Origin of the sequence: Ferrovibrio terrae (genome assembly GCF_943372915.1) — a bacterium.
GTDB classification, from domain to species: domain Bacteria; phylum Pseudomonadota; class Alphaproteobacteria; order Ferrovibrionales; family Ferrovibrionaceae; genus Ferrovibrio; species Ferrovibrio terrae_A.
This window is the reverse complement of record NZ_CALSAN010000029.1, coordinates 1-52920: the sequence shown is the minus strand read 5'-3', so window position 1 is coordinate 52920 and position 52920 is coordinate 1. Positions and strand designations below refer to the sequence as shown.

Genomic DNA, 52920 nt, shown 5'->3' with positions numbered 1-52920 from the left:
CAGCCCAGTGCGGTGATGCCACCGATGCCCATCAGTACGCCGCCCAGCAGATGCGAGACTACATCCTGTGCATTGGCGAAGCTCTCGACGCGGAAGCTGCCATCCAGCTTCGCCATCAGGAAGGCGCCGAGGATCACGCCGCCCACGGTGCTGACGCCGAAATCCAGTGTCGCGCCGGTGAAGGTCATCAGATACTGCAGCGCATAGCCGATCGGCGCCACGAAGGTCATAGAGACCAGCGGTGTCGGCTCGAACTCGTCGGCGCCGAGGATGCCGGTGGCGGCCCAGCCGCCGACGATTACCAGGCCGATCACAAGGCCGGCGGCAATCAGGATCGGATGCCGGCGGAAACGCGCATCCCTGAACACCCAGAGCAGCAGCGCGGCGGGGATCACCAGTCCCAGCACCCAGCGCAGGCTGCGCGCATTCAGGCCAAAGCCGGGGCCAATCAGATCGGGCAGCGTCTGGCTTGCAAAGCCGCGCGATTTCAGGTCGATCACCGACCAGCCTTCCAGCCACAGCCGCGCCGGACCGATCAGGCCGCGCAGCGTGGCGTAGCCGGCGATGCCGATCATCAGCACCACCAGCAGGGATTTCAGGTTGCCCGCACCCAGCCGCACCAGCGTGCGGCTGCCGCAGCCACCGGCCTGCACCATGCCAAAGCCGAACAGCAGCCCGCCGATGGCCGCGCCGAGCCAGCCCAGATTGGTGCCGGCATAGATCGAGGTGTTGAGGTCGATCAGCCCAGCCAGCTGCAGCAGCTGGCTGCCCAGCATGGCAACGGCAATTGCCAGCACCCAGCTGCGCAGGCGGTTGGCATCGTTCATCAGCACCATGTCGCTGATCGCGCCCATGGTGCAGAAGTTGCTGCGCTGAACAATGGCGCCGAATACGACGCCCAGGATCAGGCCGGCGATATTCACGAGGTAAGGCAGGGGCAGGGCAGTCATGGCGAACGAATTTTATGTGTTTATGATGAGATTGCAGGGGAGTATAGGATTTACATTTACGATGTGAAGTATTATATTAATTAACGATTATATTTGTTAAATCTGCGGAATTCCCATGACCCAGACCCTGGATGTCAAAGGCCTGAACTGCCCGTTGCCGGTGCTGAAGACCAAGAAGGCGATGAAAGCCGTGCCGAAAGGCGATGTGCTGACCGTCGAGGCCACTGATCCCAACACCATGCGCGACATGGTCGCACTCTGCGAGGCCTCGGGTTTTGCGCTGGTGTCGGCCCAGGAGCGGGACGGGGTGTTCGTGTTCGAGATCCGGCAGGCGGCTTAAAACCGCACCCGTACAAATTCTGTCATTACAACGGGCAGTTGGCGCTGTCCGACGAATGCGCTAGCTTCAGGCCAGCGATTCAAGGTGTTTTCAAAATGGCAAAGTTTTCCGCCCAGGACATCGTGCCGGGCCAGCGTTTCGAGCAACGGCAGGGCTTTATCTGGCGCGTCGCCCGGCTGATCCATTTCCCGGGCGAAGACGCCATGCATGTGCAGCTGATCAACGAACGTGATTCCAGCAGCACCAAGACGGTTTCGGTGAGCGCGCTGCTCGACCGCAACCTGTTCAAGCTGGTCGAAAAATGATGATGCGGCCGGCCTGGCTGTCACTGGCGCTGCTGGCCGCCCTGGCCGCCTGCGCCGATGCGCCGCCGCCGGTGACCGCCGCGCCCGAGCCGGTCATTTATGTGGCGCCGCCCGCCGTTGTTGAGGCGCCCCCGCCACCCGCACCCGTGGTGACGCCCCCGCCGGTGCTGCGCTTTGCCGGCCATGTTGCCAGTTACAAGTCGCTGGCCGAGGCCGAAGCGGCCTGGCCGCGCCTCGCCGAGCGGGTTCCGGCCCTGAAAACCGCCAACCGGCGGTATGTCGAGGTCGATCTCGGTGGTCAGCGCGGCAAGGTCGTGCGCCTGCTGGTGGGCGGTTTCCCCGATCGGGCAGAGGCCCTGGCCTACTGCCGCAGCCTGCGCGGCAGTGCGCTGTATTGCGCCCCGCACGACCTGCCGGCGGGCTGACGCGTTAACCAAATATCCGCACCAGTTATATTTTTGTGACCAATGTGACCTGCAGTTGTGGGTCTTATTGTTGGATTCACTATTTTCTGCCAAAATTAGGTCAGATTTGGTGACGTAGATTCCCTGCACCCCAGACAGTGAATCCCAGAAACAGGACGGCGCGAGAAACGCGGTGAACCAGGTACTCAAACCGGTTGTTCAGGAAACCCTGAAACTGGTCGGCGTGGTCGAGAGCCAGAGCCGTGAGCTGCTTGCCTTTTGCCAGAACGAGCAGAATCTGTCCGCCAATTTCTCCGACTACAAACGCTTTGTCGAAAAGATGGAGCATTTCTATGTCTTCGTGGATCTGGTTGATGGCCGCATCCCGGAATTCGATGAGAGCAAGCAGAAGCCACTGCGCAAGCATCTGTCGAAGATCCGTTGGAAGATCACCATCCTCGAACTCGACACCACGCGCATTTATCTGATCAACATCACCCGCTCGGGCCGACGCCTGCCGCTGGGCAGCCGTGAATTCCTGATGCGTCGGCTGGATCGCCTGAGCGAGATCGCGCAGTACTACGATCGCTTCGGCGAGGAATACGATCTGAATCCGCCGGTAAGCGAAGAGTTGATCGAGGCTGTGCGCAAGCTGCTGCAGCAGGGGATCGAATCTGCGCCGAAGCTGGAGGAGTTCCAGCCGACGACGGCGCCGAAGCGCTCGGCGACGCCGTCGGGCGCCTCGGCTGGCAGCAGTGGATCATCATCGATCACCCTGCCGGCACAGCCAGCTGTACCCGACCTGGCGATGGCGCAGCGCGCGGCTGCGCAAAATCCGCTGATGCCGAGCCTGCCGGCCAAGCTGAACGTCAAGGAGCAGTGGGGCCGCTTCTTCGTCGAGAAGGGGTCGATCGTTGCCGTGTCGCAGGCCTGCAAGATGGCGGCGATGTCGCTCGACCAGCTTGCCACCCGCATCGGCGTCACCCGCGTGGCGCTGACGCTGATGCTCAGCGGTCAGGATCCGATGCCGCGTCCGGCGATGGAAAAGCTGCAGCAGTTCATGATGGACCAGGCCCGCCTGTCGCAGCAGACCGAACTGCGCCGCCGGCTCTGATTTAGCCGGCCGTCTTCAGCAATTCTTCCAGCAGCGCATAACCGAACGGCCAGTCGCCTAGATTGGACGTGCTGTTGATATGGCCCAGTGCGCCGGCCTCGACACAGCGCGCATGCCAGCGCGAAGCGAAATGCCGGGCGCGGGCGATATCGACAAACGGATCGTTGCTGCTCGCCACCACGATGGCAGAGCAGGCAAAGCGCGCCAGCGGCATCGGGCGGAAGCCGCGCGTCTCAGGCGGCGTGTGGCTGTCGGAATCGACATCGGCCGGTGCCACCAGCAAGGCGCCGTGCAATTCCTGCTCATGCCGCTCCACCCAGTGCGCGACCAATGCGCAGGCCAGGCTGTGTGCCACCAGCAACGGCGGCGACGGGCAGGCATTGATGGCCGCATCCAGCCGCGTCAGCCAGTCGGCGAAATCGGGATGGTCCCAGTCGGCCTGCTCGACGCGGGTGAATTCCGGGTGCTTGTGCTGCCAGGCGCTCTGCCAGTGCGCGGGCCCGGAATTGCCCAGGCCCGGCACGATCAGAACCGGTGGCCGCAGCGGCGGCATCAGCCCGCCGCGTCGCCCAGGCGGGCGAGGGTTTCTTCGCGGCCCAGCACGGCCAGCACGTCGAAAATCGGCGGCGACACCGTGCGGCCGGTCAGCGCGGCGCGCAGCGGCTGTGCCAGCTGGCCCAGCTTGACCTGCTGGGCTTCACTCAAGGCGCGGATCGCCGCTTCGGTATCGGTGGCGGTCCAGCTGGACACCGTGCCCAGGGTTTCGATCATCGTCTTCAGCCGCGCTTTTGCTGTGTCATCCAGATGCTTCTGGGCGGCGGCATCAGGCGCGATCGGGCGCGCGGCAAACAGGAACTGCAACGCCTCGGTGATCTCGTTCAGATCCTTGGCACGCTCCTTCACCGCCGGCAGGATCGCCGTGATCTGCGCCTGCTCGGCCTGGTTCGCCTCGCGGCCGAGCTTTTTCGCAATGAAGGGCAGCACGGCCTGCAGCAGCTCATCGTCGCTGCTGTGGCGGATATAGTGGCCGTTCACGTTGTTCAGCTTGGCGAAATCGAAACGCGCCGGCGAGCGGCCGACATGCTCGAGGTCGAACCATTCCAGCGCCTGCTGGGTCGAGATGATCTCGTCATCGCCATGGCTCCAGCCGAGCCGCAGCAGATAGTTGCGCATCGCCGCGGGCAGGTAGCCCATATCGGCGTAAGCTTCCGTGCCCAGCGCGCCATGGCGCTTCGACAGCTTGGCGCCATCGGGCCCGTGGATCAGCGGGATATGTGCAAAGTCGGGCACGGCGAAACCGGCGGCGAGATACAGCTGGGTCTGCCGCGCCGCATTGGTCAGGTGGTCGTCGCCGCGGATGATATGGGTCACGCCCATGTCATGATCGTCCACCACGACCGAGAGATTGTAGGTCGGCGTGCCATCGGAACGCAGGATGATCAGGTCGTCCAGCTGCTCGTTCTGGAAGGTGACATCGCCCTGCACATGATCCTTGATCACGGTGCTGCCGGTCTGCGGCGCCTTGAAGCGCACGACAGGCTTCACGCCGGCCGGCGCATCCTTGGCATCGCGGTCGCGCCAGCGGCCGTCATAGCGCATCGGCTTGCCGGCGGCCTTGGCCGTGTTGCGCATCTCTTCCAGTTCTTCGGGCGAGCAATAGCAGTGATAGGCCTTGCCCTCAGCCAGCAGCTTGTGCGCCACCTCGGCATGGCGGTTCATGCGCGCGAACTGCATCACCGGTTCGCCGTCCCAGTCGAGCCCGAGCCACGTCAGGCCCTGAAAGATCTTCTGTACGGCATCCTCGGTGGAACGCTCGCGGTCGGTATCCTCGATACGCAGCAGGAAGGTGCCGCCATGGCGGCGGGCGAACAGCCAGTTGAACAGCGCCGTGCGGGCGCCGCCAATATGCAGGTAGCCGGTCGGCGAGGGGGCGAAACGGGTGACAATCTTGGTCATCTGGCAATCCGGGGGACAATGGAAGCAGGGTTTTAGCATACGGGCGCAGGCGGGCAAGGCACGTTCCCGTTTTGCACGGATTGGCGCCGGCAGGGCCGGTATGCAGTGATTTCCGCCATGGCGGCGCCCGGTTCATTGCTTGACTGGCACATGCTCCGGCAGCGGGTCGCGGCCGGTGTGGTCGCCGGCTGGCGCGACCTGCGCAGCTTCGACGCCATCGCCACCCTGCTGGCCGAACGCGAACGCTGGTTTCTCTGGCTGCCGGCCATGCTGGGCGGTGGCATAGCGGTGTATTTCCTGCTGCCGGCCGAACCGCCGCTGCTGCCGCTGCGGCTCGGCATGGTGGCGGTTGTTCTGGCGCTGCTGCTGTTCGGCCGCGCGGCCGCCTCTCGCATGCCTTTGCTGCTGCTGCTGGCCGTGCTGGGCGGCGTATGGCTGGGTGCCGAACGCAGCGCCGCCGTGTCGGCACCGGTGCTGTCCCGGCCGAGCGGTGCCGTCTGGGTCGAGGGGCGCATCCTGGAAGTCGAGCCACGCGACAAGGGACATCGCCTGCTGCTGGATGATCTGCGTCTCGGTGGCTTGCAGGAACCGGAAACGCCGAAACGCATCCGCATCAGCCTGCCGCGCGATGGTGCCGACCTGTGGCCGGGCGAACGGCTGCGCGTGCGCGTCATGCTGCTGCCGCCGCCGGAACCGGCGATGCCCGGCGCCTTTGACTTCGCGCGCCATGCCTGGTTCCGCCAGATCGGTGCTGTGGGCTATGCGATCTCGACGGCGGAAGCACTGCCGGCCGATGAAATACGCGACTGGACAGAATCCGCCACGCTCTGGCTCAGCGCGCTGCGGCAGGACTGGACGCGACGCATCACCGCACAAACGGAAGGTGGGGCCGGTGGTGCGATTGCCGCTGCGCTGATGACCGGCGTGCGCGGGCCGATCCCCGACAGCATTGATGCCGCCTTCCGCGATTCAGGGCTGGCTCATATCCTGTCGATCTCCGGCCTGCATCTGACGCTGGTGGCCGGCCTGCTGTTTTTCCTGGTGCGGGCGCTGCTGGCGCTGCATCCGCAACTGGCTTTGCATTATCCGATCAAGAAATGGGCGGCGCTGGCCGCGCTGCTGGGTGCCGTCGCCTACACGCTGCTGTCAGGCGCGGCGCTGCCCACGCTGCGCGCGTTGGCGATGATTGCACTGGCGCTGCTGGCCGTGATGCTGGATCGCCGCGCCATCACCCTGCGCGCCGTGGCCTGGGCTGCCCTGCTGCTGCTGGTGCTATGGCCGGAAAGCCTGCTCGATCCCGGCTTCCAGATGTCGTTCGCCGCCGTCACGGCACTCGTTGCCGCCTTCGAGCATCTGGCGCCGAAACTCACGCGCTGGCGCAGCCAGGCCAGCCCGCTGCAGATCGCATTGCTCTGGCTTGGCGGCACCATGGCGGCGAGTTTCGTTGCCGGTCTCGGCTCGTCGCTGTTCGCCGCCTATCATTTCAATCGCGTGGCCGATTATGCGCTGATCGCCAATTTGCTGGCGGCGCCGCTGGTCGATTTCATCATCATGCCGTTTGCCGTTCTGGCCTTTCTGCTCATGCCGCTCGGGCTGGAGGCGCTGGCACTCACGCCGATGGTCTGGGCCGTCGATCTGCTGATCGCGCTGGCGGTCTGGGTCGCCGGCTGGCCCGATGCGGTCGGCACGGTGCCGGCCATGCCGCTCTGGGGCATCGCGGGAATCACACTGGGCGGTTTGTGGCTCTGCCTGTGGCAGCGGCGCTGGCGCTGGCTCGGCGTCATTGGGCTGGTGCTGGGCACTGCCTCGCCCTGGCTGGTGACGCAGCCGGATTTTCTGGTCAGCGCCGATGGCCGGTTGCTGGCGGCGCGCGCCGCTGAGAATGGGCGCTTCTATTTCTCAAGCGCCAGACCGACCGGCTTCATGGCCGAAACCTGGTGGGAGCGGCTCGGTTCGCCGCCGCTCTATCCCTGGCCGGCGCTGCGCCGCAATGACACCGAAGGCCGCGCCGGCGCCGATGGCAGCCTGCGTTGTGATCCCGATGGTTGCGCATGGCGCAGTCAGGGCTTCCTGGTCGCGCTGCCGCGCCAGCCGAAAGCCATCACGCAGGATTGTCGTCATGCCGATGTGGTGATCGCAGCCCAGATGCCGGTGCGCTATCGCTGTCCGGCGGCGAAAGTGGTGATCGACCGCAACGACCTGCGGCGCAGCGGCACCCATGCGCTCTATCTCGATGCCGAACGCGGCATCCGTAGCATCAGCGTGGCGCAGACCCGTGGCCAGCGGCCCTGGGTGGTGGCGCGCGGCCATGACGAGAACCGCGCTGAATAAAAAACGGGGCGCATGACTGCGCCCCGTTTGGCATTTGAAGGTATGCGCTTTTAGTAGCGGCGCAGCAGGCCGACCAGGCGACCCTGCACCTTGACCCGATCCGGGCCGAAGATGCGTGTCTCATAAGCCGGGTTGGCGGCTTCCAGCGCCACCGAGTTGCCCTTGCGGCGCAGGCGCTTCAGCGTCACTTCCTGCTCGTCGACCAAGGCGACAACAATGGTGCCGTTTTCGGCATTCTCGCTGCGCTGGATGATGACGGTGTCGCCATCCATGATGCCGGCATCGACCATCGAATCGCCGGCGACTTCGAGCGCATAATGCTCGCCATTGCCGAGCAGGCCGATCGGCACATCGATCTGCGTGCTCATGTCGCGCAGGGCCTCGATCGGCGTGCCGGCGGCGATGCGGCCATAGAGCGGCAGGGTGACGATGTCGCGGGCATTATAGGGGCTGACGCTGACCGGCGTGCCGGGCATCGGCGCATTCGGGTTGCCCTCGACCACGCGCGGCATCAGGCGGTTGCGCGGGGCGGACGGCCGAGTGGCCGAGGCCCCGATGGCGCCCCCGCGGATCGGTACCGCCGAGTCGGGCAAGCGCAGCACTTCCAGCGCACGGGCGCGATGGGCGAGCCGGCGGATGAAGCCGCGTTCCTCCAGGCCGGTCACCAGACGGTGGATGCCGGACTTGGATTTCAGCTTCATCGCCTCCTTCATTTCCTCAAACGAAGGGGAAACGCCGGAATTCTCCAGCTTTTCGTGGATGAAGATCAGCAGGTCGTGCTGCTTGCGGGTCAACATGGCAAGCCTCCTCGGGTCAGGGGCGCTGCGCAGCCCGGGTGAGTCGGGCGAAACAGAGAAGCGCAGCAGGGAACGAATACGAAACCTGCAAATGTTCTAATGAGGTTCCCGATACGGGTCAAGTATTTTTCCACAGGCTGAGTCATATACCTTGTAGGTAGAACGAACCCAGCCTCCCATTAGTAGAGGCGTGGCACCGCCAAGGTCGCCTTACCGGCGCATAAACCCTCGCCCCATCCCCCTTTACGCTGCCGGCAGTGCCGGTAAATATATGAGATAGAACAACAAGCCACGCTGCCGGGATGGGTAAGCAGTGGCAGACGGCCGAGAACGGTCAGTCAGGGGAGGACATTATGGGCATCCGGCAGAAGCTGAATCTTGCCATCGGTGTGCTGGCCGCACTGACATTGCTTTCAAATGTGATCGGCGGCCTGTTCTTCGGCCGGGTGCAGGGCAGTTACGCCGGCATCACCAGCACCAACCTGCCAGCGGTGATCACCGCCCTCAATCTGTCTTCGCTGAGTTCCGAACTCACCGCCGGTGCCCCGGTGCTGGCCAGCGCGGCCAGCGATGCGGAGCGCGAGAAGGCGCTGGCCGACCTCAAGGCCAAGCAGGAACGGCTGATGCAATCGGTCGAGACCGTGAAGGCGGCCTCGGGCGAGAGCCAAGCAGAACAGATCGCCGAGATCGAAAAATCGGTCGGCATGCTCAATACGATGGTGGCGCAGATCAACCGCTCGGTGAATGCGCGCTTGGGGTACGCGCAGCAGCGCGAGGAATTACAGAGCCGGCTGAGTGCCGACTACATTGCGTTCCAGGCCCTCATGCAGCCGTCACTGGATCGCGCTATCTACGAACTGCGACAGCCGAATGCGAAACCTGAGACCGCTGATGCGGCCAATGCCCTAATCGCGGCGGGCAATGCACTCAACCAGCTGGTCGCCACGCTGTCAGTGGCGGCGCAGGCGCCGAACAATGCCGAACTCGACAAGCTGTTCGCCGAATTCACCAAGCTGAACAGTACAGCGCTGGAAGAACTCGACTGGGCCGGCAAGCATTTCGATATCAGCGAGCTGAAAAGCACGGCCGGCAAACTGCTGGGCTATGGCCAGGGTTCCGAAAGCATGTTCGGAGTCCGCCGTGGCGAGATCCGCACCGTGACCACGGCCGGCTTGGCGCTCACCCAGGCGCGCAACGCGTCGGCCGAATTGTCCACCAAGGTGGATGCGCTGGTCTCGGCCGCGACCGAAGCCGCCGACCAGGCTGCGGCCCAGGCCGGTGGCCAGGCCACCACGGCGCAGGTCGTGCTGGTGGCGATCACCGTATTCTGTCTTGTGATTGCCGGCCTGATCGGCCTGCTGTTCGTCGGGCCACAGATCTCGGCGCCGATCACCCGCATGACCGCCGCCACCCGCCGGCTTGCCGAACGCGACTGGTCGGTGGAGCTGGCGGAAACCAGCCGCAGCGACGAGATCGGCGAGATGGCGCGCGCTGTTGAGGTGCTGAAAACCAACGGTCAGGAAAACGAGGCGCTGCAGCGTCAGGTCGAAACCGATCGCGAAACCTTCGAGCGCGAGCGTAAGGCGCAGGAAGCCCTGCTGGAACAGGCGATCGGCCAGATCGTGTCGGCGGCCACGGCCGGCGACCTGACGCGTCGTATTGACGCCGATGCCTTGCAGGGCGTGATGCAGCGGCTGGGCGGTGGCGTCAATGAGCTGCTCGGTACCGTGGAGAAGGCGCTGAACGATCTGGGCAGCATGCTGGGCGCGCTGGCGCAGGGTGATCTGACCCATCGCATTGGCGGCGGCCATCGCGGCCTGTTCCAGCAGCTCGCCAACGATGCCAATACGCTGGCCGAGAAGCTGGCCGATATCGTCGGTCGCCTCAGCCTGACGGCGGGCAATGTGCGCGACGCGGCATCGGAGATTTCCGTCGGCAGCAACGATCTGGCGCAGCGCACCGAGCAGCAGGCCGCCAGCCTGCAGCGCACGGCCGCGTCGATGGAAGAGATCACCGCCACCGTGCGCCACAATGCCGACAATGCCCGGCAGGCCAGCACTCTGGCGGCGACGGCGCGCGAAACCGCCGATAAGGGCGGCACCGTGGTCGGCCGTGCCGTGGCGGCGATGGGCGAGATCGAAGGCAGTGCGCGCAAGATCGTCGACATCGTCGGCCTCATCGACGAGATCGCCTTCCAGACCAACCTGCTGGCGCTGAATGCCTCGGTGGAAGCGGCGCGCGCCGGCGAAGCCGGCAAGGGCTTTGCCGTTGTCGCGCAGGAGGTGCGTGGGCTGGCCCAGCGCTCGGCCGATGCCAGCAAGGAGATCAAGGCGCTGATCTCGGCGTCCAATAGCCAGGTGCGCGATGGTGCCAAGCTGGTGAATGAAGCCGGCGGCAGCCTGACCGAGATCGTCGATGCGGTGAAACGTGTGGCCGGCATCATCGAGGAAATCTCGATTGCCAGCCAGGAGCAGGCATCAGGGCTGGACGAGATCAACGACTCCGTCACCCAGATGGACGAGATGACCCAGCGCAACGGCGCCCTGGTCGAACAGACCACCGCGTCGGCACAGTCGCTGGCCGATCAGGCCAAGGAACTGGCGGCCTCGATCACCTTCTTCCGGCTGGATCAGGGCGCGGAGGCCAAGGCGGCGGAATAAACCGCCGCCACTTCGGCCGAGAAGCAGCAGAACACCACGCGGCTTGGCGCAGGCTGCGTTGCCAGCCAGGCCTGCACTTCGCGCACCGCAATCGCGGTGGCAGGTGCCAGCGGATAGCCATAGATGCCGGTCGAGATCGCCGGGAAGGCGATGCTGCCCAGACCGTGGTCGCGGGCCAGCGCCAGGCTGTTGCGATAACAGCGCGCCAACAGCTCCGCTTCGTTGCGGCTGCCACCGTGCCAGACCGGGCCGACCGTGTGGATCACATGGCGGGCGGGCAGGCGGTAGCCCCGCGTGATCCGTGCTTCGCCGGTCGGGCAACCGCCCAGATCGCGGCATTCCGCCAGCAATGCGGGGCCGGCTGCACGGTGAATCGCACCATCGACTCCGCCGCCGCCCAGCAGGCTTTCATTCGCCGCATTGACGATGGCATCGACAGCGAGGCGGGTGATGTCGCCGGTGACCACGGATATGCGCTGCATCGCCGCATTTTAACACGCTGCCGAGTCGGTTCGCGCCGGTGTTTTTACGTTTCCCTAACCATGGCGAAACGACAATGCCGGCAAGGCGTTGCAGCTGTGGTCTTGCCGCCTCCGCCATTATCGATTAACCGGTGCAGATGAGCGATCCCGTCCTCAAGCTGAAGCCGCGTCGCGCTGCGACGGCCCAATCCGCTGCCGGTGCCTATGGCGCCTCGCAGACGCGTGTCTTGCCGGGCCAGCCGATGCCCGGTCAGCCGATGCCTGGGCAGTCTGCGCCGGCTGCTGCAGTCAAACCCCGCAGTTTCCTGGCCGTGAACTGGCCGCTGATGACGGCGGCTGCCGCGCTGCTGGCCGGTGGCGTGGTCATGGGCATGGTGGTCGGCAATGCGCCGCGTCCGCAGCCGACGGCCACCGTCGCTCTTACAGCGTCCGCTGCCGTGCCGCCTGTCGTTCCATCGCCTGGTGCCACTGCACCGGCGACACCGGCCACGGCCGCCGCGCAGCAGGGCTGGCGTCCGATTTCCGAACTGGCACAGCAGGTGGCGGTCGCGCTGCCGCCGGCCCCTGAGTTGCCGAAGCTCGAGCCGGAGCCGGCCGTGGCCGTTGCGCCGCCGCCGGTCGTTGAGGTCGAACCTGTCAAAGCCGAACCTGCTCGGCCTGAATCACCCAAGGCCGAAACCGCCAGGATTGAATCGAAGGCTGTTGCGCCGCCGCCGGTCGCCAAGAAAACCACGGACAAGCCGGTGCAGCTGACCGCCGCGCCGGTGGCGCCGCCGGCCTTTGGGCGACCCGCCGGCGAGGGCGCGGTCCCGGCCTGGCGCGCGCGCGCCGTGGCGCCGCCGGCCGGGGCCCGGCCGCCTTATGTCGCTTTCCTGATCGACGATGCCGGCCTCGACCGCAAGGGCACCCAACGTGCCATCAATCTGCGCGGTCCGGTGACGCTGTCGTTCATGAGCTATGCCAGCGACCTGTCGGAGCAGAGTGCCGCCGCCCGTGCTGCCGGCCATGAGGTGATGCTGCATCTGCCGATGGAGCCGCTGGATGTGAAGCGCAACAATCCGGGGCCGAACGCGCTGTATGTGGATCTCGACGCTGCCGAACTGCAGCGCCGGCTGGCCTGGCATCTTGATCGCTTCAGCGATTATGTCGGCGTCAACAACCATATGGGCAGCCGCTTCACCGCCAATGCCGGCCGCATGGGCCAGGTGTTGGACGAGATCGGCCGCCGCCAGGTGTTCTGGCTCGACAGCCTTTCCGGCCCGAACTCGGCAGGCCCGGCCCTGGCGCGCCAGCGCGGCCTCGATGCCGCCGAACGCGACCTGTTCCTCGACGACGATCGCTCGCCCGGCATCGGCCATGAACTGGCGGCGATGGAACGCATCGCGCGGGCGCGCGGCGATGTGATCGCCATCGGCCATCCGCATGGCAGTACGCTGACCGCGATGGAAAACTGGATCGCCACGGCGAAGGAGCGGGGCTTTACCCTGGTTCCGGTCAGCACCGTGCTGCTGCGGCGGCAACAGCAGGAACGCTGACGCGGTTTTGCTGCACCGCACCTTTCACACAAGTTAACTGTTTATTCGCGTGACATCTCCCCCTGCCTTCGGGCAGGCTGCACATAGCCGTGGCGACAGACCGCGGCATGAGCTGGGAGAAACGCCATGGGAATGCGCAGCAAGGAACGCGGCCTTTTCGAACTCTATCGCGATGACCCGGAACGCGCCGATGCGCTGGTATTCAACCGTCGCGGCATCCTGAAGGGCGGCGCGCTGGCTGCCATGGGCGCAGCCGTGGGCGGTGCCATTCCCTTCAGTGGCAACATGCCGAGCGGTTTTATCCCTGCGGCACTGGCGCAGGGTGCGGCGGCCGGCGCGGCACCGAAGATCCTCAAGATGGACGGCAAGGCCGATCTGGTGATCCTGGGCGACAAGCCACTGGTGGCCGAGACGCCCGAGCATCTGCTGAACGATGACATCACGCCGAACGACAAGATCTTCGTGCGCAACAACGGCATGGTGCCGGATGCCTTCGCCGGCGATCCGAACAGCTGGGCCCTGACCATCGATGGTGAGGTCAACACGCCGCTGAAGCTGACCCTGGGTGAGCTGAAGCAGAAATTCAAACCGGTGACCTATGCCCTGCAGATGGAATGCGGCGGCAACGGCCGCGCCGCCTTCGAGCCCAAGGCCAGTGGCAACCAGTGGGGCAACGGTGCGATCTGCAACGCGCGCTGGACCGGCGTGCGGTTGAAAGACGTGCTGCAGGCCGCCGGCCTGAAACCCGGCGCCGTCTATACCGGCCATTACGGTGCCGACCCGCATTTGTCAGGCGATACCAGCAAGCCGGCGCTCAGTCGAGGCGTGCCGATTGCCAAGGCGATGGACGATCACACCATCATTGCCTTTGCCGTCAATGGCGGCCCGATCCCCAACATCCACGGCCATCCGCTGCGCATCATCGCGCCGGGCTGGCCCGGCTCGACCTCGCAGAAATGGCTCAACCGCATCTGGATTCGCGACAAGGAACATGACGGCCAGGGCATGACCGGCACCAGCTATCGCGTGCCGATCAAACCGATGGTGCCGGGCGACAAGGCCGATCCGAAGAATTTTCGTATCCTGGAATCGATGCCGGTGCGCTCGATCATCACCAACATCGCCAATGGCACGGAACTTAAGGCCGGCACGCGGCTGGTCGGTCTGCGCGGCCATGCCTGGGCCGGCGAACACAGCGTCAGCGATGTGCAGGTCTCGGCCGATTATGGCCAGACCTGGCGCAAGGCCAAGGTTGCCAAGCCGGCCAACAAATATGCCTGGCAGACCTGGACCGCGGAGCTGACGCTGCCCAGCGAGGGCTATTACGAATTGTGGGTGAAGGCGACCGACAGCACCGGCCGCAGCCAGGGCCATGCGCCGGGGCACTGGAATCCGCAGGGCTATAACGGCAATGCGATGCATCGCGTCGCCGTGCTGGTGCCGGCCTGAGCGTGGCGGAGACAGGGCACCGATGAAGTTTGCTTATGCCGCCGCTTTGGCTGCGGTGCTGCTGGCCCTTGCGGTCGGTGGCACCGTCATTGCCCAGACGCAGCCCGAACGCGAGCCGGAAGAACCGACCGTGTTTCCCGATGGCCCGCACCGCGACGAGGTTTTCTACTTCTGCACCGCCTGCCACGGCTCCGATCTGGTCCGCGCCCAGGGTCACAGTCGCGAACGCTGGGCCGAGGTGCTGCAGATCATGGTGGAAAAGCACAACATGGCTGAGCTTGACCCGGACGAACTCGCCTTCACGCTGGATTACCTGGCGAAGGCGTTTCCCCCCAAGGGGCGGGCTTACAGCAACCCGTTCCTGAACCGGAAAAGCGCTAACTGAGGCGCAGAAGGATCGCTTTTACAGGCGGGTGAGGCGGTAGGCGCGGGCGGGGGTGAACTTGCCGGCCTCGATGCGGATCGTGCCTTCGATATGGTCGGAAAACGCAAACAGCCCTGTGGCGCAGTCACGCAGATAGGCATCCGACTGGCTGTAGCGACCGCTCTGGGTCAGTTTGAAACCGGTCTCGCCGGTTTCCACCGTGAAGAGGAAACTGCCGCCCGGCTTCAGCCGGGTGGCCACCAGCCGGAACAACTCGGCCACATCGCCGATATAGATCAACGTATCGGCCGCGAGCACCGTGTCGTAGCTGTTTTCCGGCATCGCACCCAGCACCGCATGGGCCTCGCCATGATGCAGGTCGTCGTAGATGGCACGCCGCCGGGCCTGGTTCAGCATCCCTATCGCCAGGTCGATGCCGTCGAGCCGGCTCGCATAAGGCGCAAACGGCAGGCCGCTCAACCCCGTGCCACAGCCGATATCGAGAATGGCGCGGCTCTTGTCCTCGCACCAGTCGGCCCGCAGCGCCAGGCGGCGCAACATGTCGGGACCCTGATAGGCGAGGCGCGCGAGGTGGTTGTCGAAATTGGCCGCATAGGTGTTGAACAGCCAGATGACGTAGCTCTCCGGCGCGCGCGCCGATGTCGTACCGCTGAGCGAGTCGAGCAGGTGGTTGACCACGCCGGACTGCGGCGAGAGATCGCGGGCACGATACAGGCTGGCAATCGCGGCAGAGACGCGCTGCTGGTCGATCTGGCTCAGCGCCAGGCCCAGCCATGAGATCGGCCGGGCTGGCGCCTTCAGCACCGCGCGGGCGAAATAGCTCTCCGCCTCGGCATGGCGGCCGGCATCGCGGGCATCGATGCCGCGCTGTTCCAGATGCACTGCCTGCAGGTCGGGATCGTGTTGCATCCCGGCAGGCTAGGCTTCTCACTGCATACAAACCATTAATTTAATCGGATTTCTTTTTTGGGTGGTTTACACCCCGGTAACCATACCGGGCCGGAAAGCCTAGTTTTCGTCGCCCATGGCCTGCTGCAATCTGGCGGGATCGTAATTCTCGCCGATCGACATGGCGCAAATCCGCGAGATATGCATCAGCGGCAGGCCGCTTTCCGACTGCCATGCGGTGAATTGGGCCTGGATTTTCTTCCAGTCGCCCTTCGATGTACCCTTGTCGGTCAGTTCCAGTCCGGCATCGCGCAGGCAGAGCAGCACGTCCCGGGATACGATAAAACTGTCTTTGCCGAGGAAACGGATCAGGTATTGCCCGGTATTGCCGCCTAGGCGGGAGCCGCGCTTAGCCAGCAGATCCAGCAGGCCGATCTGGTCTTCGGCCGGCCAGGCGGCGAGCAGCTTGCCGAAGCTGCCATGTTCCTTGGCGATATCTATGACGAACTGGGCATTGTCGCGCACACTGCGGATCTTCTGCGGGTTGCGCACGATTCTTTTGTCGGAGGCCAGCTTCTCCCAGAACTCGTCGGGCTTGTGCACCAGCTTGCGTGGCTCGAAGCCCTGGAAGGCGGTTTCGAAACCGTCCCACTTGTTCTCGATCACGCTCCACACGAAACCGGCGGAGAAGACGCGCTTGGCCATCTCGGCCAGCACACGGTCGTCCTTCAATTTCGTCAGTGCCTTCTGGTCGGGGACTTTCGGCAGCAGCTTTTTCAGCGCCGCCGCGCCTTTGCGTTTCTCGGCGCGGGCACGGATGGTTTTGAATGCAGTCGGCATGGTTGTAGCTTGGGGCTTCAGGTTGCGATGCAGGCGGATGAAATATTCAGTTGCCGGAGATTATCGTTGCTGACCATACTTTCTACCTGACAGCGTGTCAGCAGCTATCGGGCGACGACCTTGGACTCCAAAGCCATCACGAGCGCCGGCCGAATGGGGGCCGTCTTGAGATCCCCGCGCAGGCTGCTGCTTATCCTCATGGCACTGGTGCTGATGGTCGCCTGGGGCGTTACGGCTGTCGCAGTGCTGGGCGACCGGGAACGCATCTACCGCTCCGCCAGTGCCGAAGTGACCGGGGCGATCCCGGTCCTGCGCCTGCATGCGCGCCGCAGCATGGATACAGCTCATGCCATTCTGGTGGCGATCGACGAAGCCCTGCAGGTGGGTGGAGATAGTGTCGACCTGAATCGCCTTAGCGATCTGGCGGTCAGGATGCAGAGCAGCGACGAAGATCCCATCGGCATTGCCATCATCGACAGCACCGAGCGCCTGATCCAGATCGAAGGCAATCGTGGCAATGTCTTTGTCGGAGACCGTGAATACATGGCGGCGATCCGCGGAAAGGCTCCGGGCGAGCTGCATATCGGCGAACCGCTGTCGAGCCGGACCAGCGGTCGCGCCGTGATCCCCATGGTGATGGTGGCGCGCAGCAATGCGGCCCATGTCGGATTCATTCTCGCCGCGATGCCGGTTGCCAGTTTTGAGGAAGCCTATCGCGACCTGCTGATTTCGGCGCCATCGGCCATCGGCCTGGCCCGCAATGACGGACTGGTGCTGCATCTCACGCCGGATCCGAAGGGACGGGTCGGCAAGAAGCTGCCTGGTTTCGACCTTGAGGCGCTGCGACAGCGTTATGCTCCGATGACCGCCTTCGACCAGGACCGGACGGCGGATCTGGGGCTGCGCATCATCGCCAGCTATGCGATGGTCGAGCCTTATCCGGTCGTGGTGGTGGCCGCGTTGCGCGAGCAGTCGCTGCGGGAGTCATGGCATGCCGCGACCTGGCCGAAACTGGCCGCGCTGGTGACCGGCACAGCCATTGTCGTGGCGCTGACGGCCTGGCTTTTCGTACTCATGTCGCGGCGCGATGCGGCGCTGAAACGCGTGACCGAGGCATTGATCGAAGTGGATACGGCAAACCGCGCCAAGCGTGACTTCATGGCGCGCATGAGCCATGAGCTGCGCACGCCGCTGAATGCCATACTCGGTTTCTCGGAACTGATCTCGGGCGCCATGGTCGGGCCGCTGGCCAAGACCTATCAGGATTACGGCCGCGACATCCATCGCAGCGGCGATCATCTGCTGGGGATGATCAACCAGGTGCTCGACATCACACGTATCGAGGCCGGGGTGCTGAAGCTGGAACTGGCGCCGGTCGAACTTGAGGCCATGGCCGAGGAGGTGACGGCCATCCTGCGCCCGCTGGCCAATGCGCGGGACATCAGCATCCGCTTCGAGATCGACCCGGAGGCCCGCCGCCTGATGGCCGATCCGATGATGCTGCGGCAGATGCTGCTGAACCTGATCTCCAACGCGCTGAAATTCAGTCCGCCGGGCCAGTCGGTGACCGTGGTGGCGCGGGCGGCCGAAGGCGGGGTGGCGCTCAGCGTTCAGGATCGCGGCCCGGGCATCCAGCCTGACAAGCTGCCACATCTCTTCGAGCCATTCGGCAGCGGACAGTCGATGCTGGCCGATCAGAATGCCGGCCTGGGGCTGGGGCTGCCGATCGTGAAGAAGCTGCTGGAAATGCATGGCGGCGAACTCAGCATCACCACCGGTCCCGATGCCGGCACGGCCATCACGCTGCAGTTTCCACCGGCCAGCCGTCTCGCGGCCTGAGGGTTACTGCCCGCGGCCGGTACGGCTGGCGTAGCGCTCGGCCTCTTCGGCGGCGCGGATCAGCGCCTTGGCCTTGTTAACGCATTCGACATGTTCCGACATCGGGTCGCTGTCGGCGACAATGCCGGCGCCGGCCTGCACATACATGGTGCCGTCCTTCACCAGTGCAGTGCGCAGCGTGATGCAGGTGTCCATGGTGCCGTTGGCGGAGAAGTACCCCACGCCGCCGGCATAGAAGCTGCGGCGCACCGGCTCCAGCTCGTCGATGATTTCCATGGCGCGTACCTTCGGCGCACCCGATACCGTACCGGCCGGGAAGCCGGCGAACAGCGCATCCAGCGCATCGAATTCGGGGCGGATCTTGCCCTCGACATTCGACACGATGTGCATGACATGGCTGTAGCGTTCGATCTGGTTGCGCTCGGTCACCTTCACGGTGCCGATCTGCGCCACGCGGCCGACATCGTTGCGGCCGAGATCCAGCAGCATCAGATGTTCGGCACATTCCTTCGGATCGTTCAGCAGATCGTCGGCGAGCGCCTGGTCCTCGGCCGGCGTTGCACCGCGCTTGCGCGTGCCGGCAATCGGCCGCACCGTCACGGTCTCGTCGCGCAGGCGCACCAGAATCTCAGGGCTTGAGCCGACCAGGCAGGGGCCGCCGAGATTGAGGTAGAACATGAACGGCGAGGGATTGGTGCGGCGCAGGGCGCGATACAGCGCAAAGGGCGGCAACCGGAAGGGCAGGCTGAACCGCTGTCCGACCACGACCTGGAAGGCATCGCCGGCGGCAATATATTCCTTCGCCTTGCGCACCATCGTCATGTAATCGTCGGGCGACATGTTCGACTGCGGCTCGGGCAGGGCATCCAGATCGGCGATCTGGTCGCGCACCGCACCCAGCGGCCGGTCGAGATCGGACACGATGTCGGAGAGGCGCTCGCTGGCCAGCGCGTAGGCAGCGCGGGCATCCATGCCGCCCTGTGGCCGCACCGGCGTCACCACCGTGATCATGTCGAGCACGGAATCGAAAATCGCCATTACGGTCGGGCGCATCAGGATGCCGTCCGGCAGCCCGAGCGTATCCGGGTTGTTATCCGGCACCTTCGGCTCGATCAGGCGCACCATGTCGTAGCCCATGAAGCCGACGATGCCGGCGGCCATCGGCGGCAGGTTCACCGGCAGGTCGATATGGCTTTCGGCCAGCAGCTTGCGCAAGCTTTCAACGGTCGGCTCGGCACAGGGCTCGAAGGCACTCTGGTCGAAGCGGGCCTTGCGGTTGATCTCGGCCTTCTGGCCCTGGCAGCGCCACAGCAGGTCAGGTTTCAGGCCGATGATCGAATAGCGGCCGCGCACGGCACCGCCCTCGATCGATTCCAGCAGGCAGGACCACGGCCGCGTATCCGCGAGCTTGAGGAAGGCCGAGACCGGCGTTTCCAGATCGGCCACCAGCTGCGTGGAGAGCACCTGGGCCTCGCCCGCCATGTAACGCTGGGCGAAGCTGGCATAGTCGGGCGTGATCTTCATGGCTGGCTGTTCAGGCCTTTAGAAGTTGGCGGCGCGGGCGCGTGCCGCGGCATTGACGGTGACGCCGATTTCCTTCTGCAGCTGCTGTTTATACTGCTGCACCAGATCCTGGGTCATGCCGCCGGCCAGCTGCTGCGTGGTCTGGTCGCGCTGGCGCGCGACGAGCGCGGCATCGGGTTCCTCGATGCGCGACAGGCGCGCAACGATGGCGCCGCCGGCCACGGCAGCCGCCGGGCCGGTGACGATCTCGCCCACCTGCTTGGCACCGAACAATGCGCCGAGCAGGGCCGGGGAGAAGTTGCGTTCCGCCGGCTGGCCACCGCGCACCACCGGCGCGCTCAGCTGCACGGTGGTGCCGATGCCGGCCGCCTCGCGGCTCATCTCGCCGCCAGAGCGCAGGCGCTCGGCGATCTGCTTGGCGCGTTCGGTGGCGGCCTCGGCTCGGGTGCGCTCGGTCAGCGCGGCAACCACCTGGGCCTTCACCTCATCCAGCGGCTTCAGCGCGGCCGGCTGGATCGCGGTCACCTTCAGCACGATCAGGCCGCCTTCGGGGCGATCGATAATGCCCGGCTCGGCTTCGGGGCTGAGTTCAAAGGCCTCGGTCAGCAGCGCCGGCACCTTGGGCAGGGCTTCGGCCGGCTTGCCGGCGGCATCGCCGCCCTGGGCATCGATGGCGGCAACCTGCTGCACCGGCTGGTTCTGCAGCTTGGCGATTTCGTCCAGCGTGGCGCCGCCGGCGATCTGGTCGTCGATCTGCTGGCGCAGCTTGACCATGCCGTCGATGGCCTTGCGCGTGGCGACCTGCTGGCGCAGTTCGGTCTTGGCATCCTCAAAGCTGCGGGTGTTGCCGGCCTGAATTTCGGTGACGCGCAGCAGGTGGAAGCCGAAGGGCGAGATCACCGGCTCGCTCACCTTGTCTTTTTCAGCAGCGAAGGCGGCATTGGCAATCGCGGCCGGCAGTTCGGCCTTGGTGACGATGCCGAGCGAGAGATCTTCGGGCTTCAGCTTCTGGGTACGCGCGGCCATGGCGGCAAAGGCCTCGCCCTTGGCAATCGCCTCATAAGCGGCCTTGGCCTCGGCCTCGGTGGCGAACACCACCTGTTCGATGGCGCGCTTTTCTGGCGTGATGTAGCTCTGCTGGTGGGAGTCGTATTCGGCGCGCAGCTCGGCGTCGTCGACCGCCATCACGGCGGCGCGCTGGGCGGCGGTGATGTCGATCCAGGCCAGGCTGCGGCGCTCGGGTGCGGTGAAGGCAGCCGGGTTGGCCTTGTAAAACTCATCGACCTGCGCATCGGTCGGCGCCGCCGGTGCCGGCAGTTTGGCCGGATCGATCACGATGTATTCGGCGAGGCGACGCTGCAGGCGATAGCGCAGCACCACGTCCACCATTGGGGCCGGCGCGGCCACCACGCTGCCGAACAGGCTGCCCAGCAGCTGGGTACGGGCGATATCGTCGCGCAGCAGGGCAACCAGCATGCCCTCGCTGTAGCCCTCGTTGCGCAAATACTGTTCGAAGGCGAGGCGGTCGAACTGGCCGGTCATGCCCTTGAAGGCCGGCGCATTGAAGATCATGTCGCGCACCTGCGCGTCGCTGACGCTGAGGCCGATCTTGCCGGCGGCCTGCACATAGAGCTTGTCTTCGATCATGCGGTTGAGCGCAGTCTCGTCGAGGCCAAGCTGGCGGGCCTGCTCGGTGCTGAAAGCAGGACCGAACTGGCGGCGCAGCGCGTTGACCTCGCGGCGCATCGCCTCTGAGAATTCGGTCTGGCCGATGCTGCTGGAGCCCACCTTGGCGACATCACCGCTGTTGCCGAAGCCGGAGACATAATCGGCGACACCCCAGATGGCGAAACTGAACACCAGGAGAATCATCAGACCCTTGGCAATCCAGGACGCGGCGCCGGAACGCATCTGCTGCAGCATGTAACCACCTAAAAAGCGAAGCGAAACAAAGGCTCAGCCCACCTTGCGCAGGCGGGCCGGAACGGGCCGGCATACTAAGGCCGGGGGCAGGGGGCGGCAAGGCGCCGGCTTTGCCTTTCCGGGCGGAACTTGCTACGACAGGCCCGGTTTTTAGCCCATTCGCACGAGGTTTTGACATGGCGGCGCGACGGCCCCTGATTGTCGGCAACTGGAAAATGAACGGCCTGGCGGTGAGCCTGGCCGAAGCCACCGCCCTGGCCGGCAAGACCATGGCGCAGATGCCGGCTGCCGAACTGGGCCTCTGCCCGCCGGCAACCCTGGTGGCGGCAATGGCCGCTGCGCTCAAGGGCACCGGTATCGGCGTCGGTGGCCAGGACTGCCATGCCAAGGCCGCTGGCGCCCATACCGGCGATATCAGCGCCGAGATGCTGAAGGATGCCGGCGCGACCTATGTGCTGGCCGGCCATTCCGAACGCCGCACCGATCATGGCGAGACCGATAGCGTGGTGCGTGCCAAGGCACAGGCCGCCCATCGCGCCGGGCTGGTGGCGATTGTCTGTGTCGGCGAGACGCTGGCGCAACGCGATGCCGGCGAAACGCTGAAAGTGGTGTCGGCCCAGTTGCGCGGCTCGCTGCCCGACGATGCGACGGCGGCCAACACCGTGATCGCCTATGAACCGGTCTGGGCCATCGGCACCGGCCGCACGCCGACCGAAGACCAGGTGGCCGAGGTGCATGCCGCCATGCGGCAGGAGCTAAAGGCGCGCTTCAACGATGGCGAGGGTATGCGGCTGCTTTATGGCGGCTCGGTGAAGCCCGACAATGCCAAGACGCTGATGGCGGTGGCCGATGTGGATGGCGCGCTGGTCGGCGGCGCCAGCCTGAAGGCGAATGACTTCTGGCCGATCATCGAGGCGAAAGGCTTCAAATAAGCCATGGGTGCGGCGGAACGCGATAAGGACGGCTCAATTGCGGCACTGAAGCAGGTCGCCGCGCAGTTTGCCGTCGCCGTCACGCCGCATGTTCAGTCTTTAATCGACCCCGCGGATGCAAAAGACCCCATCGCCCGCCAGTTCCTGCCCGATGCGGCAGAGCTGGTGACGCTGCCGCACGAACGCCAAGACCCGATTGGCGATACCGCGCATAGCCCGGTGGCCGGCATCGTGCATCGTTACCCGGACCGCGCGCTGCTGAAGCTGGTCAATGTCTGCCCGGTCTACTGCCGCTTCTGCTTCCGCCGCGAGATGGTGGGGCCAAGTAGCATAAAGAATGGCTCAAAAGGCCTCAGCGCCGAGCAGCTCGATGCGGCGATCGACTATATCGCGCAGCATCCGGCGATCTGGGAGGTGATCCTCACCGGCGGCGATCCGCTGATCGTGTCGCCGCGCCGCCTGAAAGAGGTCATGACGCGCCTCAATGCCATTCCGCATCTTGGCGTCATCCGCATCCATTCCCGCGTACCGGTGGTCGATCCGGCGCGCATCAATGATGAACTCGTCGCGGCCCTGCAGGGCAGCGAGAAAGCCGTGTGGCTGTTGCTGCATGCCAACCATGCGCGCGAATTCGTGCCGGAGTCTGTCGCGGCCATCCGCAAACTGGTGGAGGCCGGCGTGCCGATGCTGGGCCAGTCCGTGCTGCTCAAGGGCGTGAACGACAGCCCGGCCGCCCTGGCCGATCTGTTCAAGGCGATGGTGGCCAACCGCATCAAGCCGCATTACCTGCACCACGGCGATCTGGCGCGCGGCACCAGCCATTTCCGCGTCTCGCTGGCAGAGGGGCAGACTCTCATGCGCCGTCTGCGCGGCCATTATTCCGGCCTGCTGCAGCCGACCTACATCCTCGATATCCCCGGCGGCCATGGCAAAGTGCCGGTCGGCCCGGTCTATGCCGAACCGCAGGACGACGGCAGCTGGGCGGTCAGCGACCCCTGGGGCTGCAGCCACGATTACAGCGACCCAGCCGTCGATTAACCCCTTGGGGTGACAATAAAAACGCTAGCCCGTCCCCCTTGCCGCCGGCAGGGGCTTTCCCTATCTCCCGACAGGGTGTAAAAGCCCCCGGACTTACGGAGATTTAGACCCATGATGACCTTCCTTCTGGTGGTGCATATCCTGCTGGCGCTGGCGCTGATCGGCGTCATCCTGGTGCAGCGCTCGGAAGGCGGCGCGCTCGGCATGGGCGGCGGCGGTGGCGGCGGTTTCATGACCGCGCGCGGCTCGGCCAACCTGCTGACCCGCACCACGGCGATCCTGGCCACCCTGTTCATCGCCTCCAGCATCGTGCTGGCGATTCTCGCCGGCGGTCCGACCAAGTCGCGCTCGATTCTCGATTCGGGCGCGCCGGCCGGCACCACCGCACCGGCCGAGCCGGCCAAGCCGGCCGTTCCGCTGTCGCAGTAAGCTCGCCGCTGTCTCAGTAAACGACTGAACTGAAATAATCTTTTCGGGGTTTTGAAATCGCGCGAGTCGGCGCGAGCGAAGCCTTTTGTGTGTCGGATGGATAGGTTAAACAGGGCTCCCATGACGCGGTACATCTTCATCACCGGCGGCGTGGTCTCCTCGCTTGGAAAAGGTCTGGCTTCGGCGGCACTTGGCGCCCTGCTGCAGGCCCGTGGACACACCGTCCGCCTGCGCAAGCTCGACCCCTATATCAACGTCGATCCGGGCACCATGAGCCCGTATCAGCATGGCGAGGTCTTCGTCACCGACGATGGCGCCGAGACCGACCTGGATCTCGGCCATTATGAGCGCTTCACCGGTGTGCCCGGCCGCAAGACCGACAACATCACCACCGGCCGCATCTACCAGACCGTGATCGCCAAGGAGCGCCGCGGCGACTATCTGGGCGGCACCGTGCAGGTGATCCCGCATATCACCGATGCCATCAAGGATTTCATCGCCGACGACCGCGACGGCGTCGATTTCATGCTCGTCGAAGTCGGCGGCACCGTTGGCGATATCGAAAGCCTGCCCTTCCTCGAAGCCATCCGCCAGTTCGGCCTGGAAGCCGGGCGCGGCCAGGCGATCTATATCCATGTCACGCTGGTGCCCTTCATCGCCGCCTCCGGCGAGCTGAAGACCAAGCCGACGCAGCATTCGGTGAAGGAGCTGCGCTCCATCGGTATCCAGCCCGATATCCTGCTCTGCCGCGCCGACCGCGAGATCCCGCAGGGCGACCGCAAGAAGATGGCGCTGTTCTGCAACGTGCGCGAGGAAGCCGTCATTCCCGCGCTCGACGTCAACACCATCTATGCCGCGCCGCTCGCCTATCACGAGGCGGGGCTGGACGTGCAGGTGCTGAAAGCCTTCGGTCTCGATGCGGCCAAGGAACCCGATGTGTCGCGCTGGCAGAATGTGGTGCAGCGCGTGGTAGCGCCGGAAAACCGCGTCAAGATCGCCATCGTCGGCAAGTATACCGGCCTGAAGGATGCCTATAAGTCGCTGGCCGAAGCGCTGGCCCATGGCGGCATCGCCAACAACGCGCGCGTCGATATCGAATGGATCGAGTCCGAGATCTTCGAGAAGGACGAGACCGCCGTGCAGGCGCTGGACGGCGTGCATGCCATCCTGGTGCCGGGCGGTTTCGGCGAGCGCGGCTCGGAAGGCAAGATCCGCGCCGTCACCTTCGCGCGCGAACGCAACGTGCCGTATTTCGGCATCTGCTTCGGCATGCAGATGGCGGTGATTGAATATGCCCGCAGCAAGGCCGGCATTAAGAAAGCCAGCAGCACCGAATTCGGCCCGACCGACGAGCCGCTGGTCGGCATGATGACCGAGTGGATGCGCGGCAACGAGCTGGAGCAGCGCTCGGCCGCCGGCGACCTGGGCGGCACCATGCGGCTGGGTGCCTATGACGCGGCGCTGAAGCCCGGCAGCCGTGTGGCTGAATGCTACGGCAGCACCAAGATTTCCGAACGCCACCGCCATCGCTACGAGGTCAACACCAAGTATCGCGCGAAGCTGGAAGAGTGCGGCCTGGTGTTCTCCGGCATGTCGCCGGACGGCCTGCTGCCCGAGATCGTTGAGCTGCCGAACCATCCGTGGTTCATCGGCGTGCAGTATCACCCGGAACTGAAGTCGAAGCCGTTCGAGCCGCATCCGCTGTTCGCCAGCTTTGTGAAGGCGGCGCTGAAGCAGTCCAGGCTCGTTTAGGCGCGGTTGGCGTGATCTCCAAACTGTCATGCGCAGGCATGACGGCATGAAATACAATCGGGTCGAAGCATTGGAGCCCAAGCCATGAGCGACACCCCAGCCCCCATCCGTCACGTGAAGGTCGGCGATTTCGAGATCGGCAACGACCTGCCGCTCACCTTGATCGCCGGGCCCTGCGCCATGGAAAGCCGCGAGCATGCGCTCGACATGGCCGGCAGTTTGAAAGACCTGACCGAGAAGCTCGGCATCAACTTCGTCTACAAGTCGTCGTTTGATAAGGCCAACCGCACCTCGATCCGCAGCAACCGCGGCTTCGGCCTGGAGAATGCCATTCCGGTGTTCGACGAGATCCGCGACAGCCTCGGCCTGGCCGTCATCACCGATGTGCATACCGAGGAGCAGGCGCGCGAGGTCGCGCCGCATGTCGATATCCTGCAGATTCCGGCCTTCCTCTCGCGCCAGACCGACCTGCTGCTGGCGGCAGCAAGCACCGGCAAGCCAGTCAATGTGAAGAAGGGGCAATTCCTGGCGCCCTGGGACATGAAGAACATCGTCGAGAAATTCGACCATGCCGGAAACCCGAATGTGATGCTGTGCGAGCGCGGTGTCAGCTTCGGCTACAACACGCTGGTCAACGACATGCGCGCGCTGCCGATCATGGCCGAGACCGGCTGCCCCGTGGTGTTCGACGCGACGCATTCGGTGCAGCAGCCGGGCGGCAAGGGGACAAGCTCGGGCGGCGACCGCCGCTTCGTGCCGATCCTGGCGCGCGGCGCCGTGGCGATCGGCGTCGCCGCCGTGTTCATGGAAACCCACAAGGATCCGGACAGCGCGCCATCGGACGGTCCCAACATGGTGCCGTTTGCGCAGATGGAAGCCGTGCTGGAACAGCTGCTGGAATTCGACCACCTGGCGAAGCAGGGGCATTGAGCATCGGACCCTCAGATTCGTAGTCCGATGCTTTATCCGATGCTCCGGCCGTTACCCCGGGCTTGACCCAGGGTCCCATTTAAATGGGATGCCCGCTTTCGTGGGCATGACGAAAGTAGGGCGAAAAGTGGCCCTTTATCCCCATCTAGCCACCGCCCCACGGTCCCGCGCCCCTTGCCCGCAGGCCCCCGGCGGGCTATCCCTTTGGCCCATCTTTTCCGGCCTTATCCTGCCTTAGAGGACCCCCGATATGAGCGGCATCACCGACATCCTGGCGCGCGAAATTCTCGACAGCCGCGGCAATCCGACGGTGGAGGTGGATGTCGTATTGGAATCTGGCGCCATGGGCCGCGCCGCCGTGCCCTCGGGCGCCTCGACCGGCGCCCATGAGGCCGTCGAACTGCGCGACGGCGACAAGAAGCGCTACCTCGGCAAGGGCGTGCTCAAGGCGGTCGATGCCGTCAACACCGAGATCTTCGATGCGCTGTCGGGCTTCGAGGCCAGCGAGCAGCTGCGCATCGACCAGACCATGATCGCGCTGGATGGCACGCCCAACAAGGCGCGCCTGGGTGCCAACGCCATTCTCGGCGTGTCGATGGCTGTCGCCAAGGCGGCCGCCCAGGAAGCCGACCTGCCGCTGTACCGTTACGTGGGCGGGGCGGCGGCGCATGTGCTGCCGGTGCCGATGATGAACATCATCAATGGCGGCGCCCATGCCGACAATCCGATCGACGTGCAGGAATTCATGATCATGCCGGTGAGCGCCACGACGCTGGCCGATGCCGTGCGCATGGGCGCCGAGGTGTTCCATACGCTGAAGAAGAAGCTGAAGGATGCTGGCCACAACACCAATGTGGGCGACGAGGGCGGCTTCGCGCCGAACCTGCCGAGCACGCGCGGCGCGCTCGACTTCATCATGCAGGCCATCGAGGCGGCGGGCTACAAGGCCGGCAAGGACGTGATGATCGCGCTGGATGCCGCCAGCACCGAATTCTTCAAGGACGGCCAGTATCATCTGGATGGCGAGAACCTGAAGCTGTCGCCCAACGACATGGTGAAATACTGGGCCAAGCTGGTCGGCGATTATCCGATTGTCTCCATCGAAGACGGCATGGCCGAGGACGACTGGAAGGGCTGGAAGGAACTGACCGATGCCATCGGCGCCAAGTGCCAGCTGGTCGGCGACGATCTCTTCGTCACCAACCCCAAGCGCCTGGCCGATGGCATCAAGCAGGGCGTCGGCAACGCCATCCTGGTCAAGGTGAACCAGATCGGCACGCTGTCGGAGACGCTGGAAGCCGTGGAGCTGGCGCACAAGAACGGCTATCGCGCCGTGATGTCGCATCGCTCGGGCGAGACCGAGGACAGCACGATTGCCGATCTCGCGGTCGCCACCAACTGCGGCCAGATCAAGACCGGTTCGCTGGCCCGCTCGGACCGTATGGCCAAGTACAACCAGCTGATCCGCATCGAGCAGCAGCTCGACGTCGCGGCCAAGTATCCGGGCCTTGCCGCCCTGAAGGGCCGCTGAGCACAGAACAGACGATGATGAGCCGGGGGGTAATCATCATCGCACTCGCCGTCGCGCTGGCTCACGCCGGCGCGGCGGCGCAGTCTCTTTCCGTGGTCGGCAAATGGGCAGTGAGCCAGAGCCGCTGCGACACCGAGGCCATCGCCTTCGAGGCCGATGGCCATTTCAGTTCGACGCTGGACGACAAGGAACCGCGCGCCGGCCAGTACAGGCTCGGCCGCGACCGCATCATCCTGCTGGACGATGCCGAGCCGGATCGCGAACTGGCATTGATCGTGATCGACTACTCGCCGACACGGCTGGTCGCCTTCGACGAGACGATTGAGAGCGACCGCCGCTTGGTGAAGTGCCGGTGACGGTTGGCAAAGGGGTAGGGGAATGCGCGATCTGATCCGCCACTGGTTGATGACGGTGTTGCCGGTGAGTCGCCGCGTGCTGCTGCACCGCTATCCCTATATGCACAGCCCGGCGCAGCTGATGACGCTGCTTGCCACGCTGGATGAGGCGATTACCGCCGTGCCGGCTGGCGCGGTGGTCGAGGTCGGCTGTGCCGCCGGCCATACCACGGTGATGCTGGCGCGCCATCTGCGCGACCGTGGCCATCGCGGCCCCTACCTGGCATTCGATACCTTCGGTGGCTTCACTGCTGAGGACAAGGCATCAGAAGCCGCGTCGGGTCGCCCGGCTGAACGGCTGACCGGCTTCACCAAGAACAGCCGGCAATGGGTGGCCTGGACGCTGGCCCAGAACAAGACCGTCCCGGTGCAGCTGGTGCAGGCCGATGCAGGCCGTGCCGATTATGCCGAAATTCCCGGTGCGATTGCCTTTGTGCTGCTCGATGTCGATGTCGAGAGGCCGACCGCGCATACGCTGCGACAGCTGTGGCGGCGGCTGGCGCCCGGCGGTATCATCCTGCTGGACGACTGCCGGCTCAATGCCGATGGCAGTCCCGCGCTGTCGGGCAAGTTCGGCGGCGGCCATGCGGCCCTGCTCGACTGGGCCCGGGAAACCGGCGTTCCGTTCGACTATGCCGCAGGCAAATACGCCATCATCCGCAAGACCTGACCGCCACACCGGGCATGCTGTTCAACTCTTATGAGTTCCTGCTGTTCCTGCCAGTCACGCTGGCGGTGTTTGCCGTGCTGCGCCGTTTCGGCGCCACGGCGCCGGTAGTCTGGCTGGCACTGGCCTCACTGGCCTTCTACGGCCGCTGGCATCCGCAGTATCTGGTGTTGCTGCTGGTCTCGATCGGCTTCAACTATGGTATCGGCCTGTGGCTGTCGCGACCGCTGACCGCGGATACGCGTCGCCGCATCATGGTGCTGTCTGTCGTCGCTAATCTGGGCCTGCTGGCCTATTACAAATATGCCGCCTTTACGCTCGCTTCGCTGAATGCAGTCGCCGGCCTGGGGCTGCCGGTGCCGGAAATCGTGCTGCCGCTGGCGATCTCGTTCTTTACGTTCCAACAGATTGCCTATGTGGTCGATACCTGGCGCTCAGGGCATGGCGAGAAGAGTTTTGTCCGCTACCTGCTCTACGTCACCTTTTTCCCGCATCTGATCGCCGGCCCGCTGGTGCATCACGCCGAGATGATCCCGCAGTTCTATCGTGTGGGTCAGACCGCGGTGACGCGCTACGACATGGCGATGGGCATCACCCTGTTCGTACTCGGCCTGTCGAAGAAGGTACTGCTGGCTGACAATGTCGCGCGCTACGCCTCAATGGGCTTCGACGCCGTGGCGACGGGCGCAACGCTCAGCTTCTGGGAAGCCTGGGGCGCCACGCTCGCCTATACCTGCCAGATCTATTTCGATTTCTCCGGCTATTCCGACATGGCGGTGGGCCTGGGCCTGCTGTTTGGCATCCGCCTGCCGGTGAATTTCCTCTCGCCCTACAAGGCCACCAGCATTATCGATTTCTGGCGACGCTGGCATATCACGCTGTCACGCTTCCTGCGCGACTACCTCTATATCGCGCTTGGTGGCAACCGGCGCGGCCCGCTGCGGCGCCATGTTAACCTGTTCATCACCATGCTGCTCGGCGGCTTGTGGCATGGCGCAGGCTGGACCTTCGTGATCTGGGGTGGCCTGCATGGCCTATATCTGATTATCAATCATGGCTGGCGCAATCTGACCGGTGGCCGCTTGCGCGGCCCGGCCTGGCAGGTGCTGGCCTGGCTGCTGACCTTCCTCGGCGTGGTGATCGCCTGGGTATTCTTCCGTGCCGCCGATCTCGACGCGGCGCTGTCGGTGCTGCGTTCTATGCTGGGCCTGAACGGTGTAGCGCTGCCGCTGTCGCTGCAGCCTATGATACAGCGCCAGGGGCTCGATCCCGCCGCTTTCGGCATTGCCTTCACTGGCATGTTCCCCAATGGTGTGTTCGGTAATCCGCTGGTCGGCGGCGCCTGGGTCGGCGGACTGATCCTGCTGGCCATCAGTGCGCCCAACACCACCGAGATTCTGAATTACCGCATGGATGCCGCCGCGCCGCAGACGCTGAAGCGCGGCCTGCTGCACTGGCGCAACAGCCTGGCCTGGGCGACGGCGACCGGCTGCCTGTTCGCCATCTGCCTGGTCAGCCTGCGGCGGGTCAGCGAATTCATCTATTTCAATTTCTGAACTGCCATGGCCCAGATCGACATTCGCTATTTCGTCGCCATCGCGGTTTCCGCCGCGCTGACGGTCGGTGCCATCGTCGGGACTAACTATGCCGTCGATCCCTATGACCGCTTCGGCAACAACCGGATCGGGCATTACCTCGAGGATGACCGCTCCGCCAAGGTGAAGCAGATCCAGGCTTATCCGCATGACAGCTTGCTGCTGGGATCCAGCAAGGTGGGCTTCATCGACCCGGTGTCGGTCAGTCAGCAGCGGCGCTTCTACAATGCCGGCTTCCTCGGCGTGATGCCGGAGGAACTGCTCAGCTTCCTGCGCCACCATGGCGCCCGTGAAGACCTGGTGGTGATCGGGCTGGACCTCTTCATGTTCAACCTCAGCTTCACGCCGATGATCCGCGCCGACCGCTTTGCGGAACTGGCCGTCGACCAGGGCATTGCCTATCTGGCCAGCATAGACACGCTGAATGCCTCGCTCGACACGCTGATGCGACGACTGTCGGGCGAACCGGTCGGACTCGAGCGCAACGGCCAGCGCAATCCTTGGCGCATCCAGCAGGCCGATGCACCCTTCACAGCACCCACCCATGCCAAGATGATCGGCGAATTGCGCAGCAAACATTACGCCGATTTTGTCTATGCCGAAGAGCGTGTCGCGGTGTTGCGCCAGATGCGGGCTCTGCTGCTGGAACGCAGGCAGGCACATATCGTATTCCTCAACCCGATGAACCGCTCCGAGCTGGCGCTGCTGAAAGAGATTCCGGCCGGCGCCGGGCTGGAGCGGCTGCGGCGCGACATGAAGGCGGTGTTTCCGCAGGCAGTCGATCTCAGCGACGGCCCGTGGTCGGGCGATGCGGCCTATTTCAACAGCGACCCGTTCCATTATCGCCCGGAGACAGGGGTAGATTTCATGCGTCAGTTGCTGGCGCAATGCCCGGCCGATGGCGCACCGCCCGGCTGGCGCGGCTGCTAGGCTGGATATCGACACTGCTGGTCGCCTTCGACCAGACGATCGAATCCGACCGCCGTCTGGTGAAGTGCCGCTTAAGGCCTATTCCGAAACCGCCATCACCCTGGCCGGTTCATCCGCCGCCGGGCTGTAGGCCGGGGCGCGGAAGTGCGGCTTCACCCGGATGCCGGGATACTGGCTCAGCACGGCATGAGCCAGTGCATCGCTGCGGGTCAGGGTGGTGCAGCGCGCCGGACGGGCGATCACATCGCAATGCAGGTCGCCGATATAGCGCACCTCGCCGGGCTTCACGGTGAAGAAAGGCGCGCCGGGGGCGCCCATCGGCAGCAGGGTGTAGCGCGACTGCGCCACGGCGGTGGTGATCTGTCGCAGGTAATAGGTACCGGCGGGCACGCGGATCACATAGAGCGCCAGTTCGCCCGGCGGTTTGTCTTCAAAGATGCCGGTGCGGTCGGCACTGTCGACGATGAGCGGGCGCGGTACGGTCGGGCGGCTGGGCTGCTGGGCAGGCAGCAGATCCCAGGCCATCTGGAAATCGGGATAGCTGCGGCTGCCCGGGGTGATGATCGGGACGATGGATTTCAGGCCGATGACGACAATGGCATCGGGCGAGCCCTCGACGAACTGCGTCTCCGGCGATGCCACCCAGCTTTGCGCGCAGCCGGCCAGCAGTATGGCCAGCAGCGCCGTGGCGGCGAGTGTGCGAAACGGTCCCATGGGCTCAGTCCTAGCGCATCCAGCTTGGCGGCGGCAACCGGATTTCACGCGATCAGGTGCGGCACGAAGCGGCTGTCGCTGCCATGGCTTTGCCCCAGGCGGCTTTCCTGGATGCCCAGGCCGCAGGGGCGCGATGCCACGATCCAGAGGCTCAGTACCGGCGTGAAGCCGTCGAAGGCGGGCAGAGCATCGGCCGGCTGCAGGTTCTCATGGCCGGGGAAGGCCTGCCGCAGCAGCGGCAGCATGGCGTCATGCGCCAGCAGCAGTTTCCAGGCCGGCTCGATCAGGCGCATGCCCGAGGCACGGATCTGCGGTGCGATGGCGGCCTGCAGTAGCTGCTCCCAGGGAGACAGCTTGCACAGCACGGTGATCGGCTTCGCCTCCAGGTCGGTGAAGCGTTTGCCGTTCCAGCCGAGCTGCTCGATCGGCAGGAAGCCGGTCTCCAGTCCGGCCTGCATCGCGGTGCCGCGCAGATAGTCGCAGGCGCCGTGCGCGGCCTCATCTTCGCCGTCGCAGGCGAAATGCACGCGATGCCCCCAGAGGCCGAAACGCTTCCAGGCCTCGATCAGCATCTCGTCGATGCCGTTGAACTGGTCGCCGTGACGGCAATGGCTGTCGAACCACTCCCACTGCACCACGCTGGCGTCGTGTAATCCCACAGGGGCATCCGCGGCATAGGCCAGCAGCCGGGGCGCGCCATCGCCGTCCCAGGCCAGATCAAGGCGTCCGAGCAGGTTCTTGTCCTGACGGCGCCACGAGTCTTCAATCAGCGTGCAGGCCAGGTCGCCGAGGCCGAAGGCGGCATAATCGCCGGCCGCCACGATGCGCTCGACCAGCTCGAGGCACAGATCCTCCAGCCGCTGGGCCGCATCACCCAGGATGTCGATGTCGGCTGCGGAAAAGCTGTAGGCCGCGCCCTCGCGCCAGCGCGGGCGGCCATCGGCGTCGAGGAAGCGGAAGCCTTGGGCCTCGGCGCGATCCTGCCAGTCGGGGCAGGAGTCCATGGCAAGACGCTGCATGGCCGCGAGCATAGGTTGCGGCTCCGCTGCGGGAAAGGGGGGCTTGCTGCAGGGCTTCCGAGTCGCCGGCTAATCCTTTGACTCCCCTGTGAGAATCTTGAGACCGACTCGGAATTGGTTTGACCCTGCGACTCGGCTGTGATTCTCTACGAATCACCATGAGTGCTGTTCGCGAAATCCGCCGTCATTCCCTTGCTGCCGTCATTCCGGTGATCTGCTTCGCCGCCATCGGCTACTTCGCCTACCACGCGATGGAGGGCGAACACGGCATCAATGCCTATACGCGGCTCACCCTGCAGATCCAGGATACCAAGGCGGCGCTGGTCGAGGTGACCGGCGAACGCCGCACGCTGGAGCGCCGGGTCGGCCTGCTGCGCGCCGACGGCCTGGATGCCGACATGCTGGAAGAGCAGGGCAAGCGCGTGCTCGGCCTGCTGCGGCCGGGCGACCGGGTAATTCTCGGCCGCTGAACCGGGGCTTTCCGGCAATGGAATTTCGCCGATTAACCGATTTTCAGTTAATCGAGTAAAAATCCTTGTTTTAACTAAAGTTAGCCATAATCTTCCGCTCGCCAAGCGCCGCCAGCCGGTGTTAGCTGTTGGCAATGCCGTAAGGTCAGTCGGGAGGAAAACAATGGCGAAACCGGGCAAAGCCGCGGATACCGCGGCCAAGGGCGGCAAATTGCCGCCGGCCAAGGAACTGCTCCAGTATTACCGCGACATGCTGCTGATTCGCCGCTTCGAGGAGAAGGCCGGCCAGCTCTACGGCATGGGCCTGATCGGTGGTTTCTGCCACCTCTATATTGGCCAGGAAGCGGTGGTTGTCGGCCTGCAGGCCTGCGCCAAGCTCGGCGATGCCGTCATCACCTCCTACCGCGATCACGGCCATATGCTGGCCACCGGCATGGACTCCAAGGGCGTGATGGCCGAACTGACCGGCCGCATCGGCGGCTATTCGCGCGGCAAGGGCGGCTCGATGCATATGTTCAGCCGCGAGAAGCATTTCTATGGCGGCCACGGCATCGTCGGCGCCCAGGTGCCGCTCGGCACCGGTCTCGCCTTCGCGCAGAAGTACAACAAGACCGACAATGTGACCTTCTGCTATTTCGGCGACGGCTCGGCCAACCAGGGCCAAGTCTACGAGAGCTTCAATATGGCCGAGCTGTGGAAGCTGCCGGTCATCTATGTGATCGAGAACAACCAGTATGCCATGGGCACTTCGGTGGCCCGCGCCTCGGCGCAGCCGGCGCTGTACAAGCGCGGCGAGAGCTTTGGCATCGCCGGTCGCCAGGTCGACGGCATGAGCGTGGTTGCCGTGCGCGAGGCCGGCGAGGAAGCCGTGGCGCATTGCCGCGCCGGCAAGGGGCCGGTGATCCTCGAGATGATGACCTATCGCTATCGCGGCCATTCGATGTCCGACCCGGCGAAATACCGCAGCAAGGATGAAGTGACCAAGATGCGCGCCGAGCATGATCCGATCGATCAGGTGCGCGCGTTGCTGCTTGGCAACAAGATGGTGGATGAGGACGCACTCAAGGCCATCGACAAGGAGGTCAAGGACATCGTCCAGCAGGCCGCCGATTTCGCGCAGGAAAGTCCCGAGCCCGATGCGTCGGAGCTGTGGACCGACGTTTATGTTGAAGCCTGAGCGGGCCGGGAGGATTTAAGCGATGTCCATTGAGATTCTGATGCCCGCCCTGTCGCCGACCATGACGGAAGGCAAGCTGGCCAAGTGGCATAAAAAAGAAGGCGACGCGGTCAAGGCCGGCGACATCATCGCCGAGATCGAGACCGACAAGGCGACGATGGAATTCGAGGCCGTCGATGAAGGCGTGCTGGAGAAGATCCTGGTGCCCGAGGGCAGCGAAGGCGTCGCCGTGAACACGCCGATTGCATCCTTGCGCGGCGAGGGCGCGGCCCCGGCCAAGCCGGCCGAAGCGCCGAAGCCGCAGGCGGCGGTTGCCGCGCCGGTTGCTGCGACGCCAGCTGCGGCTGCGCCGGCTGCGATCAAGGAACTGGCCGATCCCGCCATTCCGGCCGGCACGCAGTTCGTCTCCATGACCGTGCGCGAGGCGATCCGCGAGGGCATGTCGGAAGAGATGCGCCGCGACCCCAAGGTGTTCCTGATGGGCGAGGAAGTCGCCCAGTACCAGGGTGCCTACAAGATCAGCCAGGGCATGCTGGATGAATTCGGCCCGGATCGCGTGATCGACACGCCGATCACCGAACAGGGCTTTGCCGGCCTCGCCGTCGGTGCGTCTTTCTACGGGCTGAAGCCGATCGTCGAGTTCATGACGTTTAATTTCTCGATGCAGGCCATCGACCAGATCGTCAATTCGGCGGCCAAGACGCTGTATATGTCGGGTGGGCAGATGGGCAGCTCCATCGTGTTCCGTGGGCCCAACGGTGCCGCGGCGCGCGTCGGCGCCCAGCACAGCCAGTGCTATGCCGCCTGGTATTCGCATATCCCGGGCCTCAAGGTGGTGGCGCCGTATTCGGCGGCCGATTTCAAGGGCCTGATCAAGGCGGCGATCCGCGATCCCAATCCGGTGATCTTCCTGGAAAACGAAATCCTCTACGGCCGCAGCTTCGAGGTGCCGAAGCTGGATGATTATGTCGTGCCGATCGGCAAGGCGCGCATTGCCCGCGCCGGCAAGGATGTGACCCTGGTGGGCTATTCGATTGCGGTGGGCCACGCGCTGGCTGCCGCCGAGAAGCTCGCTGAGGAGGGCATCGAGGCGGAGGTCATCGACCTGCGCACCATCCGCCCGATGGACCACGACACCATCATCGCCTCGGTACAGAAGACCAACCGCATCGTCACGGTGGAAGAAGGCTTCCCGCAATCGGGCATCGGCGCCGAAATCGCCGCCGTGATCATGGAAAAGGCCTTCGATCATCTCGATGCGCCGGTGGTGCGGGTGCATGGCAAGGATGTGCCGATGCCCTATGCCGCCAATCTGGAAAAGCTGGCGCTGGTGAGCGTGCCGGAAATCGTCGCGGCGGCGAAAGCCGTCTGCTACCGCACCTAAGGGAGGGCTGACGGATGCCGATCGAAATCCTGATGCCGGCCCTTTCGCCCACGATGACCGAGGGCAAGCTGGCGAAGTGGCACAAGCAGGAAGGCGACGAGATCAAGGCCGGTGACATCATCGCCGAGATCGAGACCGACAAGGCGACGATGGAATTCGAGGCTGTCGATGAAGGCAGGCTCGGCAAGATTCTGGTCGCCGAGGGCAGCGAAGGCGTGGCGGTGAACACGCCGATTGCCGTGCTGCTGGAGGAGGGCGAAAGCGCCTCTGCCGCCAAGGCCGCGCCCAAAGCAGAAGCACCAAAGGCTGAGGCGCCCAAGGCCGAAGCCCCGAAGCCTGCTGCCCCCGCTGCTGCGCCTGCCGCTGCGCCGGCTCCGGCGGCGAAGAGTGGTGATCGCGTGTTTGCCTCGCCGCTGGCCCGCCGCATCGCCCAGCAGAACAATATCGACCTGAGGGCCGTCAGCGGCAGCGGCCCGCATGGTCGCATCGTCAAGGCCGATATCGAGAAGGCACCGAAAGGCAGTGCTGCTGCTGCGCCGGCTGCGGCCGGCAAGGCTGCAGCCCCAGTCGCATCCGGCCCGGGCGCGCGCCAGCTCGCCGACCTGCTCAAGATGCCCTACAAGCTGGAACCGCTGTCAGGCATGCGCAAGACGATTGCGCGCCGCCTCACCGAGTCCAAGCAGACGGTGCCGCATTTCTATCTCACCATCGACACCGAGATCGACGAGCTGCTCTCGCTCCGCAAGCGGCTCAACGACAAGACCGAAGCCAAGATCAGCGTCAACGACTTCGTCATCCGCGCCGTGGCACTGGCACTCAAGAAAGTGCCGACTGCCAATGCCAGCTTCGACGACAGCGGCATGATGTATTACGAGCATGCCGATATCTCGGTGGCGGTGGCGACGCCGAATGGCCTGATCACGCCGATCATCAAGCAGGCGGAGTCGAAAGGCCTGACGCAGATTGCGAGCGAGATGAAAGATCTCGCTGCACGGGCACGCGACGGAAAGCTGAAGCCGGAAGAGTTCCAGGGCGGCACCTTCTCGATCTCCAATCTCGGCATGTTCGGCATCAAGCAGTTTGAAGCGGTGATCAATCCGCCGCAGGGCTGCATCCTCGCCATCGGCGCCGGCGAACAGCGCCCGATTGTGAAGAACGGCCAGATCGTGCCGGCCACGATCATGACCTGCACGCTGTCGGTCGATCATCGCGCGGTGGATGGCGCCGTGGGCGCGCAGTTCCTGCAGGCCTTCAAGGGCTTCATCGACGACCCGCTGACCATGCTGCTGTGAGGCGGCAGCGATGACGGACAAAGTCGCCATCGTCACCGGCGCCGGCAAGGGCATGGGCGCCGGGATTCTGAAAAAGCTTGCCGCCGATGGCTACAGGGTGGCGGCGATGTCACCATCCGGTGCAGCCAAGACCTTGGCGGAATCGCTCGGCGGTGTCGGCGTCACCGGCTCCAATGCCAAGGCGGATGACGTCAAGGCGCTGGTCGATCTGACGCTGGACAAGTATGGCCGCATCGATGCGGTGGTCAACAACACCGGCCATCCGCCCAAGGGCAACCTGCTCGATCTCGACGATGCCGCCTGGCTCACCGGCTTCGAGCTGGTACATCTGGCGGTGGTGCGCATGGTGCGACTGGTCACGCCGGTGATGTTGAAACAGGGCGGCGGCGCATTCGTGAACCTGCTTACCTATGCCACCTTCGAGCCGGAAGCCGATTTCCCGATTTCCGGACCGGTGCGCGCCGCCGTCGCCAGCTTCTCGAAAGTCTACGCCGACCAGTATGCGGCGCAGGGCATCCGCATGAACAACGTGCTGCCCGGCTTCATCGACAGCCTGCCGGCGAAAGACAGCCGGGTCGCCCGCATCCCGATGAAGCGCTACGGCACCGTGCGCGAGATCGCCGATGCGGTCGTCTTCCTGCTGTCGGAGCAGGCCAGTTACATCACCGGACAGAATTTGCGTGTCGACGGCGGCATAACCCGCTCAGTCTGAGGAGAGCCAGCATGGCTGATACCAGTTTCGATCTGATCGTCGTCGGCAGCGGCCCGGGCGGCTACACCACCGCCATCCGCGGCGCCCAGCTCGGCATGAAGACCGCGATCATCGAGCGCGAGCATCTGGGCGGCATCTGCCTGAACTGGGGCTGCATCCCGACCAAGGCTTTGCTGCGCTCGGCTGAGATCTACTCCAACATCAAGCATGCAGAAGCCTATGGTTTCACCGTCGAAGGCAAGGTGACCATCAACACCGCCAAGGTGGTGGAGCGCTCGCGCAAGGTGGCGGCGCAGCTGTCGAATGGCGTGAAATTCCTGATGAAGAAGCACAAGATCACGGTGTTCGACGGCCATGGCACGCTGAACGGTCCCGGCAAGGTGAAGGTGACCAAGGACGGCAAGCCGGTCGCCGACCTGACCGCCAAGCATATCATCCTCGCCACCGGTGCGCGGGCGCGGTCTCTTCCCGGCCTGGAGCCGGATGGCAAGCTGGTCTGGACCTACAAGGAAGCCATGGTGCCGCCGGCTTTGCCGAAGTCGCTGCTGGTGATCGGCTCGGGTGCCATCGGCATCGAATTCGCCAGCTTCTATCGTCAGCTCGGCGCCGAGGTCACCGTGGTGGAGGTGATGGACCGCGTGCTGCCAGTGGAAGACGAAGAAATTTCCGCCTTTGCCAAGAAGGCCTTCGAGAAGCAGGGCATGAAGATCCATCTTGGCACCACCGTCACGGCACTGAAGAAGGGCGCCGATACGGTGACCGCCGTGCTGAAGGACAAGGCCGGCAAGGAAACCGAGATCACGGTGGAGCGCGTCATCCTCGCTGTCGGCATTGTCGGCAATGTCGAGAATATCGGTCTGGAAACCACCAAGGCCAAGGTCGAGAAGACCCATGTCGTCACCGACGAATGGAGCCGCACCGCCGAGCCCGGCCTCTATGCCATCGGCGACCTGACCGGTCCGCCCTGGCTGGCGCACAAGGCCGGCCATGAGGGTGTGATCTGCGTCGAGAAGATCGCCGGCGAGAAGGACGTGCATCCGCTGGTGGTCACCAATATTCCGGGCTGCACCTACTGCACGCCGCAGGTCGCCAGCGTCGGCCTCACCGAGGCGGCGGCCAAGGCCAAGGGCCATATGGTGAAGGTTGGGCGCTACCCCTTCCTCGCCAACGGCAAGGCGATTGCGCTGGGCGAGCCGGAAGGCCTGGTCAAGACCGTGTTCGACGCCAAGACCGGCGAGCTGCTGGGCGCCCATATGATCGGCGCCGAGGTGACCGAGCTGATCCAGGGCTTCGGCATCGCCAAGACGCTGGAAACCACCGAAGCCGAGCTGATGCACGCCATCTTCCCGCATCCGACCCTGTCGGAAATGATGCATGAATCGGTGCTGGACGCCTATGGCAAGGCGCTGAATTACTAGGATTCTGCGGCCGGTGTCAGGGCAGGGGCTTTTCTGTATACTGGGTCCGCGCTACCTCAGCCCCTAGAGGTTGGCAGAAGGTTTTATCGTCGTGGTCATCAACGTTCATCCCATCCCGGTCCGCCATCCGGAAAAGGCGCACAAGCCCGATACGCCGGTGCTGCGCAAGCCGGACTGGATCCGCGTCAAGGCGCCGACCTCGCCGGAAGTGGCCGAGACGCGCCGGCTGATGCGCGAGCTGAATCTGAACACCGTCTGCGAGGAAGCGGCCTGCCCGAATCTGGGCGAGTGCTGGAAGCAGAAGCATGCCACCGTGATGATCCTGGGCGCGGTCTGCACCCGGGCCTGCGCATTTTGCAATGTCTCGACCGGCAAGCCCGGCGCCGTCGACCATGACGAGCCCGAGCATGTCGCCGAGGCGGTGGGCAAGCTCGGCCTGCATCATGTGGTGATTACGTCTGTGGATCGCGACGACCTCGACGATGGCGGCGCCTCGCAGTTCGTCAAGACCATCGCGGCGATCCGCCGGTCTTCGCCGTCGACCACGGTGGAAATCCTCACACCCGATTTCATCCGCAAGCCCGGCGCCATCGAGGCCGTGGTTTCGGCCCGGCCCGATGTCTACAACCACAATCTGGAAACCGTGCCGCGTCTGTATCCCACCATCCGGCCCGGCGCGCGCTATTTCGCCTCGCTGCAGCTGCTGGCCAAGGTGAAGGAACTCGATCCGCTGATGTTCACCAAGTCGGGGCTCATGGTCGGCCTGGGCGAAGAGAAGATCGAAATCATGCAGGTGATGGACGACCTGCGTGCCGCCGATGTGGATTTCCTCACCATCGGGCAATACCTGCAGCCGACCCGCAAGCATGCCGAGGTGAAGAGCTTCGTCACGCCTGATGACTTCGCCGCCTATGCGACGATTGCCAATGCCAAGGGCTTCCTCACCGTCTCGGCCTCGCCGCTGACGCGCTCGTCGCATCATGCCGGCGAGGATTTCGCCCGGCTGAAGGCGGCCCGCGAAGCCAAGATGTCGCGCGCGGAAGCCTGAACGCCGGTGCCGACCCACGCCGAAAAACGCGTTCTGCCCTACCGGCCCGACCAGCTCTATGCGCTGGTCGCCGGCATCGAGCATTACCCGAAATTCCTGCCCTGGTGCGTCGGCGCCCGCATCCGCGAGCGTAACGAAACTGTCGTGGTGGCCGACCTGATCATCGGCTTCAAGGTGTTCCGCGAACGCTTCACCAGCCGGGTAACGCTCGACGCCGAGGCCAGGCGGATCGATGTAGAATACACCGACGGTCCGTTCAAATATCTGAAAAACCACTGGATCTTTAATCCGCATCCAACCGGCTGCGAGATCGACTTTTATGTCGATTTCGAGTTCAAGTCGCGGCTGCTGCAGAAAACCATCGAGCTGCTGTTCAACGAAGCGGTACGCCGCATGGTTGGCGCCTTCGAGACCCGGGCGCATCAGCTCTACGGCGAGAATGGATTATCCCTGCCGCCTGGTGCTACGATCACGGCACTCTGACCCGGCTCGGCCGTTACACCTGAGCCCAACACGGAGTTCAGTATGGTAGCCCTGCCTACGCTTCCCAATATCTCGATTTCCGGCACGCTGCTGGAGCGCGGCCTGCGCAGCCTGGTCGGCGCCTGGCGCGGCATTGCCGGCGGCGACGACACTGCCCAGCTGGCCCGCGACGGCCTGTCTGACGCCAAGGATACCGAACGCCTGCGCGGCCTGTTTGCCGATTGCCTGGAGGCGCGTGGCGGCGAGGTTTCGGCCCGGGCCCGTGCGGCAAGCCTTGGCCGGCTCTATCTCGGCCTCGACGATGCCGGCAAGCGCAGCTTCCTGCAGGTGCTGGCCAGCGGTTTCGCCGCCGATGAAGGGACGCTCGACAAGGCCATCGCCGAGGTGCAGCGCGCCGCCGAGCCGCTCACCCGCCACAAGGCGCAGCGCAGCCTGCGACTGGCATTGACGCCGCCGCGCCAGCGGCTGCTGACGCAGTTCACCGCGCTGCCGCAGGGTGTGAAATTCCTCGTCGATATGCGCGCCGATGCGCTGCGCTTCCGCAAGGAGGCGCCGGAACTGGCTATCGTCGAGGCCGATCTGGAAGACCTTCTCGTGGGCTGGTTCGATATCGGCTTCCTCGAGCTGCAGCGGATATCGTGGAACAGCCCGGCTGCCCTGCTGGAAAAGCTGATCGCCTATGAAGCCGTGCATGCGATCGAAAGCTGGGACGACCTGCGCAACCGGCTGGATGCCGACCGGCGCTGCTATGCCTTTTTCCATCCGCGCATGCCGCTGGAACCGCTGATCTTCGTCGAGGTCGCGCTGGTCAAGGGCATTGCCGGCAATGTGCAGACCCTGCTGGACCAGGCGACGCCGGTGCTCGATCCCAAGGACGCCGATACGGCGATCTTTTATTCGATCTCCAACACCCAGGTCGGCCTGCGCGGCATTTCCTTCGGCAACTTCCTAATCAAGCGCGTGGTCGACGATCTCAGCCGCGACCTGCCGAACCTGAAGCAGTTCTCGACGCTGTCGCCGATCCCGGGCTTCCGCGCCTGGCTGGAGGAAACCGTCGCCGCCGGCACGCCCGATCTGGTCGAAAGCAAGGCGCGCGAGGAGCTGACCCATGCACTGGGCCAGCGCTTCTCCAAGGGCATGCTGCCCGGCCTGCTGAAGGATCATGCCTGGACCGAGAATGCGGCGCTGGCCGAGGCGCTGAAACCCGTGCTGTTGCGGCTCTGCGCGCGCTATCTGCTCACCGCCACCGACAAGGCCGGCAAGCCGCGCGATCCGGTGGCGCGCTTTCATCTCAGCAACGGTTCGGCCGTGCACCGGCTCAACTGGATGGGCGATCGCTCGCGCAACGGCATGAAGCAGTCGGCCGGCCTGATGGTGAACTATCTCTACCGCCTGGACGATATCGACCAGAACCACGAACGCTTCGTGCGCGACGGCACGATTGCCGCATCGGGCGAAGTGAAGCGGCTGGCGGATTTTTAAAAATTGATTACTTCGGGCTGTCCATTAGCGCAGTCTAGATGCTTCAGGCGGTATCCGCCGTCAGACCTCTGGACACTCCAGTAGTATTTTTCTGGTGTGATTGGCTTTTGGCACTGCAAGCACCGCGTCGGCCAACCATTATGGCGCCACTGTGCGATGACGCTGAATGGAGCGCCGTGAATGTGTGCTGTCCATTCGATGTCAGATAGGCATAACAGAGCACGAACGTTGATCCTACCCTCTTGATCAGCGGGCGCGTTCTCAAGGATGTCATCGAGTACCTCTTCCGCGACTTTGTCGGACATGGTTCCTCGATGTAGTTCTGTCAGTATATCTCGCGGAGTCATTCTAGTTGCGCCGCTGGGGGATTTACGGTTGGCTCGCGCCGATCTGCGCCACCATCTCGCCAGCGAGGTTGAGCGCGTCTTCCACCGTGGCCCGGCGCACGGCGCCGCGGCCGATCTCGCCATAAGTCATGCGCAGATGCATGGTCTCATGCCCATGGGCGGCAACGGCGATATGCACCAGACCGACCGGCTTGGTGGCGGTGCCGCCACCGGGGCCGGCGACGCCGGTGCAGGCAATGGCGATATCGGCCTTGCTCTTGCGCAGGCAGCCTTCCGCCATGGCGCGCGCCACCGGCTCGGAGACCGCGCCATGGCCGGCGACGATCTCGGCCGGCACGCCGATGGAGTATGTCTTGGCGTCATTGGAATAGGTGACGAAGCCGCGCTCGAACACATCGGATGATCCGGCAATCTCGGTGAGCGTGGCTGCGATCAGCCCGCCAGTGCAGGATTCCGCCGTCGCCAGCATCAGCTTGGCGTCGCGGCAGCGCTGCAGCAGGGTTTCGGCAAGGCGGAGCAGGCTGTCGTCCATGATGTCTCTCACCAGAAATGCACGACGGCCAGCATGACGATCATGCCATAGAGGCCGGCGAAGAGGTCGTCGATCAGCACGCCGGGCGCGCCACTGAGGGTATTGTCGGCCCAGGAGGCTGGCCAGATTTTCGTGATGTCGAAAAAGCGGAAGACGATGAAGCCGATCAGGTAGAGCCACGGATCGGCCGGCACGAAAACCAGCGTCAGCCATTGCCCGGCCACTTCATCGATCACCACTTCGCCCGGATCTTCGCCGGGCCAGCGCACCAGGAACAGCCGGATCGCCCACAGCGCGATCAGCGTTATGGCGCAGGCCGCAATGGCAAGCGCCCATGGACCGCCATAGAGCTGCAGCAGCCAGGCGAAGGGCAGGGCGCCGGCTGAACCCCAGCTGCCCGGTGCGGGCTTGAGCTTGCCGAGGCCGAACCAGGTGCAGAGCACGAAAGGCAAAGCATACATCGCGCTCAGTCCGGCAGCCGGATGGTGGCAACCGCCTGGGCCGCGATGCCTTCGCGCCGTCCGGTGAAGCCGAGCTGCTCGGTGGTCGTTGCCTTCACGCTGATGCGATCAACTGCGACGCCGGTGATCGCGGCAATGCGTGCACGCATGGCATCGCGATGCGGCCCGATCTTCGGCGCTTCGCAGATGATGGTGACATCCGCATGCGCCAGCATGCCGCCGCGCGCGGTCAGCAACGAAACCGCATGCTGCAGGAAGGCGGCAGAGTCGGCATTCTTCCAGCGCGCATCGGACGGCGGGAAATGCTGGCCGATATCGCCATCGCCCAGCGCGCCGAGGATCGCATCGGTCAGCGCATGCAGCGCCACATCGGCATCGGAATGGCCGGCGAGGCCGCGCTCATGCGGGATCACCAGGCCGCCGATGGTGAGCTTGCGGCCCGGCTCGTCGCTGAAGGCATGCACATCGAAGCCCTGACCGGTGCGGATATCGCCCAGCGTCATCATCAACTGGCGCTCGGCACGAACAAAATCCTCGGGCTCGGTCACTTTGAAATTCTCCTCACTGCCGGGCACCAGCCTGACGGCAAGGCCGGCGCGCTCGGCGACGGCAGCATCATCGGTGAGGGCCAGGCCGGCCGACTGGCGGTGCGCGGTCAGGATATCGCTGAAGCGGAAGGCCTGCGGGGTCTGCACCCGCCACAGGCCCTGGCGTTCCACCCCGCTGCGGGCGAAGCCGCTGTCGTCGCGCTTGAGGGTGTCGACCACCGGGATGGCGAGAACGGCACCCGGCGCCTGTTTGAGCATGGCCAGCAGGCGATCGATATAAACATGCTGAAGAAATGGGCGGGCTGCGTCATGAATCAGCACTTCTGCCGGCAGATCGTGCGCCAGGGCCTCCAGACCGAGCCGGACGCTGTCCTGCCGCGCTGCACCGCCGAGGCAGGGCGGCGCCAGCCGGGGGTTACCGGTCAGGCCGGCGACAGCCTGCTCGTAGGCCGCGGAATCGTCGGGGTGGATCACGACCGCGACCCGTGCTATTGCCCCGTGGCCGAGCAGCGCCTCGACACAGTGCCGAAGCAACGGCTTTCCTCCAAGCATCTGGTATTGCTTGGGTTTTTCTCCGCCGGCGCGGGTTCCGCGGCCGGCCGCAACAATCAGCGCGGCGGTTGTCATGTCGGGCAACCTACCCGAGCCGGTCCGGCGAGGCAAAGGCCTACCCGGCTTGCTCCGGAAGCGGAAGGATGTTGCAGCGCAGTACGAAAGCCTTTATCGTGACCAACATCTGGGCACCCCAGGGAATTGTGTAAAAAATGAGCATAAACGTCGGTCCCGTCGCCATCGCAGATCCGGTCATCCTGGCCCCCATGTCGGGGGTCTCGGACTTGCCGTTCCGCCGCCTCGTCAAGCGCAGCGGTGCTGGCCTTGTCGTGTCCGAAATGATCGCGTCTGAGGCGATGGTGCGCGCCTCGCGGCAGACGCTGAAGATGGCGCAGAACGTGCCTGAAGAATTCCCCATGTCGGTGCAGCTCGCCGGCTGCGAAGGCAGCGTGATGGCCGAGGCTGCCAAGCTGAATGAAGACAGCGGCGCCGCCATCATCGACATCAACATGGGCTGCCCGGTGAAGAAGGTGGTGAATGGCCATGCCGGTTCGGCGCTGATGCGCGATCTGGCTCATGCCAAGACGCTGCTGACCGCCACCGTGAAGGCGGTGAAACTGCCGGTGACCCTGAAGATGCGCACCGGCTGGGACGATGCCAACCGCAATGCGCCGGAACTGGCACGTATCGCCGAAGGCGAGGGCATCCAGATGCTCACCGTGCACGGTCGCACGCGCAACCAGCTGTATAACGGCCATGCCGACTGGGCCTTCGTGCGCAAGGTGAAAGAGGCAACCAAGCTGCCGGTGATCGTCAATGGCGATATCACCACGCTGGAAGCCGCCCGGGATGCGCTCGACCAGTCGGGCGCCGATGGCGTGATGATCGGTCGCGGTGCCTATGGCCGGCCATGGTTCCTGCGCCAGGTGATCGAGTATCTGAAGACCGGCACGCGGCTGCCCGATCCGTCGCTGGCCGAGCAGGAAGCCACCGTGCTGGAGCATTACGATGCCATGCTGGAGCATTACGGCGTGTCGACCGGCCTGAAGATCGGCCGCAAGCATGTGGCCTGGTATTCCAAGGGCCTGCCGGGCTCTGCCGAGTTCCGCACCCGCATCATGCAGATCGACGAACCGCAGCAGGTGCGCAACACCATCCGCGATTTCTATGCGCCGCAGCTGGATCGGATGGCCGCCTGATGCAGTCGCTGGAGAGCTACGAAAGCCGCAGCATTGATGCCGCCCAGGTGCTGGGCGCCATCCCCAATCCCATTCTGGTGGTGGGTCGTCAGGGCGATATCAGCTATGTGAATCCCGCCGCCGAACAGTTCTTCGACAGCGGCGCCGCCGTGCTGTGCCGGCAGAACCTGCGCGACCTGGTGCCGTTTGGCAGCCCGGTGCTGCAGCTGTTTGCCCAGGTGTTCCGCGAGCGCTACAGCGTGGCGGAATACGATGTCGATCTCGGTTCGCCGCGTCTGGGCGAACGTCTGGTCGATGTACAGATTTCGCCGGTGCCGGAAGCGCAGGATCATGTGATCGTGCGCTTTGACGAACGCACCATGGCCGCCAAGATCGACCGTGCGCTGACCCATCGCGGCGCGGCGCGTTCGGTCACCGGCATGGCCGCCGTGCTGGCGCATGAAGTGAAGAATCCGCTCAGCGGCATTCGCGGCGCGGCGCAGCTGCTGGAAGCCAATGCCAACCAGGCCGACCGCGAACTGACCCGCCTGATCTGCGACGAGACCGACCGCATCTGCGCGCTGGTCGACAGCATGGAAGTCTTCACCGACAAGCGCATCGAGCGCGGCCCGGTGAATATCCATCAGGTGCTGGAACATGTGCGCAAGGTGGCACAGGCCGGCTTTGCCAAACACATCCGTTTTGTCGAACGCTACGATCCGTCGCTGCCGCCGGTGAATGGCAGCCGCGACCAGCTGGTCCAGGTCTTCCTGAATCTGGTGAAGAATGCGGCAGAGGCCGTTGGCGACGATCCCGGTGGCGAGATCATCCTGACCACTGCCTACCGCCATGGCGTGCGTCTGGCCGTGCGCGGCTCGCGTGACCGGTTGCATCTGCCGCTGGAAGTGTCGGTTCAGGACAATGGCCCGGGTGTATCCGAAGATATCCGGCAATATCTGTTCGATCCGTTCGTTTCGACCAAAGTCAGCGGTTCTGGCCTCGGTCTTGCATTAGTTGCCAAGATCATTGGCGATCACGGCGGCGTTATTGAATGTGACAGCCGTCCCCGCCGTACAGTTTTCAGTGCCCGTCTGCCGGTTCACAGCCCGACAGCGGAAGAATCCGGAGAGTTCCAGGAATGAGTAATAAGGGCACCATTCTCGTCGCCGACGACGACCGCTCGATCCGCACGGTGCTGGATCAGGCGCTCGGCCGAGTCGGCTATCAGGTGCGCTCGACCGGTAATGCCGCCACCCTGTGGCGCTGGGCGTCTGAAGGCGAGGGCGAGCTGATCATCACTGACGTGGTGATGCCCGACGAGAATGGCCTCGACCTGCTGCCGCGCATCAAGCGGATCCGGCCGGAACTGCCGATCATCGTGATGAGCGCGCAGAAGACGCTGCTGACCGCCGTGAAGGCCGCCGAGCGTGGCGCCTATGACTATCTGCCCAAGCCCTTCGACCTGAAGGAGCTGCTGCGCGTGGTTGAACGCGCGATGAACCAGCCGAAGGCGCAGCCGTCCGAAGCCGCTGCCGCCGATGCCGACGAGGAAAAGCTGCCGCTGATCGGCCGTTCGCCGGCGATGCAGGAAATCTACCGTGTGATGGCGCGCCTGATGGGCACCGACCTCACGGTGCTGATCTATGGCGAGTCCGGCACCGGCAAGGAGCTGGTGGCGCGCGCGCTGCATGATTACGGCAAGCGCCGCAACGGGCCGTTTGTCGCCATCAACATGGCGGCGATCCCGCGCGAGCTGATCGAGAGTGAGTTGTTCGGCCATGAGAAGGGCGCCTTCACCGGTGCTGCCAATCGTTACGCCGGTCGTTTCGAACAGGCCGAGGGCGGCACGCTTTTCCTCGACGAAATCGGCGACATGCCGATCGAAGCCCAGACCCGCCTGCTGCGCGTCCTGCAGCAGGGCGAATATACCACCGTGGGCGGCCGCACGCCGATCCGCACCGATGTGCGCATCGTCGCCGCCACCAACCGCGACCTGCGCCAGGCCGTGAACCAGGGCCTGTTCCGCGAGGATCTGTTCTATCGCCTGAATGTCGTGCCGCTGCGCCTGCCGCCCCTGCGCGAGCGCAGCGAGGATATCGCCGATCTGGTGCGGCATTTTCTCGGCCAGTCTGCGGCCCAGGGCCTGCCGACCAAGACCGTGTCGGCCGAGGCGATGGAGCGCATCCGCCGCTATCGCTGGCCCGGCAACGTGCGTGAACTGGAAAACCTGGTCCGCCGCCTGGCCGCGCTCTATGCCGAGGATGTCATCGGCATCGAGGTGATCGAGAACGAACTGGCCGAGCCGCCGCAGGCACCGCGCAATGCCGAGCCCAGCGAGGAAGAGACGCTGACCGGCAGCATCGAGCGCCACCTGACCAAGTATTTCGCCGCCCAGGGCGACGACCTGCCGCCGCCGGGCCTGTATGACCGCATGCTGCGCGAGCTGGAAATTCCGCTGATCTCGCTCAGCCTGGCGGCCACGCGGGGCAACCAGATCAAGGCGGCCCATATGCTGGGCCTGAACCGCAATACGCTGCGCAAGAAGATCCGCGACCATAACATCCAGGTCATCCGGGGCCTGAAGTAGCCGCGGTTTGGCTTAGTCCGGGCCTGAAATAGCCCCGGAATCCGCATCAACCTGTACCCCCGGGACGGGTGCCGGACGGCGGCGGCTGGGGTATGATCCGCCAATGGCCGGGTATCCCCGATTCACTCACGGTCACCATCCATGACCGACCAGACCCTCCCGACGCCCAGCGACCCTGGCGCGGCGGCCGATGGCCCGCGCCCGATTGCCCGGCTGGCCCGGCGCGCGGCCGACTGGCTGCGCCGCCCCAGCCTGATCCGCCAGCTGGAGATCGCGCTGGCCATCGCCGCCCTGGTGGCGGGCACGCTGACCTATCTGGCGATGACGCCGGGCGCCAATCGCGAGCTGACGCCGCGCGATGTCCAGATCCTGCTGCTGACCGACCTGGTCATCCTGCTCAGCCTGACCAGCCTGGTGGCGCGCCGCCTGGTGGTGCTGTGGATGCAGCGGCGCCGCGGCGTGGCCGGTTCGCGCCTGCATGCCCGCATGGTGATGATGTTTGCCGGCGTCACCGCGCTGCCCACGGTACTGATGACGCTGTTTGCCGTGCTGTTTTTCAATCTCGGTCTGCAGACCTGGTTCAGCGAGCGTGTCAATTCGGCGGTCAGCGCCTCGGTCGCCATCGCCGAGGCCTATATCCAGGAGCATCGCAAGACCATCCGCGCTGATGTGCTGGCCATGGCGGTCGATCTCAACCGCGCCGCCCCCAGCCTGACCCGCAATCCCTATGCCTTCCAGCAGGCGGTGCGGCAGCTGTCGCGCATCCGCGGCCTTGGCGAGGCGATCGTCTTCACGTCGACTGGCGAAATCCTCGCCCGCAACGAACTCAGCCTGCTGATGGAATTCGACCGCGTGCCGCCGCGCGCCATCGAGGATGCCAATGCCGGGCAGGTGGTGATCATCACCGCCGAGACTGATGACCGCGTGCGCGCGCTGGTGCGGCTGGATGGTTATCTGGATGCCTATCTCTATGTCGGCCGCTATCTCGACGCCAAGGTGCTGGCGGATCTTGAGCGCACCCGCAATGCGGCGCAGCAGTACAGCCGCCTTGAACAGGCCCGTGCGACCCTGGAAATCAACTTCGCCATCCTGTTCCTGCTTGTCTCGCTGCTGCTGCTGTTCGCCGCCATCTGGTTCGCGCTGCTGATCGCCAACCGGCTGGTGACGCCGATCAGCGAGGTGGTGACAGCCGCCGAGCGCATCCGCAGCGGCGACCTGACCGCGCGGGTGACCGAACGCTCCGATGACGACGAGATTTCCGCACTGGGCCGCACCTTCAACCGCATGACCGGCCAGCTGGCGGCGCAGCAGTCCGAACTCATCGCCGCCAACCGCCAGCTCGACGAGCGCCGGCGCTTTACCGAAACCGTTCTGGCCGGCGTCTCGGCCGGCGTGATCGGCGTCGACCCGCAGGGCATGGTGACGCTGCCCAACCCTTCGGCCCAGGCGATGCTGCAGCAGAGCTTCGATGACATGGTGGGGCGGCCTTTCACGGCGGTGGCGCCGGAAATGGCTGACCTGTTCCAGCGGCTGGAGCAGCGCCCGTCCGAAGGCGTTGAGCGCGGCCAGGTGGTGGTGCAGCGCGCCGGCGGTGTCCGCACCCTGCTGGTGCGTATCGCCCGCGAGGTGACGGGCAATGAACTGCTCGGCTATGTCGCCACCTTCGACGATGTCAGCGAGCTGATGGCGGCGCAGCGCAATGCCGCCTGGGCCGATATCGCGCGGCGCATCGCCCATGAGATCAAGAATCCGCTCACCCCGATCCAGCTGTCGGCCGAGCGGCTCAAGCGCAAGTATCTCAAGGAAGTGCAGACCGATCCGCATATCTTTGCCGAATGCACCGATACGATCATCCGCCAGGTCGGCGATATCGGCCGCATGGTGGATGAATTCTCCACCTTTGCCCGCATGCCGCGCCCGGTCTATCGCGAGGAAGACCTCAACCAGCTGGTGCGCCAGGGCGTGTTCCTGCAGCAGGTGGCGCGTCCCGATATCCGCTTCGATACCGACCTGCCGGCAACGCCGATCCGGGTCAATGTCGACGCGCGCCAGCTTGCCCAGGTGCTGACCAATATCCTGCAGAATGCCGTCGATGCCATCGATGGTCGGGACCGCACCACCGGCGTCACCCCGCCGCCGGGCCATATTTCGGTCGGCCTGCGGCAGAATGGCACCGTCGCCGATATCACCGTGCTGGATAACGGCCGCGGCCTGCCGGAAGAAAACCGTGACCGCCTGTTCGAGCCCTATGTCACGACCCGCACCAAGGGAACCGGCCTTGGCCTGGCCATCGTCAAAAAGATTATCGAGGAGCATGGCGGCAGCATCACGCTGACCGATGCCACGCTGTTTGATCCGGCACTGAAAAATGGTAGTTTGGCGCGCATTCACCTGCCGGGCGTGCTGCCCGGCGACACAATGGCGGAAAACACCGCAGTTTCAGAGAATGCCGCAGTGTCAGAGAATACAGTTTCGGTTGCGACAGAATCACAGGCGACAGTGCGCAAGTTGTTAGGGTCGGGCAGTCATGGCGCGTGACATTCTCATCGTCGATGACGAAGCGGATATCCGCAATCTGATTGGCGGCATTCTGCAGGATGAAGGCTACGAAACCCGCATGGCCGGCGATTCCGATGGCGCGCTGCGCGAGATGGAGGCGCGGCGGCCGAATGCGGTGATCCTGGATATCTGGCTGCAGGGCAGCAAGATGGACGGGCTGGAAATCCTCGACCGCATCATCCGCGATCACAGCACCGTGCCGGTGGTGATGATTTCCGGCCATGGCAATATCGAAACCGCGGTGTCGGCGATCAAGCGCGGCGCCTATGACTATATCGAGAAGCCGTTCAAGAGCGACCGCCTGCTGCTGCTGGTCGAGCGCGCGCTGGAACAGGCCCGCCTCAAGCGCGAGAATGAAGATCTGCGCCAGCGCTCGGGCAATATTGCCGAGCTGATCGGGTCGTCGCCGGCCATGGTGGCGCTGCGCCAGGCCATCGACCGCGTGGCGCCAACCAACAGCCGCGTGCTGATTTCGGGCCCGGCCGGCGCCGGCAAGGAACTGGTCGCCCGGTTGCTGCACCAGCGCTCGCGGCGCGCCGGCGGACCTTTCGTGGTGCTGAATGTCGCCTCGATGACGCCTGACCGCATCGAGCAGCAGCTGTTCGGCTTCGAGGAAACGATCAACGGCCAGCGCCAGCACAAGATCGGCGTGCTGGAGGAGGCCCATGGCGGCACGCTCTTCCTCGACGAGGTGGCCGAGATGTCGCCCGAGGCGCAGGCCAAGCTGCTGCGCGTGCTGACCGAGCAGAGTTTCGAGCGCGTCGGCGGGCGCACCCGCGTGCAGGTCGATGTGCGCATCATTTCCGGCACGGTGCATGACCTGACCGCGCGGGTCGGGCAGGGGCTGTTCCGCCAGGATCTGTTCCATCGCCTCAATGTCGTGCCGCTGAAAGTGCCGGCCTTGCGCGACCGCCGCGAGGACGTGCCGCTGCTGGCCAAGCAGTTCATCCAGAGCGAGGCCCAGCGCCAGGGCGTGCCGGTGCGCGAACTGGCCGAGGATGCGCTGCTCGCCCTGCAATCCGCTGAATGGCCCGGC

The 52920-nt window shown here is 64.7% G+C and carries 48 protein-coding genes; 34 read left to right on the top strand and 14 right to left on the bottom strand.

All coding sequences use genetic code 11. The annotated features are described in order from the left end of the window. On the bottom strand, positions 1 to 950 hold a 950-nt coding region (locus tag AAG821_RS17565; RefSeq protein ID WP_341916364.1), incomplete at its 3' end, for a YeeE/YedE family protein. Between the two features lie 115 nt (positions 951 to 1065). On the opposite strand from AAG821_RS17565, the gene AAG821_RS17560 reads away from it, so the two are divergent. The 4 genes from AAG821_RS17560 (at position 1066) to AAG821_RS17545 (ending at position 3113) form a co-directional block, all read left to right on the top strand. Next, entirely contained in the window at positions 1066 to 1290 is a 225-nt protein-coding gene (locus tag AAG821_RS17560) for a sulfurtransferase TusA family protein (protein ID WP_341898325.1), read from the top strand. 95 nt (positions 1291 to 1385) lie between these two features. After that, positions 1386 to 1595: a hypothetical protein gene (locus AAG821_RS17555; protein WP_341910758.1), complete on the top strand. Its 210-nt coding sequence runs from the start codon at positions 1386 to 1388 to the stop codon at positions 1593 to 1595. After that, the gene (locus tag AAG821_RS17550; protein ID WP_341910755.1) at positions 1592 to 2020 is read left to right on the top strand and encodes an SPOR domain-containing protein; all 429 of its coding nucleotides are present in this window, start codon (positions 1592 to 1594) and stop codon (positions 2018 to 2020) included. Before AAG821_RS17555 ends, AAG821_RS17550 begins: the two co-directional genes overlap by 4 nt. 172 nt (positions 2021 to 2192) lie before the next feature. Continuing rightward, entirely contained in the window at positions 2193 to 3113 is a 921-nt protein-coding gene (locus AAG821_RS17545; RefSeq protein WP_341910753.1) for a hypothetical protein, read from the top strand. Between the two features lies 1 nt (position 3114). Here AAG821_RS17545 and AAG821_RS17540 read toward each other — a convergent pair whose 3' ends face one another. Beyond that, positions 3115 to 3666 (bottom strand): alpha/beta hydrolase, encoded by a 552-nt coding sequence (locus AAG821_RS17540; protein ID WP_341910751.1) that lies wholly within the window; start codon positions 3664 to 3666, stop codon positions 3115 to 3117. Next, positions 3666 to 5069: a glutamate--tRNA ligase gene (gene gltX / locus AAG821_RS17535; RefSeq protein WP_341910748.1), complete on the bottom strand. Its 1404-nt coding sequence runs from the start codon at positions 5067 to 5069 to the stop codon at positions 3666 to 3668. Before gltX ends, AAG821_RS17540 begins: the two co-directional genes overlap by 1 nt. Before the next feature lie 150 nt (positions 5070 to 5219). Here gltX and AAG821_RS17530 point away from each other — a divergent pair, with 150 nt between their 5' ends. Continuing rightward, positions 5220 to 7400 carry a ComEC/Rec2 family competence protein gene (locus AAG821_RS17530; RefSeq protein WP_341910746.1) on the top strand — a complete coding sequence of 727 codons (2181 nt, stop codon included), beginning with the start codon at positions 5220 to 5222 and terminating at the stop codon, positions 7398 to 7400. A 50-nt stretch (positions 7401 to 7450) separates the two neighbouring features. Here AAG821_RS17530 and lexA read toward each other — a convergent pair whose 3' ends face one another. After that, positions 7451 to 8197 carry a transcriptional repressor LexA gene (gene lexA, locus AAG821_RS17525; protein WP_341910744.1) on the bottom strand — a complete coding sequence of 249 codons (747 nt, stop codon included), beginning with the start codon at positions 8195 to 8197 and terminating at the stop codon, positions 7451 to 7453. 353 nt (positions 8198 to 8550) lie between these two features. Between lexA and AAG821_RS17520 the strand changes: the two genes are divergently transcribed. Continuing rightward, entirely contained in the window at positions 8551 to 10857 is a 2307-nt protein-coding gene (locus tag AAG821_RS17520; RefSeq protein ID WP_341910742.1) for a methyl-accepting chemotaxis protein, read from the top strand. On the opposite strand, the gene AAG821_RS17515 is transcribed toward AAG821_RS17520, so the two are convergent. Beyond that, positions 10827 to 11339 (bottom strand): O-acetyl-ADP-ribose deacetylase, encoded by a 513-nt coding sequence (locus AAG821_RS17515; protein ID WP_341910740.1) that lies wholly within the window; start codon positions 11337 to 11339, stop codon positions 10827 to 10829. The genes AAG821_RS17520 and AAG821_RS17515 overlap by 31 nt on opposite strands. 137 nt (positions 11340 to 11476) lie before the next feature. On the opposite strand from AAG821_RS17515, the gene AAG821_RS17510 reads away from it, so the two are divergent. The 3 genes from AAG821_RS17510 (at position 11477) to AAG821_RS17500 (ending at position 14708) form a co-directional block, all read left to right on the top strand. Next, positions 11477 to 12874 carry a divergent polysaccharide deacetylase family protein gene (locus AAG821_RS17510; RefSeq protein WP_341916363.1) on the top strand — a complete coding sequence of 466 codons (1398 nt, stop codon included), beginning with the start codon at positions 11477 to 11479 and terminating at the stop codon, positions 12872 to 12874. Positions 12875 to 13000: 126 nt separating this feature from the next. After that, positions 13001 to 14323 (top strand): sulfite oxidase, encoded by a 1323-nt coding sequence (locus tag AAG821_RS17505; RefSeq protein WP_341910737.1) that lies wholly within the window; start codon positions 13001 to 13003, stop codon positions 14321 to 14323. Between the two features lie 22 nt (positions 14324 to 14345). After that, positions 14346 to 14708, top strand: a complete 363-nt coding sequence (locus AAG821_RS17500) for a hypothetical protein (protein WP_341910735.1) — start codon at positions 14346 to 14348, stop codon at positions 14706 to 14708. Positions 14709 to 14726: 18 nt separating this feature from the next. On the opposite strand, the gene AAG821_RS17495 is transcribed toward AAG821_RS17500, so the two are convergent. Then, entirely contained in the window at positions 14727 to 15617 is an 891-nt protein-coding gene (locus AAG821_RS17495; RefSeq protein WP_341910734.1) for a methyltransferase domain-containing protein, read from the bottom strand. Positions 15618 to 15716: 99 nt separating this feature from the next. Then, positions 15717 to 16436: a DNA-3-methyladenine glycosylase I gene (locus AAG821_RS17490; RefSeq protein WP_341910732.1), complete on the bottom strand. Its 720-nt coding sequence runs from the start codon at positions 16434 to 16436 to the stop codon at positions 15717 to 15719. 198 nt (positions 16437 to 16634) lie between these two features. Between AAG821_RS17490 and AAG821_RS17485 the strand changes: the two genes are divergently transcribed. Beyond that, on the top strand, positions 16635 to 18275 hold the full coding sequence (locus tag AAG821_RS17485) for an ATP-binding protein (protein ID WP_341910730.1): 1641 nt from the start codon (positions 16635 to 16637) through the stop codon (positions 18273 to 18275). Positions 18276 to 18278: 3 nt separating this feature from the next. Here AAG821_RS17485 and trpE read toward each other — a convergent pair whose 3' ends face one another. Then, positions 18279 to 19799, bottom strand: coding sequence for an anthranilate synthase component I (gene trpE / locus AAG821_RS17480; RefSeq protein ID WP_341910728.1), 1521 nt, complete (start codon positions 19797 to 19799; stop codon positions 18279 to 18281). Positions 19800 to 19817: 18 nt separating this feature from the next. After that, a complete protein-coding gene (locus tag AAG821_RS17475; RefSeq protein WP_341910727.1) occupies positions 19818 to 21722 on the bottom strand; it encodes a SurA N-terminal domain-containing protein in 1905 nt (634 codons plus the stop codon). A gap of 176 nt (positions 21723 to 21898) precedes the next feature. Here AAG821_RS17475 and tpiA point away from each other — a divergent pair, with 176 nt between their 5' ends. From tpiA to AAG821_RS17425, 10 genes are all read left to right on the top strand, one after another. After that, positions 21899 to 22654, top strand: coding sequence for a triose-phosphate isomerase (gene tpiA, locus AAG821_RS17470; protein ID WP_341910725.1), 756 nt, complete (start codon positions 21899 to 21901; stop codon positions 22652 to 22654). Between the two features lie 3 nt (positions 22655 to 22657). Further along, positions 22658 to 23692 carry a lysine-2,3-aminomutase-like protein gene (locus tag AAG821_RS17465; protein WP_341910723.1) on the top strand — a complete coding sequence of 345 codons (1035 nt, stop codon included), beginning with the start codon at positions 22658 to 22660 and terminating at the stop codon, positions 23690 to 23692. 111 nt (positions 23693 to 23803) lie between these two features. Continuing rightward, positions 23804 to 24121, top strand: a complete 318-nt coding sequence (gene secG, locus AAG821_RS17460) for a preprotein translocase subunit SecG (RefSeq protein ID WP_341910721.1) — start codon at positions 23804 to 23806, stop codon at positions 24119 to 24121. Between the two features lie 120 nt (positions 24122 to 24241). Next, a complete protein-coding gene (locus AAG821_RS17455; RefSeq protein ID WP_341910719.1) occupies positions 24242 to 25873 on the top strand; it encodes a CTP synthase in 1632 nt (543 codons plus the stop codon). An 84-nt stretch (positions 25874 to 25957) separates the two neighbouring features. Beyond that, positions 25958 to 26803 (top strand): 3-deoxy-8-phosphooctulonate synthase, encoded by an 846-nt coding sequence (gene kdsA, locus AAG821_RS17450; RefSeq protein ID WP_341910717.1) that lies wholly within the window; start codon positions 25958 to 25960, stop codon positions 26801 to 26803. Between the two features lie 250 nt (positions 26804 to 27053). Further along, positions 27054 to 28334 carry a phosphopyruvate hydratase gene (gene eno, locus AAG821_RS17445; protein WP_341910716.1) on the top strand — a complete coding sequence of 427 codons (1281 nt, stop codon included), beginning with the start codon at positions 27054 to 27056 and terminating at the stop codon, positions 28332 to 28334. 17 nt (positions 28335 to 28351) lie between these two features. Then, a complete protein-coding gene (locus AAG821_RS17440; RefSeq protein ID WP_341910714.1) occupies positions 28352 to 28690 on the top strand; it encodes a hypothetical protein in 339 nt (112 codons plus the stop codon). 22 nt (positions 28691 to 28712) lie between these two features. Continuing rightward, positions 28713 to 29399: a class I SAM-dependent methyltransferase gene (locus AAG821_RS17435; protein ID WP_341910712.1), complete on the top strand. Its 687-nt coding sequence runs from the start codon at positions 28713 to 28715 to the stop codon at positions 29397 to 29399. Between the two features lie 14 nt (positions 29400 to 29413). Next, positions 29414 to 30952, top strand: coding sequence for an MBOAT family protein (locus AAG821_RS17430; RefSeq protein WP_341910710.1), 1539 nt, complete (start codon positions 29414 to 29416; stop codon positions 30950 to 30952). 6 nt (positions 30953 to 30958) lie between these two features. Next, on the top strand, positions 30959 to 31921 hold the full coding sequence (locus AAG821_RS17425) for a hypothetical protein (RefSeq protein WP_341910709.1): 963 nt from the start codon (positions 30959 to 30961) through the stop codon (positions 31919 to 31921). 78 nt (positions 31922 to 31999) lie between these two features. Here AAG821_RS17425 and AAG821_RS17420 read toward each other — a convergent pair whose 3' ends face one another. Continuing rightward, positions 32000 to 32635: a hypothetical protein gene (locus AAG821_RS17420; RefSeq protein ID WP_341910707.1), complete on the bottom strand. Its 636-nt coding sequence runs from the start codon at positions 32633 to 32635 to the stop codon at positions 32000 to 32002. A 44-nt stretch (positions 32636 to 32679) separates the two neighbouring features. Beyond that, positions 32680 to 33666, bottom strand: coding sequence for a glutathionylspermidine synthase family protein (locus tag AAG821_RS17415; RefSeq protein WP_341910705.1), 987 nt, complete (start codon positions 33664 to 33666; stop codon positions 32680 to 32682). Positions 33667 to 33812: 146 nt separating this feature from the next. Here AAG821_RS17415 and AAG821_RS17410 point away from each other — a divergent pair, with 146 nt between their 5' ends. The 9 genes from AAG821_RS17410 to AAG821_RS17370 all read left to right on the top strand — a co-directional run bounded on the left by AAG821_RS17410 (position 33813) and on the right by AAG821_RS17370 (position 43120). Then, positions 33813 to 34124, top strand: a complete 312-nt coding sequence (locus AAG821_RS17410; RefSeq protein ID WP_341910703.1) for a septum formation initiator family protein — start codon at positions 33813 to 33815, stop codon at positions 34122 to 34124. 163 nt (positions 34125 to 34287) lie between these two features. Then, on the top strand, positions 34288 to 35301 hold the full coding sequence (pdhA, locus tag AAG821_RS17405; RefSeq protein ID WP_341910702.1) for a pyruvate dehydrogenase (acetyl-transferring) E1 component subunit alpha: 1014 nt from the start codon (positions 34288 to 34290) through the stop codon (positions 35299 to 35301). A 22-nt stretch (positions 35302 to 35323) separates the two neighbouring features. After that, entirely contained in the window at positions 35324 to 36685 is a 1362-nt protein-coding gene (locus AAG821_RS17400; RefSeq protein WP_341910700.1) for a pyruvate dehydrogenase complex E1 component subunit beta, read from the top strand. 14 nt (positions 36686 to 36699) lie between these two features. Further along, the gene (locus AAG821_RS17395) at positions 36700 to 37977 is read left to right on the top strand and encodes a pyruvate dehydrogenase complex dihydrolipoamide acetyltransferase (protein ID WP_341910699.1); all 1278 of its coding nucleotides are present in this window, start codon (positions 36700 to 36702) and stop codon (positions 37975 to 37977) included. A gap of 10 nt (positions 37978 to 37987) precedes the next feature. Beyond that, positions 37988 to 38689 carry an SDR family oxidoreductase gene (locus AAG821_RS17390; protein WP_341910697.1) on the top strand — a complete coding sequence of 234 codons (702 nt, stop codon included), beginning with the start codon at positions 37988 to 37990 and terminating at the stop codon, positions 38687 to 38689. A gap of 11 nt (positions 38690 to 38700) precedes the next feature. Further along, positions 38701 to 40107, top strand: a complete 1407-nt coding sequence (gene lpdA / locus AAG821_RS17385) for a dihydrolipoyl dehydrogenase (protein ID WP_341910695.1) — start codon at positions 38701 to 38703, stop codon at positions 40105 to 40107. Between the two features lie 91 nt (positions 40108 to 40198). Further along, the gene (gene lipA, locus AAG821_RS17380; RefSeq protein WP_341910693.1) at positions 40199 to 41155 is read left to right on the top strand and encodes a lipoyl synthase; all 957 of its coding nucleotides are present in this window, start codon (positions 40199 to 40201) and stop codon (positions 41153 to 41155) included. A gap of 6 nt (positions 41156 to 41161) precedes the next feature. Further along, complete coding sequence (locus AAG821_RS17375) at positions 41162 to 41638, top strand: type II toxin-antitoxin system RatA family toxin (RefSeq protein WP_341910691.1); 477 nt, start codon at positions 41162 to 41164, stop codon at positions 41636 to 41638. 42 nt (positions 41639 to 41680) lie between these two features. Then, positions 41681 to 43120 carry a malonyl-CoA decarboxylase gene (locus AAG821_RS17370; protein ID WP_341910689.1) on the top strand — a complete coding sequence of 480 codons (1440 nt, stop codon included), beginning with the start codon at positions 41681 to 41683 and terminating at the stop codon, positions 43118 to 43120. 369 nt (positions 43121 to 43489) lie between these two features. Here the strand turns inward: AAG821_RS17370 and AAG821_RS17365 are convergent, their stop codons facing one another. From AAG821_RS17365 to AAG821_RS17355, 3 genes are read right to left on the bottom strand one after another with little or no spacing between them, the layout of a single operon-like run. Further along, positions 43490 to 43999 (bottom strand): CinA family protein, encoded by a 510-nt coding sequence (locus AAG821_RS17365; protein ID WP_341910688.1) that lies wholly within the window; start codon positions 43997 to 43999, stop codon positions 43490 to 43492. Between the two features lie 8 nt (positions 44000 to 44007). Further along, positions 44008 to 44460 (bottom strand): phosphatidylglycerophosphatase A, encoded by a 453-nt coding sequence (locus tag AAG821_RS17360; RefSeq protein WP_341910685.1) that lies wholly within the window; start codon positions 44458 to 44460, stop codon positions 44008 to 44010. A gap of 5 nt (positions 44461 to 44465) precedes the next feature. After that, positions 44466 to 45635 carry a bifunctional 2-C-methyl-D-erythritol 4-phosphate cytidylyltransferase/2-C-methyl-D-erythritol 2,4-cyclodiphosphate synthase gene (locus AAG821_RS17355; protein ID WP_341910684.1) on the bottom strand — a complete coding sequence of 390 codons (1170 nt, stop codon included), beginning with the start codon at positions 45633 to 45635 and terminating at the stop codon, positions 44466 to 44468. Positions 45636 to 45772: 137 nt separating this feature from the next. Between AAG821_RS17355 and dusB the strand changes: the two genes are divergently transcribed. The 5 genes from dusB to AAG821_RS17330 all read left to right on the top strand — a co-directional run. Next, complete coding sequence (gene dusB, locus AAG821_RS17350) at positions 45773 to 46759, top strand: tRNA dihydrouridine synthase DusB (protein ID WP_341910681.1); 987 nt, start codon at positions 45773 to 45775, stop codon at positions 46757 to 46759. Then, positions 46759 to 47880, top strand: a complete 1122-nt coding sequence (locus AAG821_RS17345) for an ATP-binding protein (protein WP_341910680.1) — start codon at positions 46759 to 46761, stop codon at positions 47878 to 47880. The genes dusB and AAG821_RS17345 overlap by 1 nt, the downstream gene beginning before the upstream one ends. Continuing rightward, positions 47877 to 49325 (top strand): nitrogen regulation protein NR(I), encoded by a 1449-nt coding sequence (gene ntrC, locus AAG821_RS17340; RefSeq protein ID WP_341910678.1) that lies wholly within the window; start codon positions 47877 to 47879, stop codon positions 49323 to 49325. Before AAG821_RS17345 ends, ntrC begins: the two co-directional genes overlap by 4 nt. Positions 49326 to 49466: 141 nt before the next feature. Then, entirely contained in the window at positions 49467 to 51863 is a 2397-nt protein-coding gene (locus tag AAG821_RS17335) for a PAS domain-containing sensor histidine kinase (RefSeq protein WP_341910676.1), read from the top strand. Continuing rightward, positions 51853 to 52920: sigma-54 dependent transcriptional regulator (locus AAG821_RS17330; RefSeq protein ID WP_341916361.1), on the top strand; the 1068-nt coding region annotated here is incomplete at its 3' end. The genes AAG821_RS17335 and AAG821_RS17330, both read left to right, overlap by 11 nt.

What these genes read in the sequence shown, in the direction of transcription:
- AAG821_RS17530 (WP_341910746.1), top strand. Translation starts at nt 5,220, where the DNA reads ATGCTCCGGCAGCGGGTCGCGGCCGGTGTGGTCGCCGGCTGGCGCGAC.
- AAG821_RS17415 (WP_341910705.1), bottom strand. Translation starts at nt 33,666, where the DNA reads ATGCTCGCGGCCATGCAGCGTCTTGCCATGGACTCCTGCCCCGACTGG.
- AAG821_RS17370 (WP_341910689.1), top strand. Translation starts at nt 41,681, where the DNA reads ATGGTAGCCCTGCCTACGCTTCCCAATATCTCGATTTCCGGCACGCTG.
- ntrC (WP_341910678.1), top strand. Translation starts at nt 47,877, where the DNA reads ATGAGTAATAAGGGCACCATTCTCGTCGCCGACGACGACCGCTCGATC.
- AAG821_RS17410 (WP_341910703.1), top strand. Translation starts at nt 33,813, where the DNA reads ATGAGTGCTGTTCGCGAAATCCGCCGTCATTCCCTTGCTGCCGTCATT.
- AAG821_RS17490 (WP_341910732.1), bottom strand. Translation starts at nt 16,436, where the DNA reads ATGCCGACTGCATTCAAAACCATCCGTGCCCGCGCCGAGAAACGCAAA.
- AAG821_RS17365 (WP_341910688.1), bottom strand. Translation starts at nt 43,999, where the DNA reads ATGGACGACAGCCTGCTCCGCCTTGCCGAAACCCTGCTGCAGCGCTGC.
- pdhA (WP_341910702.1), top strand. Translation starts at nt 34,288, where the DNA reads ATGGCGAAACCGGGCAAAGCCGCGGATACCGCGGCCAAGGGCGGCAAA.
- kdsA (WP_341910717.1), top strand. Translation starts at nt 25,958, where the DNA reads ATGAGCGACACCCCAGCCCCCATCCGTCACGTGAAGGTCGGCGATTTC.
- AAG821_RS17515 (WP_341910740.1), bottom strand. Translation starts at nt 11,339, where the DNA reads ATGCAGCGCATATCCGTGGTCACCGGCGACATCACCCGCCTCGCTGTC.
- gltX (WP_341910748.1), bottom strand. Translation starts at nt 5,069, where the DNA reads ATGACCAAGATTGTCACCCGTTTCGCCCCCTCGCCGACCGGCTACCTG.
- lpdA (WP_341910695.1), top strand. Translation starts at nt 38,701, where the DNA reads ATGGCTGATACCAGTTTCGATCTGATCGTCGTCGGCAGCGGCCCGGGC.
- AAG821_RS17540 (WP_341910751.1), bottom strand. Translation starts at nt 3,666, where the DNA reads ATGCCGCCGCTGCGGCCACCGGTTCTGATCGTGCCGGGCCTGGGCAAT.
- AAG821_RS17435 (WP_341910712.1), top strand. Translation starts at nt 28,713, where the DNA reads ATGCGCGATCTGATCCGCCACTGGTTGATGACGGTGTTGCCGGTGAGT.
- AAG821_RS17360 (WP_341910685.1), bottom strand. Translation starts at nt 44,460, where the DNA reads ATGTATGCTTTGCCTTTCGTGCTCTGCACCTGGTTCGGCCTCGGCAAG.
- AAG821_RS17560 (WP_341898325.1), top strand. Translation starts at nt 1,066, where the DNA reads ATGACCCAGACCCTGGATGTCAAAGGCCTGAACTGCCCGTTGCCGGTG.
- AAG821_RS17505 (WP_341910737.1), top strand. Translation starts at nt 13,001, where the DNA reads ATGGGAATGCGCAGCAAGGAACGCGGCCTTTTCGAACTCTATCGCGAT.
- eno (WP_341910716.1), top strand. Translation starts at nt 27,054, where the DNA reads ATGAGCGGCATCACCGACATCCTGGCGCGCGAAATTCTCGACAGCCGC.
- dusB (WP_341910681.1), top strand. Translation starts at nt 45,773, where the DNA reads ATGAGCATAAACGTCGGTCCCGTCGCCATCGCAGATCCGGTCATCCTG.
- AAG821_RS17500 (WP_341910735.1), top strand. Translation starts at nt 14,346, where the DNA reads ATGAAGTTTGCTTATGCCGCCGCTTTGGCTGCGGTGCTGCTGGCCCTT.
- AAG821_RS17400 (WP_341910700.1), top strand. Translation starts at nt 35,324, where the DNA reads ATGTCCATTGAGATTCTGATGCCCGCCCTGTCGCCGACCATGACGGAA.
- AAG821_RS17475 (WP_341910727.1), bottom strand. Translation starts at nt 21,722, where the DNA reads ATGCTGCAGCAGATGCGTTCCGGCGCCGCGTCCTGGATTGCCAAGGGT.
- lexA (WP_341910744.1), bottom strand. Translation starts at nt 8,197, where the DNA reads ATGTTGACCCGCAAGCAGCACGACCTGCTGATCTTCATCCACGAAAAG.
- AAG821_RS17485 (WP_341910730.1), top strand. Translation starts at nt 16,635, where the DNA reads ATGGCACTGGTGCTGATGGTCGCCTGGGGCGTTACGGCTGTCGCAGTG.
- AAG821_RS17550 (WP_341910755.1), top strand. Translation starts at nt 1,592, where the DNA reads ATGATGATGCGGCCGGCCTGGCTGTCACTGGCGCTGCTGGCCGCCCTG.
- AAG821_RS17425 (WP_341910709.1), top strand. Translation starts at nt 30,959, where the DNA reads ATGGCCCAGATCGACATTCGCTATTTCGTCGCCATCGCGGTTTCCGCC.
- AAG821_RS17555 (WP_341910758.1), top strand. Translation starts at nt 1,386, where the DNA reads ATGGCAAAGTTTTCCGCCCAGGACATCGTGCCGGGCCAGCGTTTCGAG.
- AAG821_RS17495 (WP_341910734.1), bottom strand. Translation starts at nt 15,617, where the DNA reads ATGCAACACGATCCCGACCTGCAGGCAGTGCATCTGGAACAGCGCGGC.
- AAG821_RS17335 (WP_341910676.1), top strand. Translation starts at nt 49,467, where the DNA reads ATGACCGACCAGACCCTCCCGACGCCCAGCGACCCTGGCGCGGCGGCC.
- AAG821_RS17420 (WP_341910707.1), bottom strand. Translation starts at nt 32,635, where the DNA reads ATGGGACCGTTTCGCACACTCGCCGCCACGGCGCTGCTGGCCATACTG.
- AAG821_RS17455 (WP_341910719.1), top strand. Translation starts at nt 24,242, where the DNA reads ATGACGCGGTACATCTTCATCACCGGCGGCGTGGTCTCCTCGCTTGGA.
- tpiA (WP_341910725.1), top strand. Translation starts at nt 21,899, where the DNA reads ATGGCGGCGCGACGGCCCCTGATTGTCGGCAACTGGAAAATGAACGGC.
- AAG821_RS17510 (WP_341916363.1), top strand. Translation starts at nt 11,477, where the DNA reads ATGAGCGATCCCGTCCTCAAGCTGAAGCCGCGTCGCGCTGCGACGGCC.
- secG (WP_341910721.1), top strand. Translation starts at nt 23,804, where the DNA reads ATGATGACCTTCCTTCTGGTGGTGCATATCCTGCTGGCGCTGGCGCTG.
- AAG821_RS17520 (WP_341910742.1), top strand. Translation starts at nt 8,551, where the DNA reads ATGGGCATCCGGCAGAAGCTGAATCTTGCCATCGGTGTGCTGGCCGCA.
- trpE (WP_341910728.1), bottom strand. Translation starts at nt 19,799, where the DNA reads ATGAAGATCACGCCCGACTATGCCAGCTTCGCCCAGCGTTACATGGCG.
- AAG821_RS17395 (WP_341910699.1), top strand. Translation starts at nt 36,700, where the DNA reads ATGCCGATCGAAATCCTGATGCCGGCCCTTTCGCCCACGATGACCGAG.
- AAG821_RS17345 (WP_341910680.1), top strand. Translation starts at nt 46,759, where the DNA reads ATGCAGTCGCTGGAGAGCTACGAAAGCCGCAGCATTGATGCCGCCCAG.
- AAG821_RS17430 (WP_341910710.1), top strand. Translation starts at nt 29,414, where the DNA reads ATGCTGTTCAACTCTTATGAGTTCCTGCTGTTCCTGCCAGTCACGCTG.
- AAG821_RS17355 (WP_341910684.1), bottom strand. Translation starts at nt 45,635, where the DNA reads ATGACAACCGCCGCGCTGATTGTTGCGGCCGGCCGCGGAACCCGCGCC.
- AAG821_RS17465 (WP_341910723.1), top strand. Translation starts at nt 22,658, where the DNA reads ATGGGTGCGGCGGAACGCGATAAGGACGGCTCAATTGCGGCACTGAAG.
- AAG821_RS17390 (WP_341910697.1), top strand. Translation starts at nt 37,988, where the DNA reads ATGACGGACAAAGTCGCCATCGTCACCGGCGCCGGCAAGGGCATGGGC.
- AAG821_RS17440 (WP_341910714.1), top strand. Translation starts at nt 28,352, where the DNA reads ATGAGCCGGGGGGTAATCATCATCGCACTCGCCGTCGCGCTGGCTCAC.